60 protein-coding genes, 4 tRNA genes and 1 pseudogene (2 of these 65 running past the window's edge) are annotated in these 57,671 nt (G+C 38.3%); 27 read left to right on the top strand and 38 right to left on the bottom strand.

Annotated elements, in window-relative coordinates:
• The 6 genes from AAV97_RS14300 to orn form a co-directional block, all read right to left on the bottom strand.
• Window positions 1–1,677, bottom strand: the 5' portion of a protein-coding gene (locus AAV97_RS14300) for a T6SS effector BTH_I2691 family protein (RefSeq protein WP_046760891.1). It extends 1,323 nt beyond the left edge of the window; only the first 1,677 of its 3,000 coding nucleotides appear in the window; the start codon lies at window positions 1,675–1,677; its stop codon lies off the left edge, out of view.
• On the bottom strand, window positions 1,667–2,524 hold the full coding sequence (locus AAV97_RS14295) for a hypothetical protein (RefSeq protein WP_046760890.1): 858 nt from the start codon (window positions 2,522–2,524) through the stop codon (window positions 1,667–1,669). Before AAV97_RS14295 ends, AAV97_RS14300 begins: the two co-directional genes overlap by 11 nt.
• Window positions 2,524–5,154, bottom strand: coding sequence for a type VI secretion system Vgr family protein (locus tag AAV97_RS14290; RefSeq protein WP_046760889.1), 2,631 nt, complete (start codon window positions 5,152–5,154; stop codon window positions 2,524–2,526). The genes AAV97_RS14295 and AAV97_RS14290 overlap by 1 nt, the downstream gene beginning before the upstream one ends.
• A gap of 173 nt (window positions 5,155–5,327) precedes the next feature.
• The gene (locus AAV97_RS14285) at window positions 5,328–6,131 is read right to left on the bottom strand and encodes an enoyl-ACP reductase FabI (RefSeq protein WP_004825077.1); all 804 of its coding nucleotides are present in this window, start codon (window positions 6,129–6,131) and stop codon (window positions 5,328–5,330) included.
• A 158-nt stretch (window positions 6,132–6,289) separates the two neighbouring features.
• On the bottom strand, window positions 6,290–7,024 hold the full coding sequence (locus tag AAV97_RS14280; RefSeq protein WP_005033931.1) for a Bax inhibitor-1/YccA family membrane protein: 735 nt from the start codon (window positions 7,022–7,024) through the stop codon (window positions 6,290–6,292).
• Window positions 7,025–8,053: 1,029 nt separating this feature from the next.
• Window positions 8,054–8,611: an oligoribonuclease gene (orn, locus tag AAV97_RS14275; RefSeq protein WP_009586958.1), complete on the bottom strand. Its 558-nt coding sequence runs from the start codon at window positions 8,609–8,611 to the stop codon at window positions 8,054–8,056.
• Window positions 8,612–8,735: 124 nt separating this feature from the next.
• Between orn and rsgA the strand changes: the two genes are divergently transcribed.
• The 5 genes from rsgA (at window position 8,736) to AAV97_RS14250 (ending at window position 11,680) form a co-directional block, all read left to right on the top strand.
• Complete coding sequence (gene rsgA / locus AAV97_RS14270) at window positions 8,736–9,794, top strand: ribosome small subunit-dependent GTPase A (RefSeq protein WP_005033936.1); 1,059 nt, start codon at window positions 8,736–8,738, stop codon at window positions 9,792–9,794.
• Between the two features lie 91 nt (window positions 9,795–9,885).
• Entirely contained in the window at window positions 9,886–10,296 is a 411-nt protein-coding gene (locus tag AAV97_RS14265) for a rhodanese-like domain-containing protein (protein ID WP_004825084.1), read from the top strand.
• 16 nt (window positions 10,297–10,312) lie between these two features.
• On the top strand, window positions 10,313–10,570 hold the full coding sequence (gene grxC / locus AAV97_RS14260) for a glutaredoxin 3 (RefSeq protein WP_004825086.1): 258 nt from the start codon (window positions 10,313–10,315) through the stop codon (window positions 10,568–10,570).
• A 32-nt stretch (window positions 10,571–10,602) separates the two neighbouring features.
• The gene (gene secB / locus AAV97_RS14255) at window positions 10,603–11,061 is read left to right on the top strand and encodes a protein-export chaperone SecB (RefSeq protein WP_004825088.1); all 459 of its coding nucleotides are present in this window, start codon (window positions 10,603–10,605) and stop codon (window positions 11,059–11,061) included.
• Window positions 11,062–11,206: 145 nt separating this feature from the next.
• On the top strand, window positions 11,207–11,680 hold the full coding sequence (locus AAV97_RS14250) for a DUF4184 family protein (RefSeq protein ID WP_046760888.1): 474 nt from the start codon (window positions 11,207–11,209) through the stop codon (window positions 11,678–11,680).
• 11 nt (window positions 11,681–11,691) lie between these two features.
• Here the strand turns inward: AAV97_RS14250 and AAV97_RS14245 are convergent, their stop codons facing one another.
• The 6 genes from AAV97_RS14245 to coaBC form a co-directional block, all read right to left on the bottom strand.
• Complete coding sequence (locus AAV97_RS14245; RefSeq protein WP_042090302.1) at window positions 11,692–12,309, bottom strand: alpha-ketoglutarate-dependent dioxygenase AlkB family protein; 618 nt, start codon at window positions 12,307–12,309, stop codon at window positions 11,692–11,694.
• Window positions 12,296–12,541, bottom strand: coding sequence for an Ada metal-binding domain-containing protein (locus AAV97_RS14240; protein WP_009586966.1), 246 nt, complete (start codon window positions 12,539–12,541; stop codon window positions 12,296–12,298). The genes AAV97_RS14245 and AAV97_RS14240 overlap by 14 nt, the downstream gene beginning before the upstream one ends.
• Before the next feature lie 3 nt (window positions 12,542–12,544).
• Window positions 12,545–13,282 carry a 2OG-Fe(II) oxygenase gene (locus tag AAV97_RS14235; protein ID WP_046760887.1) on the bottom strand — a complete coding sequence of 246 codons (738 nt, stop codon included), beginning with the start codon at window positions 13,280–13,282 and terminating at the stop codon, window positions 12,545–12,547.
• Window positions 13,269–14,120 (bottom strand): bifunctional transcriptional activator/DNA repair enzyme AdaA, encoded by an 852-nt coding sequence (locus tag AAV97_RS14230; RefSeq protein WP_004825097.1) that lies wholly within the window; start codon window positions 14,118–14,120, stop codon window positions 13,269–13,271. The genes AAV97_RS14235 and AAV97_RS14230 overlap by 14 nt, the downstream gene beginning before the upstream one ends.
• Window positions 14,121–14,501: 381 nt before the next feature.
• A complete protein-coding gene (locus AAV97_RS14225; RefSeq protein WP_004825098.1) occupies window positions 14,502–14,876 on the bottom strand; it encodes a cytochrome b562 in 375 nt (124 codons plus the stop codon).
• 164 nt (window positions 14,877–15,040) lie between these two features.
• The gene (gene coaBC, locus AAV97_RS14220) at window positions 15,041–16,306 is read right to left on the bottom strand and encodes a bifunctional phosphopantothenoylcysteine decarboxylase/phosphopantothenate--cysteine ligase CoaBC (RefSeq protein WP_005033953.1); all 1,266 of its coding nucleotides are present in this window, start codon (window positions 16,304–16,306) and stop codon (window positions 15,041–15,043) included.
• Window positions 16,307–16,408: 102 nt separating this feature from the next.
• Here coaBC and radC point away from each other — a divergent pair, with 102 nt between their 5' ends.
• From radC to AAV97_RS14200, 4 genes are all read left to right on the top strand, one after another.
• On the top strand, window positions 16,409–17,143 hold the full coding sequence (gene radC, locus AAV97_RS14215) for a RadC family protein (protein ID WP_046760886.1): 735 nt from the start codon (window positions 16,409–16,411) through the stop codon (window positions 17,141–17,143).
• 38 nt (window positions 17,144–17,181) lie between these two features.
• On the top strand, window positions 17,182–18,093 hold the full coding sequence (locus AAV97_RS14210) for a bestrophin family protein (protein WP_004825105.1): 912 nt from the start codon (window positions 17,182–17,184) through the stop codon (window positions 18,091–18,093).
• A gap of 98 nt (window positions 18,094–18,191) precedes the next feature.
• Window positions 18,192–18,476 carry an antibiotic biosynthesis monooxygenase family protein gene (locus tag AAV97_RS14205; RefSeq protein ID WP_042090296.1) on the top strand — a complete coding sequence of 95 codons (285 nt, stop codon included), beginning with the start codon at window positions 18,192–18,194 and terminating at the stop codon, window positions 18,474–18,476.
• A gap of 106 nt (window positions 18,477–18,582) precedes the next feature.
• Window positions 18,583–19,065, top strand: coding sequence for an ankyrin repeat domain-containing protein (locus tag AAV97_RS14200; protein WP_046760885.1), 483 nt, complete (start codon window positions 18,583–18,585; stop codon window positions 19,063–19,065).
• A gap of 75 nt (window positions 19,066–19,140) precedes the next feature.
• Here the strand turns inward: AAV97_RS14200 and AAV97_RS14195 are convergent, their stop codons facing one another.
• Window positions 19,141–20,022: an energy transducer TonB gene (locus AAV97_RS14195; RefSeq protein WP_004825113.1), complete on the bottom strand. Its 882-nt coding sequence runs from the start codon at window positions 20,020–20,022 to the stop codon at window positions 19,141–19,143.
• Between the two features lie 230 nt (window positions 20,023–20,252).
• On the opposite strand from AAV97_RS14195, the gene AAV97_RS14190 reads away from it, so the two are divergent.
• From AAV97_RS14190 to AAV97_RS14165, 6 genes are all read left to right on the top strand, one after another.
• Window positions 20,253–20,939 carry a hypothetical protein gene (locus AAV97_RS14190; protein WP_046760884.1) on the top strand — a complete coding sequence of 229 codons (687 nt, stop codon included), beginning with the start codon at window positions 20,253–20,255 and terminating at the stop codon, window positions 20,937–20,939.
• A 154-nt stretch (window positions 20,940–21,093) separates the two neighbouring features.
• Window positions 21,094–21,798: a DUF3108 domain-containing protein gene (locus AAV97_RS14185; RefSeq protein WP_010591293.1), complete on the top strand. Its 705-nt coding sequence runs from the start codon at window positions 21,094–21,096 to the stop codon at window positions 21,796–21,798.
• A gap of 103 nt (window positions 21,799–21,901) precedes the next feature.
• Window positions 21,902–22,477, top strand: a complete 576-nt coding sequence (locus AAV97_RS14180; RefSeq protein WP_004825120.1) for a xanthine phosphoribosyltransferase — start codon at window positions 21,902–21,904, stop codon at window positions 22,475–22,477.
• Between the two features lie 151 nt (window positions 22,478–22,628).
• A complete protein-coding gene (locus AAV97_RS14175) occupies window positions 22,629–23,492 on the top strand; it encodes an acyl-CoA thioesterase (RefSeq protein ID WP_046760883.1) in 864 nt (287 codons plus the stop codon).
• Window positions 23,493–23,724: 232 nt separating this feature from the next.
• Window positions 23,725–24,087, top strand: coding sequence for a hypothetical protein (locus tag AAV97_RS14170; protein ID WP_042090293.1), 363 nt, complete (start codon window positions 23,725–23,727; stop codon window positions 24,085–24,087).
• Between the two features lie 156 nt (window positions 24,088–24,243).
• The gene (locus AAV97_RS14165; RefSeq protein WP_046760882.1) at window positions 24,244–25,182 is read left to right on the top strand and encodes an NTF2 fold immunity protein; all 939 of its coding nucleotides are present in this window, start codon (window positions 24,244–24,246) and stop codon (window positions 25,180–25,182) included.
• Between the two features lie 275 nt (window positions 25,183–25,457).
• Here AAV97_RS14165 and wrbA read toward each other — a convergent pair whose 3' ends face one another.
• Window positions 25,458–26,051, bottom strand: coding sequence for an NAD(P)H:quinone oxidoreductase (wrbA, locus tag AAV97_RS14160; protein ID WP_046760881.1), 594 nt, complete (start codon window positions 26,049–26,051; stop codon window positions 25,458–25,460).
• Between the two features lie 118 nt (window positions 26,052–26,169).
• Here wrbA and AAV97_RS14155 point away from each other — a divergent pair, with 118 nt between their 5' ends.
• Window positions 26,170–27,414, top strand: a complete 1,245-nt coding sequence (locus AAV97_RS14155) for a YihY family inner membrane protein (RefSeq protein ID WP_004825126.1) — start codon at window positions 26,170–26,172, stop codon at window positions 27,412–27,414.
• 91 nt (window positions 27,415–27,505) lie between these two features.
• Here the strand turns inward: AAV97_RS14155 and AAV97_RS14150 are convergent, their stop codons facing one another.
• Complete coding sequence (locus tag AAV97_RS14150; protein WP_004825127.1) at window positions 27,506–28,447, bottom strand: DMT family transporter; 942 nt, start codon at window positions 28,445–28,447, stop codon at window positions 27,506–27,508.
• Between the two features lie 65 nt (window positions 28,448–28,512).
• Window positions 28,513–28,659, bottom strand: a complete 147-nt coding sequence (locus AAV97_RS21615) for a hypothetical protein (protein ID WP_171249380.1) — start codon at window positions 28,657–28,659, stop codon at window positions 28,513–28,515.
• Between AAV97_RS21615 and AAV97_RS14145 the strand changes: the two are divergent.
• Window positions 28,594–29,367 (top strand): annotated as a pseudogene (locus tag AAV97_RS14145) (helix-turn-helix domain-containing protein). The gene AAV97_RS21615 and the pseudogene AAV97_RS14145 sit on opposite strands and share 66 nt — an antisense overlap.
• Before the next feature lie 104 nt (window positions 29,368–29,471).
• Here AAV97_RS14145 and AAV97_RS14140 read toward each other — a convergent pair.
• The 5 genes from AAV97_RS14140 to AAV97_RS14120 all read right to left on the bottom strand — a co-directional run bounded on the left by AAV97_RS14140 (window position 29,472) and on the right by AAV97_RS14120 (window position 33,277).
• On the bottom strand, window positions 29,472–30,575 hold the full coding sequence (locus AAV97_RS14140; RefSeq protein ID WP_046760880.1) for a type VI immunity family protein: 1,104 nt from the start codon (window positions 30,573–30,575) through the stop codon (window positions 29,472–29,474).
• 12 nt (window positions 30,576–30,587) lie between these two features.
• Window positions 30,588–31,325 (bottom strand): VRR-NUC domain-containing protein, encoded by a 738-nt coding sequence (locus AAV97_RS14135; RefSeq protein WP_046760879.1) that lies wholly within the window; start codon window positions 31,323–31,325, stop codon window positions 30,588–30,590.
• A complete protein-coding gene (locus AAV97_RS14130; protein WP_046760878.1) occupies window positions 31,318–31,851 on the bottom strand; it encodes a PAAR domain-containing protein in 534 nt (177 codons plus the stop codon). Before AAV97_RS14130 ends, AAV97_RS14135 begins: the two co-directional genes overlap by 8 nt.
• Window positions 31,852–32,091: 240 nt before the next feature.
• Window positions 32,092–32,730, bottom strand: a complete 639-nt coding sequence (locus AAV97_RS14125) for a fumarylacetoacetate hydrolase family protein (protein WP_005033976.1) — start codon at window positions 32,728–32,730, stop codon at window positions 32,092–32,094.
• Window positions 32,731–32,776: 46 nt separating this feature from the next.
• A complete protein-coding gene (locus AAV97_RS14120; RefSeq protein ID WP_042086923.1) occupies window positions 32,777–33,277 on the bottom strand; it encodes a YcxB family protein in 501 nt (166 codons plus the stop codon).
• Between the two features lie 189 nt (window positions 33,278–33,466).
• Between AAV97_RS14120 and AAV97_RS14115 the strand changes: the two genes are divergently transcribed.
• Window positions 33,467–34,756: a hypothetical protein gene (locus tag AAV97_RS14115; protein WP_046760877.1), complete on the top strand. Its 1,290-nt coding sequence runs from the start codon at window positions 33,467–33,469 to the stop codon at window positions 34,754–34,756.
• Between the two features lie 23 nt (window positions 34,757–34,779).
• Here the strand turns inward: AAV97_RS14115 and AAV97_RS14110 are convergent, their stop codons facing one another.
• From AAV97_RS14110 to AAV97_RS14100, 3 genes are all read right to left on the bottom strand, one after another.
• Window positions 34,780–35,568 (bottom strand): hypothetical protein, encoded by a 789-nt coding sequence (locus tag AAV97_RS14110; protein ID WP_228136551.1) that lies wholly within the window; start codon window positions 35,566–35,568, stop codon window positions 34,780–34,782.
• A 95-nt stretch (window positions 35,569–35,663) separates the two neighbouring features.
• Window positions 35,664–35,740 (bottom strand) — tRNA-Arg (locus AAV97_RS14105).
• A 122-nt stretch (window positions 35,741–35,862) separates the two neighbouring features.
• Window positions 35,863–37,131, bottom strand: a complete 1,269-nt coding sequence (locus tag AAV97_RS14100) for an MFS transporter (protein ID WP_046760875.1) — start codon at window positions 37,129–37,131, stop codon at window positions 35,863–35,865.
• Window positions 37,132–37,235: 104 nt separating this feature from the next.
• Between AAV97_RS14100 and AAV97_RS14095 the strand changes: the two genes are divergently transcribed.
• Complete coding sequence (locus tag AAV97_RS14095) at window positions 37,236–37,673, top strand: winged helix-turn-helix transcriptional regulator (protein WP_046760874.1); 438 nt, start codon at window positions 37,236–37,238, stop codon at window positions 37,671–37,673.
• A gap of 65 nt (window positions 37,674–37,738) precedes the next feature.
• Here AAV97_RS14095 and AAV97_RS14090 read toward each other — a convergent pair whose 3' ends face one another.
• From AAV97_RS14090 to AAV97_RS14065, 6 genes are all read right to left on the bottom strand, one after another.
• The gene (locus AAV97_RS14090; protein ID WP_005033989.1) at window positions 37,739–38,605 is read right to left on the bottom strand and encodes a cysteine ABC transporter substrate-binding protein; all 867 of its coding nucleotides are present in this window, start codon (window positions 38,603–38,605) and stop codon (window positions 37,739–37,741) included.
• Window positions 38,606–38,665: 60 nt separating this feature from the next.
• Window positions 38,666–39,571, bottom strand: a complete 906-nt coding sequence (locus AAV97_RS14085) for a cysteine ABC transporter substrate-binding protein (RefSeq protein WP_046760873.1) — start codon at window positions 39,569–39,571, stop codon at window positions 38,666–38,668.
• A gap of 31 nt (window positions 39,572–39,602) precedes the next feature.
• Window positions 39,603–40,334 (bottom strand): amino acid ABC transporter ATP-binding protein, encoded by a 732-nt coding sequence (locus tag AAV97_RS14080; RefSeq protein ID WP_004825143.1) that lies wholly within the window; start codon window positions 40,332–40,334, stop codon window positions 39,603–39,605.
• Window positions 40,331–41,002 (bottom strand): amino acid ABC transporter permease, encoded by a 672-nt coding sequence (locus tag AAV97_RS14075; RefSeq protein ID WP_005033993.1) that lies wholly within the window; start codon window positions 41,000–41,002, stop codon window positions 40,331–40,333. Before AAV97_RS14075 ends, AAV97_RS14080 begins: the two co-directional genes overlap by 4 nt.
• Window positions 40,992–41,651 carry an amino acid ABC transporter permease gene (locus AAV97_RS14070; protein ID WP_004825145.1) on the bottom strand — a complete coding sequence of 220 codons (660 nt, stop codon included), beginning with the start codon at window positions 41,649–41,651 and terminating at the stop codon, window positions 40,992–40,994. Before AAV97_RS14070 ends, AAV97_RS14075 begins: the two co-directional genes overlap by 11 nt.
• Window positions 41,652–41,853: 202 nt before the next feature.
• Window positions 41,854–42,051, bottom strand: a complete 198-nt coding sequence (locus AAV97_RS14065) for a hypothetical protein (RefSeq protein ID WP_004825146.1) — start codon at window positions 42,049–42,051, stop codon at window positions 41,854–41,856.
• A gap of 235 nt (window positions 42,052–42,286) precedes the next feature.
• Between AAV97_RS14065 and AAV97_RS14060 the strand changes: the two genes are divergently transcribed.
• On the top strand, window positions 42,287–43,147 hold the full coding sequence (locus AAV97_RS14060) for a hypothetical protein (protein WP_228136550.1): 861 nt from the start codon (window positions 42,287–42,289) through the stop codon (window positions 43,145–43,147).
• A gap of 74 nt (window positions 43,148–43,221) precedes the next feature.
• Here AAV97_RS14060 and AAV97_RS14055 read toward each other — a convergent pair.
• The 3 genes from AAV97_RS14055 to AAV97_RS14045 all read right to left on the bottom strand — a co-directional run bounded on the left by AAV97_RS14055 (window position 43,222) and on the right by AAV97_RS14045 (window position 43,527).
• Window positions 43,222–43,298, bottom strand: a tRNA-Arg gene (locus tag AAV97_RS14055).
• 47 nt (window positions 43,299–43,345) lie between these two features.
• Window positions 43,346–43,422 (bottom strand) — tRNA-Arg (locus AAV97_RS14050).
• A gap of 15 nt (window positions 43,423–43,437) precedes the next feature.
• Window positions 43,438–43,527, bottom strand: a tRNA-Ser gene (locus AAV97_RS14045).
• A gap of 264 nt (window positions 43,528–43,791) precedes the next feature.
• Between AAV97_RS14045 and rnr the strand changes: the two genes are divergently transcribed.
• The 6 genes from rnr (at window position 43,792) to AAV97_RS14015 (ending at window position 50,405) form a co-directional block, all read left to right on the top strand.
• Window positions 43,792–46,236 (top strand): ribonuclease R, encoded by a 2,445-nt coding sequence (gene rnr, locus AAV97_RS14040; protein ID WP_212771922.1) that lies wholly within the window; start codon window positions 43,792–43,794, stop codon window positions 46,234–46,236.
• 65 nt (window positions 46,237–46,301) lie between these two features.
• Window positions 46,302–46,865: a hypothetical protein gene (locus AAV97_RS14035; protein WP_046760870.1), complete on the top strand. Its 564-nt coding sequence runs from the start codon at window positions 46,302–46,304 to the stop codon at window positions 46,863–46,865.
• 79 nt (window positions 46,866–46,944) lie between these two features.
• Window positions 46,945–47,571 (top strand): hypothetical protein, encoded by a 627-nt coding sequence (locus AAV97_RS14030; RefSeq protein WP_046760869.1) that lies wholly within the window; start codon window positions 46,945–46,947, stop codon window positions 47,569–47,571.
• Between the two features lie 92 nt (window positions 47,572–47,663).
• Window positions 47,664–49,691: a M3 family metallopeptidase gene (locus tag AAV97_RS14025; RefSeq protein ID WP_046760868.1), complete on the top strand. Its 2,028-nt coding sequence runs from the start codon at window positions 47,664–47,666 to the stop codon at window positions 49,689–49,691.
• A 54-nt stretch (window positions 49,692–49,745) separates the two neighbouring features.
• Window positions 49,746–49,955, top strand: coding sequence for a YheV family putative zinc ribbon protein (locus AAV97_RS14020; protein ID WP_171064900.1), 210 nt, complete (start codon window positions 49,746–49,748; stop codon window positions 49,953–49,955).
• A gap of 15 nt (window positions 49,956–49,970) precedes the next feature.
• Window positions 49,971–50,405: a hypothetical protein gene (locus AAV97_RS14015; RefSeq protein WP_046760867.1), complete on the top strand. Its 435-nt coding sequence runs from the start codon at window positions 49,971–49,973 to the stop codon at window positions 50,403–50,405.
• Window positions 50,406–50,472: 67 nt separating this feature from the next.
• On the opposite strand, the gene AAV97_RS14010 is transcribed toward AAV97_RS14015, so the two are convergent.
• Complete coding sequence (locus AAV97_RS14010; RefSeq protein ID WP_042086950.1) at window positions 50,473–51,393, bottom strand: DMT family transporter; 921 nt, start codon at window positions 51,391–51,393, stop codon at window positions 50,473–50,475.
• A 162-nt stretch (window positions 51,394–51,555) separates the two neighbouring features.
• On the opposite strand from AAV97_RS14010, the gene AAV97_RS14005 reads away from it, so the two are divergent.
• Window positions 51,556–52,335, top strand: coding sequence for an AraC family transcriptional regulator (locus AAV97_RS14005; protein WP_046760866.1), 780 nt, complete (start codon window positions 51,556–51,558; stop codon window positions 52,333–52,335).
• Between the two features lie 168 nt (window positions 52,336–52,503).
• Here the strand turns inward: AAV97_RS14005 and AAV97_RS14000 are convergent, their stop codons facing one another.
• From AAV97_RS14000 to AAV97_RS13985, 4 genes are all read right to left on the bottom strand, one after another.
• Window positions 52,504–54,702, bottom strand: coding sequence for a TRAP transporter large permease subunit (locus tag AAV97_RS14000; RefSeq protein ID WP_004825161.1), 2,199 nt, complete (start codon window positions 54,700–54,702; stop codon window positions 52,504–52,506).
• Between the two features lie 327 nt (window positions 54,703–55,029).
• Window positions 55,030–55,608 (bottom strand): rhombosortase, encoded by a 579-nt coding sequence (gene rrtA, locus AAV97_RS13995; protein ID WP_046760865.1) that lies wholly within the window; start codon window positions 55,606–55,608, stop codon window positions 55,030–55,032.
• Window positions 55,609–55,683: 75 nt separating this feature from the next.
• Window positions 55,684–56,772 carry a hypothetical protein gene (locus AAV97_RS13990; protein WP_004825166.1) on the bottom strand — a complete coding sequence of 363 codons (1,089 nt, stop codon included), beginning with the start codon at window positions 56,770–56,772 and terminating at the stop codon, window positions 55,684–55,686.
• A 574-nt stretch (window positions 56,773–57,346) separates the two neighbouring features.
• Window positions 57,347–57,671, bottom strand: partial view of a hypothetical protein gene (locus AAV97_RS13985; RefSeq protein ID WP_009586036.1) — the 3' portion only. 74 nt of this gene lie beyond the right edge of the window; only the last 325 of its 399 coding nucleotides appear in the window; the start codon falls outside the window, past its right edge — the gene reads right to left on this strand; it ends in the stop codon at window positions 57,347–57,349.

Below are 57,671 nucleotides of genomic sequence, written 5' to 3'. Positions count from 1 at the left end.
AACTAGATTGACACACATGCCAAGAGAAACACCATCAACTAAATTATCTTTTTCTTGGTTAAAGAAAAAATGGTCCGCAATTACGCTTTCCTTAAGAAACTCCTGACCTATTCCATCGAGCTTATCCGCATAGCCTGCCTGCACTTGTTTTTTCTGCTTAAGTGTGGCTAAACCTGCATTAAATCTATTTGAATCAATATGCTGGACATATTCTGTATTCCATTCTTGATTTTTTACTTTTTGTTCTGCTGCTTTTTGGGCTCGCTCCTTAGCATTGAGTTCTTCTGTTGTTTTTTTATCATCCCACACGTCCTCAATGAGTCCACCAATCATTGCTCCTTGCCCACCATACATACGAATTTTTTGTTTCGCTTCCTCATTTCTTTTTAATTCGTCATTGGTAAAGTAAGGATAATCATTAATCCCAAAGTTATTTTTTAACACTTCTAATGTATTTACGGTTTTTTCATCATCAGTATAATCTTCGTCACTTATCATTTGATTTGCAACTTGAGCTGAAATATCCATCACTACGCCAACAGGGTCATCAATCGCAAATACAGCGCCAAAAAGTATTCTTGCTTTTGCATCATTTGACAAAGCTGCGGTGAGTTCCTCTTTGCTATGCTCTTTAAGAAATGAATCATCCAAACTTGATTCTGAAAATAATCTATAAGCTAAATTATTAGTTTTAACTTGGTTAATATCTTCATTTTGAGACAAAATGTTTTCAAGTATATCTTTAGGTGTCTTCCCTGACAGATAGGAAAAATACTCTGAATATGAAAATAAATCTTTTGATATATTATTTTTTAACAGACTGTTTTCTAGAGTTCCTTGACCTTTTTCGCCAGCCACCCATTCTGTCTTAGAATCTGCACAAAAACTCTCAATTCCCGTCTGCATTGGAAATGTGCCTTTTGCGTACTGTCCTGCAATAAATTTTTTTACGTCAAATTTATCCATATATTTTTCGTAAAATTCAGGTGACTTGTTTCTCAGCTTCGTTGCTTTGCTCCATGCGTTTTCAGAATATTTGAAATATACAAAAGAAGCTTCATTGGGTTTGGGTACAACGATCGTTAAAGCATTTGCTCTATGCTTAATATTCATGCAAGGCTCATCACCCTGCTCCATTAAAACTAAGGGTCTAGATGAGTAATCTTGATCATAATTTGATTCATTAATACGTTTTAAAAAACCCTTTTCAGAAATTTTATATTCTTGCCATTGATTTAAATGCTTTATGAAAACATATAAAAAACCTTTTCTTAAAGTGCTCCCTTTAAAACCATACTGTTCCATTGATGTTTCAGTTTTGTGTTTAGGATAGCTATAACTAGCCTCTGTAGCCGTAACTTTAATCGTATTCAGGGACTTAAGTGGTGCTTCAGGATTATTAGTTGAATCATGACTAGATGCATCTAAAGCTGACGTGGCTGTTGAAGCTTGAGGACTAGATGGCTTATAGGAGTTAACAAAGTTAAACTTGGTTTCTTCTAAACTCGATAAATATTCATCAATCTGTGATTTTATATCTGTTATATCATATAATTCTTTTTGATTTTCATCTTCATCAAGTGAATTATTTGCACCTGTTGATGTAAATATATAACGATTCACAAAAATCTTTAAGCCAATATCTCTTTTACAAAAATCACAACTTTTAGAATCCATACATCACCTTATTTTTTAAATTTTCATCATCAATATTTTGTTTTTTAAAAAAGTCATCCCACTCAGACGTTGAAAGCTGTTTGCTTGCCTGTTCATAGCCTTTGGGACTTTCTGTTAAACGTTGAAAAAAGTGGGTTTCAAGAAAGCTTTCACCGATTAAATCTGCATGAAAAATGGATGCTACAGCATCATCCTTGGTCAAAATTCCTTTATTTTTTATTAAGTCTGCATAATTAAAAATCTGATTAACTTTCATAAAGTATGCTGGCAAGTCGTCAGTCTTGAATTTTAACTTTTCAAACACTCTGTTGTTTACACTGATTTTGTCCAATAAATCATGATCAGGCTGTCGAATCAAATCACCTTTAGACTCAGTTTCAAAGGACAATATTTCATTTAAAAAATTGAATTCAATATTTTTAAAATATTTATTGATCCATAAAAAATCCTGACTCTCAAAGTAATTTAGCAACATCCAAATCTTTGGATCAAAAAAGCGATACAAATACTTCTTAGTGCCTATTTCATATACTAAAGTTTGCTTTAAATGATCAACAATATCAGGCTCTCGAGTCGGAACACTTTTAAACTTCATCAGAAAAAATGGCGAAAGCCCTGCTTTAACCTGATGTTGATCGTACTGTTTGATTTCCTCAACAAGAGACTCATCAACCGAATTCAAGCGCAATAAATATGGGAAAACATGCTGTACATTCTTCGCATAATCTGGTGCTAAAGACTTAAGCTGAGTTTCCACTTCATAGAAATATTGCGCATTTAGATTCGGATCAATAATGACATAATCATGCTCAATCATTTCTTTTGGATGTATAGGTGCTAATAACATTATGAAAGCTCCACAGAAGCATCACCTTTTGCCGCAGCGCCAGAAACACGCATTTCGCAAATAGGGAGTTGAGGGATCTCCGAGCTCACCTTAGCGCCACCTGTAAACTTCTGCTGCCCAGATTTCACTTCAAATAATCCACCAGTCGTTGCAAATACACCTGAACCATTGAGCTTCACTTCCGAGCCATCACCAATCAGCTTGATTTCTTTCGGACTAATAATATAAATCGTATCTTCTGTCGAAATGATTTGAATGCCTTTGCGGGCGATCAAATCAGCACCTCCATCTTGAGCTTGGACCTCTACTTTCCCCTTGCCAGCATAAAGTCTTGCACCTTCCTGTGCTGCAAACAGGCTGATCTTTGAACTGGCATGTCCCACCAAGGATTTTTGTGTGCTTAGATTAATGCTTCCGCCTGCACTATGGCTGATTTGTCCATCCGCAGAGAGGTGGATGTCTTCATTGCTTGATAGTGCAATTGAATTTGGTGAAGCCAGCATCATTACTGCGGACTTAAATGCATCCGCTTTTTTCGGATCTTGTTGAGCCAGTGTATTGATAAACCCTTGGATTCGTTCTAAGACCTCTAAAGGATCAGTCTGTTGATTCTTGGCAACCTCACTTAAGGCTTTGGCATTGTTCAGGTTACTTTCTAGCTGACTTTTGGCTGCGGTTGTATCTAGATGATTACCTGATGCCCCATCTTGTGCATGGCTACTCAGCAGTAAGCCTTGACCTGCACGTACCGCACCCCATTGATCCGTTCTTAGCTCAAAGCCTTCTCCTCGCCCTTCGCTACTATCTGTCTCTTTTGGATGACTGAGATTGCCAAGGTTGAGTTGAGTTGCGCCATGACTGCTGTGTAACTGACTGCTGATCTGGTTGGTGGTATCGTCAAATCTCAGTTGGTTATAGCCACTACCCTGATATTCCTTGCTTTTAATCCCTGCCAACTTCTTGGTATCGGGCAACTTGCCTTTGTCATCAAACTTGCTCGGACTGCGTTGCGCTTCATGGATTCGACCCACCACGAATGGTCTGTCAATGTTGCCATCAAAGAAGTCGATGACTACAATCTCCCCAATCCTAGGTAAGAAACGTGCCCCATACCCTTCGCCTGCCCATGGCGTCAATACATCAACCCAAGCTGAGTCGGTATCATTGTCATTCGAGCCTGCACCACCATCATGGCTGTGGTCTTCATTGCGGGTAAAGAGGAAGCGAACCTTGATACGTCCCCATTCATCCACATGAATTTCTTCTCCACTTGGACCAACCACTCTCGCTCGCATTGGATGGACTGCGGGTCTTTGAGTTAAGGGATTATATTCAGGAACAACCGTAATATTACATCGTTGTAGCACCAACTGATTCGCTTGGCGTTCTTCGTTGTTGTTTACGGTGAGATGGGGGCGTTGCCAATCACTTTGTTTTAACAAAGTTTCGACTTGATGGCTCAAGTCTTTGGGTAAATTATTTTGGTTATAAAACGTTTTAGAGATGATCAAGAACTGCTGATCGGCAGAATCTTTTAGCTCTAGGCTTGGATGTTGGTTAAGCTCAAAGTGATAACCCACCTGCGCATCTCGTACCGTCGATATTGCCGTGAATTGTTTGGCTTGGGCATCGTAGTAGTTGCTAAGATTTTGGTTAAAGCGTTCGATCTGACTGTTGCCTGATGGCGTTGCACCATCTTCCCCATTCAAGTCAGGAATCCATGCAGGGCTAAAGTGCCATACTTGTTCTAAGCCAAGACTGGCGTTATCGTACTGGGCACTGTGCTGATATTTGCTTTGTACATTGCCTGCACCTTCTTCGGTTTCAAGAATATCGGCTTGCCAACGGTGGATATGTACCGATGTCGGTTGAAGGGAGCGTTGTCCTGTAAAATTGATAATCGAATCGCTAGTCTCTATAGCCGAACTTCGATGAAAGCGGATCGTGCGTCGTTCTAAACTTTCGTATTGAGTATTGTCATCAATCAATCGAAGCTTTTGAGGCTGGATGGGTTCATTAAAATGAGAGACTTTAAGCTGTGCTTCATCAATTAAACTCGTCACACCTTCCGATGCTAGAAGCCTTTGAATAAGATCTATATCTCGTTCATTATTCTGCATAATGAGTGGTCGAATATCATAGTCTTTGGTCAGCCCAGTTTTATCTAAACTCAAACTAGCAGCAAACAGCGGACTTCTTTGTTGCCATTCTTTATGAAGTATTTCAACAACTTGAATCACCGACTTATTCAGAAATACTCTACTATTACGGCGTTTGTGCCACAGTGACGTTGCATCCTCAAGTTTGAGCTTATAAACCGTCAGTGCGCCATCACTTTGTCCCTGTGCAGCTTCGGTAATGATGCCTGTGGTACGGAACAGTTGTCCGCGGTCAGTGACTTGGTCGATTGCAGCTTGGCAACCGATAAACTGTTTGAGTGGAATATTTGCAGATGTTGCAAGACAGATCATTTCCACAGACACGCCTTGATTGATGGCATGTTGTCCATCAATGCGTTGCAAGAACACTTGGGCAGTCAAATCAGGATTGCTAAACTGAATGTGCAAAGCTCTTTTTTGAGCGGTTAATCCAAGTTGTTCTAAAGCCGAAAATATATTGGCAAAATTCATTTTCTTATCTAACTTAAAATAATATTAATATTTATCTATATTTAATCAAAAAAAACGATTGAATCCTAGTTTATTGATCGGTTAATTTTTAAGAAATTGTAAAAAAACCTCAATATTCATATTTTAATATTGAGGTTTATGTTTTGAATTCAGTCAGTTAAATATACTTAACTTTATTCGCCATCCATCATGGATTGGCTCATACCCACAGTATTGAAACCTGCATCGACATACAAGATTTCACCTGTAATACCATTTGCCCAAGGTGAACATAAGAACAATGCCGCATTCCCAACATCTTCAATTGTCACATTGCGTTTCAGTGGTGCAATTTTTTCATTGGCATCTAACATCTTACGGAAAGACTTAATCCCTGATGCCGCTAGAGTACGGATTGGACCTGCTGAAATCGCATTTACACGAATTCCTTCTGCACCTAGACTCGAAGCCAAGTAACGTACACCTGCTTCTAAAGATGCTTTTGCCATCCCCATCACGTTGTAGTTTGGCATCACAGACTCAGAACCTTGGTAGGTCAAAGTCAGTAAACATCCTTGGCGAGCAAGCAATAAAGGTTTCGCAGCACGTGCCATTGCCACAAAGCTATAAGCACTGATGTCATGTGCAATTTTAAAGCCTTCGCGGTCAGTTACGTCCGTAAAATCACCATCCAGCGTATGCGCAGGTGCAAAGCCGATTGAGTGAACAACACCATCCAAACCATCCCAATGTTTTGCCAGTTCAGCAAAAGCATGGTCAATTTCTGCATCTACAGCAACATCACAAGGAAAAACCAGCGTTGAACCAAATTGTTCTGCAAACTCATCCACACGTTTTTTTAATTTATCATTTGGGTAAGTAAATGCGAGTTCTGCACCTTCACGGTGTAATGCCTGAGCAATACCAAATGCAATGGATAATTTACTTGCAATACCCGCGATTAAAAAGCGTTTACCTGCCAATAGTCCTTGTGCCATGAAATTCTCACTTGATTAATTTTGTAAGCATAATGCCAAGTCTTGACTCAGAACTAAATTGCATAATGCATCTTTTTTTAAAAGTTTAGTAAAAATATAAAAAAACGCACTGTAAAAAGTGCGTCTTTATCAAATCTATTTTGCTCGATCAGTAATGATTAATCATCACCTTGCAATAAGCTCAATAAACGTAGGAATGAATAGTACATCCAAACCAAAGTTGCCAATAAAGCAATACCACATAACCATTCATATGATTTAGGCGCACGTTGTGCAGCAGCAGATTCAATCAAATCAAAGTCAAGGATCAAGTTAAGTGAAGCAATCACTGCAACAAATGCAGCAAAACCAATACCTAACAGGTTACTTTCAAATAAGAACGGAATGCTTGAACCAAATGCCAAACGCATGATGAATTGCACCACAAACACCAAACCAATGGCGATAGACGCTGAAATCACAACCGATTTAAATTTTTCAGTTGCACGGATAATTTGGAATTTATATAAACCAAACATCACCAAAGTTGTGACAAAAGTTGCCAAAAGCGCTTGTAAAGGAATACCTGGGAACTTCAATTGGAAGATGACGGAAACACCACCTAAAAATGCACCTTCAAAGAATGCATAAGGAATCGCCAACACACGTGCTGTATTCGGTTTAAATGTCGCAATTAAACCTAAAATCAAACCACCAATTGCACCAACCATTGTAGCAGCGTATGCAATTCCTACATTCATGGTGCTAAAGCTATAGAAGAAAATTCCAACACCTAATACCGCAGCAATCACAGTCAATAAAATAGACTTTTGAATTGCGCCTTGTATGGTCATTGGCTGTTCATAATCCGCATACGTTTCCGCACGCGTTAAAATTGGGTTATTACTTTGCATAGTCAATCTCTTTGTAATAATTCAAATATAAAAGGATATTAAAACGTTTTTTATGCAAACAATTTGAACTGCTTGCTCTTTTTTGTAACGAGTTGTCAGAAGACATCGCTTTCAGTATAGCTTAAAAAATTAAAATTCATAGTAAAAAAGAGATTAAAAATTCCCTTGTTTCAATCTGATATATACCTATATATCAGTTTATATCTAACAATTGAAAGATAAATAAACTTGTTATAAATAAATGATTAGATGAGTTTAAACTCAGTAAAGCTCAATCCATGATGAGACTGAACCCATTTCAGTAAAGCCATGTGATCTCCTCACATATTGCAGATGACCTTTCCGAGTATCATGTTTTATCCAGATTTTTAGATCAAACTCAGCTTATTTAAACTTTAACAATAAAGCGGGGCATTGAAAGCTTTATATTATTCAACAAAATGTTCGTAGCATTGATTTTATTGATCTATTGAAATTATATTTTACTGTATAAGTTTTCAACAGATTGACTGTAACTTACACGAGCGATGTAGAGATTGAAATTTTATATCAACGATGTAGGTATAACTTGACTGAATAAACCAAGCCAATATAGTCAGACGATGTCGCTATCGCGGTTGGCGGCATGGATGCCGCCGTCGGTCAAGGGTGATATGGATATCCCCTTTGACCGAAAAAAAATTTTTGTTATCTTTTCATCTCTGAAAAGTAAAACATCGCCTACGCAAATCTATTTAAACTTTAACAATAAAGCGGGGCATTGAAATGCTTTATATTATTCAACAAAATGTTCGTAGCATTGATTTTATTGATCTACTGAAATTATATTTAATGTATAAATTTTCAACAGATTGACTGTAACTTACACGAATAATGTTGAGATTGAAATTTTATACTATCCAAGTCGGCATAACTTGACTGAATAAACCAATCCAATATTAGTCAGACGATGTTGCTCTTTGAATACCAAAGAGCAACAGCAACAAACTTAGGGGGAGTACCCTAGCCGATCATCTCACTCAAACTGGCTTAATCTTTATTCTCAATAAAGAAATATTGACGGTAGTATTTTAATTCTGCGATTGAGTCGCGAATATCATCCATCGCCAAATGTGATGCATTTTTCTTAAGACCACTCATAATTTCTGGTCTCCAGCGTTTTGCCAATTCTTTAACAGAAGATACATCCAAATTACGATAATGGAAAAATTGCTCAAGCTCTGGCATTAAACGATGCATAAAGCGGCGATCTTGGCAGATTGAATTTCCACACATCGGTGATGATTTCGGACTGACCCATTTCTTTAAAAATTCTAAGGTTTGTTGTTCCGCATCTTGCGCTGTGAGTTTACTGCGACGTACACGTTCGATCAAACCTGACTGACCATGTTGTTTGGTATTCCACTCATCCATTGCATTGAGAATAATATCTGATTGATGCACTGCAAGTACTGGACCTTCCGCCAAAATATTTAAATGGTCATCTGTCACAATGGTTGCGATTTCAATGATCTTGTCATTATCAGTATCTAGACCTGTCATCTCGAGGTCAATCCAAATTAAGCGGGTATCCAGTGTACTGCTCATAGAGTCAATCTTATTAGGTCAATAAAAAAATGAATAGTAGCAAATTTCTTACTTCAGCGCTGTAATTCATTCGCTCATCATGGTATTTTTGCCTTCTCATTTTCAAGGTTTTTTTAGGACATGAATGGCTTTAATTCGTAAACGTCGTTTGACTGAACAGCAGCAACGCCGCATTCAGAAACAACATAAAACACGTCAAGAAGAAATCGACACTTCCAACGACCTAGAAGGTCTGGTTGTTCAGCATTATGGACGACAACTCGAAGTACAAGCCCTTTCTACACCCGCTCAACATCCACAAAAACCTATTGTTCAAGCAGGCGAACCTGAACCCTTTTGGAAACCGATTGAAATCGGTAGTGTCTGGCGTTGTCATACCCGTACCAATCTTGAATTGTTGGTCACAGGGGATAAAGTTAAATGGCAGGCAGACCCCAATACTGGTTTAGGCATTATCACAGCTATTCACCCGAGAACATCACTGTTAACTCGCCCAGACCGTTATCACAAGGTCAAACCTGTGGCAGCCAATATCAGCTTGATCGTGATTGTTTTTGCGCCTTTACCAGAACCTGCACCTACCTTAATTGATCGTTATTTGGTGGCTTGTGCAGATGCCAATATTCCTGTGCTGTTGGTTTTGAACAAATCCGACTTACTCAAAGACAGTGACCCAATTTTAGATCTCATCAAAGAGTATCAAGACTTGGGCTATGAAGTGTTGATCACACAGTCTGAAGGTGATATTAGCGAACTGAAGCAACGTTTAGACAATGAAACCGTCGCTTTTGTAGGTCAATCGGGTGTGGGCAAAAGTACATTGATTAATGTTATTGTTCCCGATGCGGAACAGAAAACCAACATCATTTCTGAAAACTCAGCACTTGGACAACACACGACAACATCAACACGTTTAATTCGCTTTGGTGAAAATGGTGCATTGATTGACTCACCAGGAATCCGTGAGTTTGGACTGTGGCATCTAAGCCTTGAAAAAATTGATGCTGGTTTTCCCGAAATCTCCAACTTGATTGGACATTGTCAATATCGTAATTGCACGCATACCCATGAAAAGCAATGTGCGGTTAAAAAAGCAGTGGATGATGGTGAAATTCTAGCCAGACGTCTGGAAAGTTATTTGCGCTTAATTGAAGAAATCACTGATGCGCAACAAAAAAATTAAATTTCTTCTGCGATAACCTTGAAGCGGTGATTTTGATCACCATATATATACGCTATACTCGACGCAGTTTTTGATTGTAATTAGGTGACTTGTGGAACGTTGGTTTGAGTTTATGGGGAATCACCCCTTCTTATTTGGTATTTTAGGGGCACTCATTGTCTTGTTCTTTATTTTTGAAGGACAACGTAGTGGTCGTAAAATTTCACCACAATCCCTTGGTATTTTGGTGAAAGCCAAAAATGCAATGCTGATTGATTTACGTGATGCGAAAGATTTTCGCGAAGGTCATGTCAGTGGTAGCCGCAATATTCCATACAGCCAAATTGCCAGTCATATTGAAGAATTGAAAACTGCAGATCGCCCTTTAGTCTTTATCTGTAACTTAGGTCAAGTGGCAGGTAGTGCCTTGCAACAAGTCGGTCATGCAGACAGTTATCGTCTAGATGGTGGTATTAGTAACTGGAAAGCCCAAGGCTTGCCATTAGTTAAAGCTAAAAAATAAGCTTAAGGAGCTCAACATGTCTGCTGAAGTAAAAGTTTATTCAACAACTTTCTGCCCATACTGTGTACGTGCAAAATCTCTGCTTGAGCGTAAAGGTGTTGCTTTTACCGAAATTAATCTCGATCAAGAAGCACCTGAGGTTAAGACTGAGCTAATCCAGCAAACCAAGCACCGTACTGTGCCACAGATTTTTATTAATAATGAATTCATCGGTGGTTTCGACCAGCTTTATGCTTTAGAAAAAGCGGGCAAACTCGATGAATTACTTGCGTAATTAATCACTTCTTAAAATTTAAGGAATAAAGAATGAGTGAAGAACAACAAGCTCAACCACAACTAGCTTTAGAACGTATTTATACAAAAGACATTTCTTTTGAAGTGCCTGGCGCTCAAGTTTTTACGAAAGAATGGCAACCTGAATTAAACATCAACTTGTCTTCTGCTGCTGAAAAAGTTGATGCAACACACTTTGAAGTATCGTTAAAAGTCGTGGTTCAAGCAAACAATGCAGGTGATACAGCATTTATCGTGGATGTTACACAATCAGGTATTTTCTTGATTGATGGTATCGAAGAAGATCGTCTTCCTTACATCTTAGGTGCATACTGCCCGAACATTTTATTCCCATTCTTACGTGAAGCTGTGAACGATCTTGTGACTAAAGGTAGCTTCCCACAATTACTTCTTACGCCAATCAATTTTGATGCTGAGTTCGAAGCAAATATGGAGCGCGCTCAAGCCGCTGCTGCTGAAGGTCAAGCTTAATTTCTTAGATTTTAAGTTTGAAAAGACCGCTTTGTGCGGTCTTTTTTATTGCCGAATCAGTAAAATAAAATTCACTCAAATTTCACAAAATTTGATCATGGCATTTTTTATACTTTAAAAATCAAAATACGACGACAAATCACCTATGCCCATTACCCCCTTACATTTAGGTTTAGGTACAACGTGTAAAGGAATCGGAAATCATCGCTTTAGCTTACTGATTTTTTCGGGTATTCAAGTCCTGATGGATATCGAACCCTTGCTTGGTATGATTTTGGGCTGGAATACTTTACATCTTTATACCCACAATTTAATCGGTGCCTTATTGATTGCTTTAATCGCAACTCCCATAGGCAAAGTGATGAGTGAGTTTGTCTTGCGCAGACTACTCAAACAAAAAAATTGGCAAATCACATGGCAAGTGGCAACTCTCAGTGCACTGACGGGCAGTTTTAGTCACATTCTTTTAGATGGTTTGATGCATGCAGACATGTACCCTTTTTATCCCTTCAGTCAAACTCAATTTCTGCTAAATTTAATTCCCTACTCTTTTATTTTTTATGGTTGTTTTATTGGCTTTATCTTTGGCGGCATCCTATTTCTGCTGCATGAAAAATAACAACAAAATTTTTATACACCCGTCTCAACAATCGTTCTAAAGGTCAAATTAATCCGAGCAGTGTGGACTTTTTTGGTCGGTGGCAAGCGATGCAACCAATGGGTTTGTGTGGTGTCTTTCATGATCAGTAAACTGCCATTTTCGAGAAAAATCTCCACTTTTTCTTGGCTATTTTTATGTTTAAAGGCAAATTTTCGGACTGCCCCAAAACTTAAAGATGCGATCGCACCATTCTTTTTTAGATCTGTTTCACCATCACTGTGCCAAGCCATTCCCTCTTCGCCTGTGTGGTAAAGATTAAGCAGACAGGAATTAAATGTTTCACCTGTAATCCGTTCAATCTGCTGTTTAAGTTCAAGTAATTGCTTTGTCCATGGCAAGGCGTATTTTGATGTGTTGGAATAGGTATATTCATAAGGCTGATTGCCATACCATGCCACTTTACGTTTGGTGATGATCTTTTTGCCAAAAATAATCGCTTGATCATTTTTCCATTCAATCGTCTTTAACAGTTGCTCAAAATAAGCGTGCGCCACAGGTTCTTGCATAATGGTTCCAAAATAATGAACCACGCCATCATATGGAAGCAAGTTTTGATTTTGCTCAGGTTTAAATTCAAATTGTTGCATTTTTCCACTTCAAATAGGCTGATTTCATACAGTGTCCACATGGTCGATATTGCAATGCTAAAGCTTCCGCTTCACTACTAAAGAATACTCGATTATTTTTTAACATCCGTTTACCAGAGGCGCAGTCTAGACGTCCATAAATTCTTAGTTTTTGGTTGCCCGCAAATAAAATTTCAGCATTTTTAAGCTTGCTATATAACGCTAATCTCTCTATTTCACTATGCTGAATCATGCTTTAACTCACTGCATCATGAAAAATAATACCTAAACTATAACGCTCTCCTTCAGTTAACTGACTTACACCATGCTTCATATTGACCCGATAATAACCATGCGTACCTTTCTTGGGTCTAAAGTGTGTGGTCAAAAGTAAAACGTCACCTTTGTTCGGTTGTATCACCATTGCTTTGGACTGTGCACGAGGAATTTGCTCTGTCAGTACCAGCTCACCGCCCTTAAAATCAGCATTGGCTTGATTGAGACAAATCACCATTTGAATTGGGAAATAAACCTCACCATAGAGATCTTGATGTAAGGTATTAAAACCATGTTGTTGATAATGCAAAATCAATACAGTCGCTTTGTTTTGACCCGCTTGCTGACATTGCTGTAAAAATGCTTCATGTGATGCTGGATATTGCCGATCGATGTTTAAATTCGCAAACCAAGCATTGGCGAGCGGAACGAGGTGGGAGTAAAACTGTGTACGTAGCAATTGCAATAAATTGGGTAAAGGGTGACGAAAATATTTATATTCACCCTCGCCAAAACGATAGCGTTGCATATTGACAGTTTTACGGTATAAATCTTCATGGTGATAATGTGCTTTGATTAATTCACAAAGCTCATCGGATAAAAAATTCTCAATGTGTGAATAACCTTGCTGATTGAGCTGCTCATGGATTATTGTCCAGTCTAAGTGCTTAATTTTCTCACTCAGGACTTGAGCCTGTTGAATATTAAATGTCGACATGTGTTTGAACACCTTCCCAACCAATCATCGCCATTTTTCGACTTTTACCCCAATGATATTCACCGAGTACGCCTGTGGCTTGAATGACTCGATGACAGGGGATTAAGAATGCCACGGGGTTGTGCCCCACTGCCGTACCCACTGCACGAGAGGCTTTAGGATTTCCCACTTGTTCAGCTAAATCACCATAGGTGGTTAATTGTCCCATTGGAATTTTAAGTAAACTTTCCCAGACTTTTAGCTGAAAATCAGTCCCTTTTAAATGAAGTTTAATTTGTCCTAATGGCTGATTCTCAGATGAAAAATCAGATGAAAAAATTGCCAAAGCATGCTCATGGAGTACATCTGCTTGTTGATAAAATTGAGCATTGGGGAATTTTTCGAGCATTGCAGCAAAACTTTCCTGCTCGTTGTCTACAAAGGACATAAAGCAAATGCCTTTCGCTGTAGATGCCACCAAAACAGTTCCAAATGGGCTTTCAGCATATTGATAATGGATCGTTAAATCTTCACCACCACGCTTATATTCAGCCGGCGTCATCCCTTCTATTTGTATAAATAAGTCATGCAAACGACTGGTACTGGAAAGCCCAGTATCATAAGCCGCATCAAATACCGAATGATCTTGCTTTAATAATGTTTTGGCATGTTCCAAGCTAATATATTGCAAGAATTTTTTAGGGCTGGTTCCCGCCCATTCAGTAAATAAGCGTTGAAAATGAGCAGGACTCAAATGGATATGCGCTGCCACTTCATCGAGACTCGGCTGTGCTTTAAAATTATGCTGAATATAGGTTATGGCTTTTGCAATACGTGCAAAATGATTTTGCTCTTGCATCACATGTCTCCTGATCTTCTCGTTATAACTTAACAAAGATAAAGCCATGAACAAATCCGAATCATGCTGAGTTTAATGATTCAATATCGTTTAAAAATCACCATACAATAAAAAACCGATAGTCATTAAAACTAGCGGCTTTTTAAATGGATAAATCTATTCTTCGAAATAACGTTAGTCAAAAAAACAAGTCGTTTATACACAAGCGATATAAATTTACCTGATTCTTTGTCGTGATGAGCTATCACTACACGTAAATTATAAAGTGTGGCATTGCAAGCTTTATAACCATATGGATTACGTTAATGAACGTATATAAATATATGATCTATAATTTTGACTTATTTATAAATCATCTAAATGCATAGTTCCGCAGTAAGACTATTGATAGATCTTATGACCTTGATCACGAATTTCAGCAATTTTTTTGCCTTCCATTTTGGCATGATCTAAATGTCCACCTTTGACTAAGGCTTGCGTTTTATCAATCTGTGCAATCAATTGATCATAAAGTTGTGTTGAGCTTGGCGCACTGGCATCACCACGACCTTTCAGTTTAACTTTTTTTGCATCTGTTGCAGCCGCACGCATGTTGTCTAGTGCTTTATTGGCTTCTGCTGGATTTGTGGTTTGATTAAATGCTTTATAGTTTTTACCCAATGCCTGCATATTCTGTTGCAGAGTTGCTGCAAAACTCATTGAACTCAAACTCAAAGCAGACATCATCATTACGGTGGCTAAAGTTTTTTTGATCATTGTGATCTTCCTTAAAACTGTGGCTATTGTGAATTATCAACGGGAATGAAAGTACAGCTATTATCCATATTCAACATTAAACATAGTTTAAAACCACAAAAAATAGCAAATAAAAAATGCAACGAAATCGTTGCATTTTTATATTTAAAACCGACCAAGAAAATTTATACAGGCTCAATTTTGTGATTTAAAGCATCGTGAATTGCTTCAACCAACTGTTGAGCAATTTCTTGTTTAGATGCCTTTTCCAAGTCTCGTTTTTCCATTTGATATTGCTCAGCAAAGAACACGGTCATTGCATTTTGATCTGAAGCAAAACCAATATCTGCACGTGAAACATCATTACATGCAATCATATCGAGTTTTTTTGCTACTAGCTTTCCTGCTGCATACTCTTCAACATTGCGTGTTTCAGCAGCAAAACCCACCATAAATGGACGCTTTGACTGTTGTGCAATCGTCGCCACAATATCAGGGTTTTTAACTAGGGAAACATTGAGTTCATCACCTGCTTTCTTGATCTTATGCTCAGCAACTTCAGCCACACGATAGTCCGCAACAGCAGCAGTTGCGATGAAAACATCACAACCTTCTTCGAGTTGATGCATGCTCTCATCCAGCATCTTTATTGCTGAAGAGACATTGATACGACGCACACCATTCGGGGTATCTAAACTGACTGGTCCTGCCAATAAGGTGACTTTTGCTCCTGCTGAATAACACGCAGCTGCAATGGCAAAACCCATTTTTCCTGTACTGTGGTTGGAAATATAACGGACGGGGTCAATTGCTTCACGTGTTGGTCCTGCGGTAATCACCACACGCTTTCCTGCCAATAAGCCAAATTTTTCCGCAATCGCACGTTGTGCCTGATGGAAATAATTTTTAACCTGTTCTGCGAGATCTTCTGGTTCAGGCATACGCCCTAAGCCAACATCACCACAAGCTTGAGAGCCTGCTTCTGGCATGATCACATGCACACCATCTTCAACCAATGTATTTAAATTACGTTGAGTAGGTTTGGCAGCCCACATCTGTTGGTTCATTGCAGGGGCAACCCAAACAGGTGCTTTTGTTGCCAGATAAAGCGTACTGAGTAAATCATCTGCCAATCCCGCAGCAAATTTTGCAATCGTGTCACAACTGGCTGGCGCAACCAAAACCAGATCTGCCCAACGTGCTAATTCAATATGTCCCATCCCTGCTTCTGCTTCAGGATCTAATAATTCTGTATGAACGGGGTTACCTGACAATGCCTGAAAAGTCAGCGGTGTAATAAATGCTTGTGCACCATGCGTCATCACCACACGGACATTAAAACCGTAATCCTTTAAACGGCGTACAAGGATGGCACTTTTATAGGCAGCAATACCGCCAGTGACAGCAAGAATAATATTTTTATTAGAAAACACACTGAGATCGAAACTCACGATCAGGCTACCTTTCTGTTGCAGTGGCGCTCACAATAGCATTAAATAGTCTATCTCCCAAGCAGTTATCGGGAGAAAAATGAAAAGTACAATAAATTAAAAATGTGGAAAACAATGAACCATTCAATCAAACAGTGGCCCGAACAAGAACGCCCACGTGAAAGATTACTCTTGCAAGGGGCACACAGTTTATCCGATGCCGAACTTTTGGCAATCTTCCTTCGTTCAGGCTCTAAACAGCACTCTGCGGTCGAATTATCACGTGTATTGATTCAGCATTTTGGACATTTAAATGCCGTCTTTGATGCCTCTTTAGAAGAGCTCCGTCAGTTTCATGGGATTGCAGAAACTAAATACTCACAACTGATGGCAGTCAAAGAATTAGGTCGACGTTATCTTAAACATCAACTCCAACAAGGTATGGACTTAAGTCGTTCTGATTTAATTCGAGATTATTTACGTTATGAGTTGATTGGAGAACAACAAGAAGTCTTTGCTGTGCTTTGTTTAGATAGCCAATTACGCAAGTTAAGTTTTAAAAAGTTATTTTTTGGTTCTATCAATTACTGCAACATTTCGATCAATCAATTATTACGCCATGCCATACAAAAACAGGCGACGTTTATTGTCATTGCCCATAATCATCCTAAAGGTTTAGCAAAACCTTCACGTGAAGATTACGATCTAACTCAGCAAATATTCAAAGCCTGTCAACTGCTTGAAATAGAATTATTAGATCATATGATCATCGCCGCTGAACAAAGCTATTCCTTTACTGAACATGGACTCATCAAATCTAAAACTTTCCCTGCAAATAAGATTGACAAGTATCCTTGAAGCGGTGAAGATCACTAAAAAATTATAGACTTAAAAACATGATTGTCCGCGATCAAAACGATACCCTTAAATTACTCCTGTCTTGGCGTGGTACGATTCTGCCAAAAGTGTTACCACCGCTAGGTTTTGTGATGCTCATCTCTGCCATCGTAGGTGGAATTGAATATACTGATTTATATCGTTTTCCTGAGCTTCCTCTGGTCGGTTTTACCCTTATCGGGGTTGTCCTGTCTATTTTTTTAGGCTTTAAAAACACAGCATGTTATGACCGTTGGTGGGAAGCCCGTAAGCTTTGGGGAATGTTGATTGCAAATGCGCGTCACTTTGACCGTGACTGTCGTATTTTTCCGCAAGGTCGTCGCGAAAGAATTATTCAACATGTCATTGTTTTTGCAAACTTATTGAGAGATCGCTTACGACATCAAACTGCCAATCCCGATGCTCTGGTCGAAACTAGTGGTATGAGTCCTCAAGCATTAACCCAACTCTACCAACAGACCAATGCACCGCAATACACCCTGAGTCTAATTCAATGGGAACTGATGCAAGCTTTGAAAGAAGGTGAGATTTCAGACATCATCTACACCCAGCTCAATGAGCATGTTAATGAACTCAGTTTGGTACAAACAGGTTGTGATCGTATTGCTACGACACCTTTACCATTTGCCTATTCAGTTTTATTAAATCGAACTGTCTATTTTTTCTGCTTTATGCTTCCATTTAGCTTAGGTTCATTATTGGGTTTAGCCACACCGTTATTGGTGGGCATTTTGGCGTATACATTTCTCGGCTTAGATGCTTTAAGTACTGAGATTGAAGAACCTTTTGGTACTCAAAGCAATGACTTACCACTCGACTCGATGGTTCGTATGATTGAAATTGAACTGCTCGGAACTCTAGGTAAACCTACCCCGCCACCAATTCAAGCACAGGATCATAATTTACTTTAATGCAGAATCGCTTGAGAACTGATCTTAAGTAACTCAAGCATGCTTCCAAGCGGATTCAACATCGAATGATGTCTGTGATATAGAGCTAGGGATAAAATATGAAATATGTGGTTATTTTTAAAGCTCAGGTCAATGTACTTGATCAGACCTATATTCAAACCGCACAGCATTTACGAGAAAAAGCGCTGAATCAATTTAACTGTCAAAAATTTGAATCAATTTGCGAAAATGACTTTGAAATTGCGCTTTCCTATTGGAACTCACTTGAAGATATCCAAGCATGGCATAAAGATGCAGAACATCAAGCAGCTCAAAGGATTGGCAAACTGCAGTGGTATAAAAACTTTCATGTAGAAATTTGTGAAATCACAAGATCGTATTAACATCTGTTGACACTTCACAGATGCTTGCGACAGCTAAAATATCGACAATCTCTTCATAAAACGCTTAAAATTGGCAGACCAAATATAATTATAAAAGGACTTAGCGATGTCAGAATTATTCCAACTGATTTTACACGGCGAAAGCAACGCTGCTTTAGGAAAACTCCCCCCTGAAACCCTCAATCAACAGCTTGATGGTTCATCATTGCTGATGTATGCCTTGCAACATCAACAAGATGACATCGCGCTCAAACTAATTGAGCTTGGCATTGATGTAAATTTGCAAAATAATCAAGGACAGACAGCATTACATTTGATAGCTGTTTATAAAAATAATATCGGTATTGCTCGCGCAATCATCGAACATGGCGCAGACTTGTCACTGCAAGATCATTCAGGAAATATTTCGCTTTGGACTGCTATTTTTAATGCTCAACAACACTATGATCTGGTTAAGCTATTACTGGAAAATGGTGCTGATTTAAACAGCAAAAATCGCTCTGCGAAAAGCCCTTATGATTTGGCATTGTTGATGAAATTTCCAGAAGGTATCAACTTGGTGCAACAATACCAAACTCATTCTTTATAGTCAGTCGACTTCAGCAGATTTTTAAGCTGCGAGCGCATTGATTGTACTAGGCAATACAAGGTTTTGCTAAGCGCTCTAATGGACTTCAAATTCAGACTCAGCGGGATCGAAACGCCACGTTCTGACAATTCGTAGCTCAGAAATATCTTTCATTTTTGCATCAAAACGACCAAATGGAGCACCCTTACGTACCGAATTTTTAGCGGCTTCATCTAAAATGGCATGACCTGAACTTTCGATTAAACGAATTGCTCGTATTCCCCCTTCATTATTCAGAATCACCATTAAACGAACTTCACCTGAAAGGCGCTGTTGCTTAGCAAGATCAGGATAATAGCGGTTGCCATACATTTCGACTTTTTCACGGAATTTATCCAAATAACCAGCCGATGCATCTTGTTTCGCTTGAATGCCATCTAAGGTTTTAATTTTTTGTTGTTTACTAAAATTTTGCTGCTTCTGTAAATATTGTGCTTCTAAGCTCGCCACCATCGCGGCTTTGGCTTGCATTTGGCTTTGTAATTCTTCCATTGCCTTTTTTCGATCGTTTTGTTCAGCTTGCTTTTGCCAACTTAAAACGGTCATCAGCACTTTTTCTTCAAATTTTAATTCACGTTTTTGCTGTATTTGCTCTAAAGCTTCAAGCTGTTGATCCCCTGCACTTTTATCTTCAGCTTGTGCTGGCATATCAGAGGACATCCGATGTTCTTTACGAAAGGTTCCTGAACCTTGTTGATCTGCTTGCGCAAGGAAATCAGCATCTTTGACTTTATCTTCACTTGGGCGAATACTGACAGCAATTTCTTTTGTCGCAGTATTATTTTCTTGCGGCATACCAAATTGCACAGATAAAAATAACCCGTGGACAATTACAGCAATTGAAACTGCCCCGACAAATAATGCATCTTGCCACCAGTACCCAGTATGTTGCGTATTGGCAAATAATTTTTTTATCATGACATTAATCCGACAAAATTCCCCAATTGCCAAATTTAAAATTTATTAAAATAAGTTTAGTCTTACATTATTCACAAACTTTGTGACTGACTTAATGAAAGTAAAAACGTAATTTTAAAACACTCAAAATGGTGCAATGTTTTTTGCTAAACTGCAATCTTTAGACTTGAATTTTTTTAATCATCGACAAGTTTATCGCCTAAAAATGATGATGATTTGGGACCATACTTATGCCGACGCTACTTTCTAACATTGTTAAACGTATTCGACAAGTATACCAAAAAGCCGAAGGTTTTATAGAAGAAGAGCGCGAATTTCCACTCTCTCAAGTATTTTTAAATGCAACGTTTAAACGTTATGTCACTGACAATGTCAAAATTCTTGAAGATTTACATGCCGACTTGCATGATGATTGGTTAAGACTTTATGCAACACTGAATGTTAAAGGCATGCATTTGGTATTGTCTGTCGATCTTAAATTAGTTCAAATGGAAATGAACAAAGATATGCAACTGATTGTTTTTGAACAAATCAGCAACACCCAAGTCATCGAAGCAAAGTATCCTAATATTTGGTACAAAATGGGCGTAAATTGTGCATTGTTCTTCTATCAAAAGGTACTAAAAAAAGATCCTTTGGGCATGATCTTAGAAAAATTTGATGTCATTCGCGTGAAGGATGAATTATTACATTTAGACCTTAACCGTTGGTTAGGTAAAAACCGCTCTATTATGGACACTTTAAATAAAGTTCATGTTAATCATGCCGAACTTCGTGAAACAGAGTTGGTGGTGATTGGGAATGTCAACCTCACAGCCATATTCAGTAATTTTAGAGAAGATAATGACCGCATGGTTGACTTAGAAGAAGAGGATTATATCGACGATAAGGTCACACCCATCGAGCAAAAAAGCTAAATCGTTAATTTTGGGTCAAATTTCAAGTCAAACCGAGCAAAACCAATACATAAATTCACAGGATTTGAAATAAAGTGAATATTTTCTCCCCAATTACATTGCATAATAGATGCTATAACTCACAGATACTTTTAAATGCATAGGACATTTAATGATGGCAAAAACGTTATTTAAAACATTCAGCACAGCAGCCGGTATTTCTACTGCAATGTTATTGGTTGGATTTTCAAGCAATGCTCTTGCCATGAGTCCATTCCAAGCCAGCTATCAATTTGCCTATAATGGCAAAAATCTAGGCTCTGCTACCCGTACTTTAAGTCAAAATGGCAACAATTGGACTTATGTATTTGCTGCCAAAGCGGCTGCAATTGCATCAGCAAGCGAAACCAGTCGTTTTACTTTTAGCAATGGTCAAATTAATTCCAATAGTTTTAGTCGTACCAGTAAAGTGTTGGTACATAACGACACGATGACCATTAACTTCAATCCAAACAATAAAACCATCAATACCAAGAAAAAAGATCAAGCACGATCTTTCCCTTGGAAAGCGGGTGCTTTGGATGAACTCAATGCTGAATTACAAGTACGTGAAGACTTAAAAGGTTCTGGTTTAAAATCGAGCTATCTGATCGCTGATGCTAAGGGGCTTGACGCTCGTCGTTTTGTAAAACAAGGTACTGAGTCAATTAAAACCCCAGCGGGAACGTACAATACCATCAAAGTGGTACTCACTCATGATAATGGGGAAAAAAGCTCAATCTTCTGGTTAGCGCCACAATTGGACTATTTACCTGTAAAAATGTCGCATGTAGATGGTAAGACCTCGTATAACTTAACCCTGACCAGTTACAAAAAGTAAGAGATTTTTCACCTTTTGGTCAATTTGAGCTTGCATTTTTTTTGGTGCTTTTTAAAATACGCCTTTGCTTTAAAAAGCACCTTGCCTCTAGAGGATTCTCCCTGTGCACGCACTAGAACAGAAAATCTTAGCTGAAGGTATCGTTCTATCTGATCAAGTTCTGAAAGTCGATTCTTTCTTAAACCACCAAATTGACCCTGCCATGATGCAACTGATTGGTCAGGAATTTGCTCGCCTCTTTAAAGATGCGGGTATTACCAAAATCATTACAATTGAAGCATCAGGTATTGCTCCTGCTGTAATGGCTGGTTTGGAGCTTGGTGTACCTGTTATTTTTGCACGCAAATATCAATCTTTAACCCTTAAAGATGATTTATATCGTTCAAAAGTATTCTCTTTTACAAAACAAATTGAAAGTACCATTGCGATTTCTAAAAAGCATATTACTAAAGGCGATAAAGCTTTAGTTATTGATGATTTCTTAGCCAATGGTCAAGCTGCTTTAGGTCTTGCTGACTTAATTCATCAGGCTGAAGCAGAGGTGGTTGGTATTGGCATCGTGATTGAAAAATCGTTCCAACCAGGTCGCCAATTACTGCTTGATAAAGGTTACCGTGTCGAATCTTTGGCACGTGTTGAATCATTAGCAAATGGTACAGTTACTTTTGTAAAAGATTAAGACTTTTAGCTTAAGCTTTTATCTTAAAATTGAGCGCTCTATGCGCTCTTTTTTATCGCTTATAAAAAAGTGTTCAGGTCTTTTTAACCATTCTTTTCCTTGTTTTTTTATTCTATATTCTTCAAATAATGATACGCTCAGGCAATTATAGATGAGATCACTCACCCAAGAATTCATTGATCTATTGAATGTAAAACAACTGGATAGCTACTTATTTCAAGGACAAAATACACAACTCTTTGGTTCACACTTGATGGGAGGACAATTGGTTGCACAGGCTTTGATTGCTGCATCAAAAACCACTGATCGTCCTGCACACTCCTTACATGCATATTTTATTCGTAGTGGTCGTACAGATTTACCCATTTTATTTAAAGTGGAAAATTTACGAGACGGCAAAAGCTTTACCACTCGACAAGTGAATGCATGGCAAGCTGGTCATATTATATTTTCAGCGATGATTTCATTTGCACTGATTGAAACTGGTTTAAATAATCACATTGAAGCACCAGATTATCCTCTACCCGATCATCTCTTATCAGAACAACAGCATAAGCAATTGATCTATAAGGATGTCCCAAAAACTGCACTCGACATATTTATGCGGCAATTTTTCGTTAAAGTACATCCAGTACAACCCTTTAATCCATTTAAACCCATAAAATCAACAAGCAACTATGCGGAATATATGCAGACTTTTGACAAGATACCGCCTGAATTCGATCTTCCCATGATTCATCAAGCAATTGTTGCTTATTATTCAGACTATAATCTGTTGACCACATCACTCAGACCGCATGGCGTAAGTTATGCCAATGGCGGAGTTCGCAGTGCAAGTCTAGATCACAGCATTTATTTTCATTCAGCGTTTAGGGCTGATGAATGGTTGTTGTATGACATGGATGCCACAGTTTCCAGTCAATCTAGAGGGCTGAATTTTGGGCGAATCTGGCAAGCTGGAAAATTAGTATGCAGCGTCACCCAAGAGAGTTTAATGCGTGTTAAATCACGATAAAAAATCACATAGCATCATGTAAGCTTTTGATTTAATCGCTTAAACTTATATTTATATTTAAACTTTTCTACCCAACGTCTTCACATAAAATATAAAGAATCTACATTATATTCAGTTACAATCGAATCAAGTCTCATGATCAGCATTGCAAAACAGCTGTCGTGAAAATGAGTGAAATATTAACTATAACTTAGCGAAGACAAATGGACTTTGTTGAGTGAGTAAACAATCAATGACTGATGAACAAACAGTAACTTGCCCAAAATGTGGCTCGACAGACTTAACACGACGTGATCATGAACAGCTTTTAGGTAAAGCAGGAAGTGTCTTGCTGACCTCTGCAGGTGCAGCAGCAGGCACGGTAGGCGGTGCAGCGTCAGGGGCTTCTATTGGTGCTGCAATCGGCACGGTCGCTGGACCTTTGGGTGTGATTGTTGGCGGCACTGTCGGTACATTTGTGGGGGCAATCAGTGTAGGTATTACTGGTGGATTTCTAGGAAATCGCTTTGGTAAAAAAGCGGGTGTGATTGTCGATCAAAATATTTTCTTTGATTATCAATGCCAAAAATGCAAATATCGTTTTAATGTGAACTAATACGATTTTAGATATTCATATAAAAAATAACGCTCTTTTCTATGATGGTTTTCATCACATAGAGCGTTATTTGCTTAACATTTCAAATTATCATATTTACACATAATTAAAATTTCGGAATCTTTGTGTTCTAGATTCAGAGGAAAGTTATAAAAAATGCACATTAAAATTGAGCAACTTAAGCCATCCTCAACAACATTGGCATTCGAAAATCATCAGTTTTCAGATGAGGAAATTGAATATATTTTACAATGTAAACGCTTGTTGGGACTGTCTTTTAAACAATGTATTCTTTCAGAACATCATTTCGAAAAAATTGCACAACTTCCGAAATTGGTTAATCTAAATTTTGAAAATACCCAAGTTTCTGATGCCTCCCTAACCCACATCTCACAAATTCAAAGTTTAAATTACTTATTTATTGTCAACTCAAAATTGACTGGGGAAGGTTTTAAATCTTTTGCAAATCATAAAAAGCTGGATTGCATTTGGGCTTGCAATACTCAGGTGAATGATCAAACCTTACAATACTTTCTTAATATCCCAAAACTTTCGACATTATTATTACATGATACTCGAGTGAGTTTTGATGGTTTAATGACTTTAGCACAACATCCTAAATTACGGGTGTTTGCTAATTTGTTTAGTACCGCACAAATTGCCGAATTCGAACAAACCCAGCGTGATTTACAAAAGACAAATAAGCTATATTTTAGTCATACTCAAGTTGAAGAGGCTAAAGCTAAACTGATCAGTTTCTTTGACATGATGAATCAATGGGAAGCTTATGCTGAAAAAATTGGTTTTTGCGATGAACTTCAACAAAAGTGTCGGCAGATTTTTCAGCAATATTGTACAGATAAGCCCCGTTTTGGCTATCGTCCTGATGGCTTACACTATTCACATGCACCTAATTTCAGTTATACCGATGAAATCATGATAGATGTTGATCATGCGAGTAAAAAGAAGCTCTATATTTTTACTCATGACCGATTAAAAGGGCAAAATCGCTATACCTTAATTCTCATCGATGGAGAATGGCGTATTGACGAAAAACATCATTTTTCAGGTGGTTGGAAAAAATATGGACTGTAATCTATAAGTTATTTTTCGCTCCAATTTTCAATAATCAACAAAAATACCAAAGGCTTGAGTCATGATTGATATCACTAATCCAGTGTTTAAAAATTGAATCTTATAAGATGCTACAGTCATCTCAACACACAAGATCACTTTAAATATTTTTGGCGGGAAATGTATTGGAAACATTCTTTCGATTTTGACCTGTATAAATGAACAATACAGCACCAACAAGATGGTTTAGGTACGATGGAAGTTTTTCACCTCCATCGTATCTATCCACCTGCAACTTATATACTTAGTTTTTTTACTACTTCCCCTAAACGCTTGCCCTGCTCAGTACATAATAATTTTTCATCTGTACTCAAACTTTGGTCATGGCGTGGTCCACTGACATGACTCACCCCATAAGGTGTACCACCAGATTTGGTATTTGATAATGCGGGATGAGCATTGGTCAATCCCATAATCATCATTCCGTGATGAAATAACGGCGGTAACATGGTCAGTAATGTACTTTCCTGTCCACCGTGCATTGAACCTGATGAGGTAAAAACACAAGCAGGTTTATTATGCAAAGCACCGTTTAACCAGAGACTGGTGGTTTGGTCCCAAAAATATTTCATTTCAGAAGCCATATTTCCAAAGCGTGTTGGAGAGCCAAGCGCCAAGCCTGCACAGTTTTGTAAATCTTCCAAACTACAATAAATATCGCCTTCTTCTGGAATACTCGGTTGTGCTTCTTGAACCACCGTTGAAAGATGAGGAACTGTGCGAATTTTTACCGCCGTTCCGGTTGCTTCGATACCATTGGCAATCAAGTGTGCCATTTCTTTGGTAGATCCATATTTGCTATAGTAAAGTACGAGAACATAGGCTTGCATAAGTATGGGTTGATAATAGCTAAGACAATAAAACTATACGGTATTTTTCGGCTTTTTTGGGTAAGCTTAATAAATGAAACTGAAAGATATGCCGAAAAATAATTGAGATCAGAGATATATGTTTGAATTAATTAAAAAATTACCCTTCTATCAAAAAACTTGGTTTCAATTCATTCTTTTTGTAATACGTCGTTTTGAAGCAGATCGTTGTCGTGATCAAGCAGGATCACTGACCTATACCACTTTATTTGCGGTTGTCCCCATGTTGACAGTGTTCTTGGTCATCATTTCGTCGATTAAGGCGCTAGAACCTGCCAGACAACAACTCCAGCAGATGATTTACAGTAATTTTCTACCTAAAACCAGTATTGCTTTTGATAAAGCCTTTAATGTGTTTACAGAGAATTCAAGCAATTTAACCGTAATCGGGGTATTGTTTTTATTCATCACAACCGTGCTGATGCTGACCAGTATTGAAAGTGTGTTCAACCGTATTTGGCGGGTCAAAGAAACACGTAATGGCATCATAGGCTTTATGCGCTATTGGACGATTATTTCCTTAGGACCAATTTTGTTGGGCAGTGCCTTTGTGATTTCGTCTACATTGGCGTCAATGAATGTACTCAGTAATAACTTTGCGGGCTATGAAGTAGATGGTACAGCCTTATTTGCAGTGATCTCTTTTGCACTCACCACTTTAGGATTTTTTATTTTATATTGGACGATTCCCAATCGTAGCGTTCCAATCAAGGCAGCTGCTATCGCTGGAGTATTTGGCGCTGTTGCTTTTGAATTACTAAAAAATCTGTTTGGTTTTGTGATGACCAATTTCACCAGCTATACCTTAGTCTACGGGGCATTTGCTGCTGTACCAATTTTCCTGTTATGGATATTTTTATCTTGGAATATCGTCTTATTGGGTGTGGAAATTAGTTATGCCTTAACTGCTTTTCATACAGGCAAGATTCAGACGCGCCACCCTGTACTGATGATGTTGGACATCTTGGAATTATTCTATAAAAAGCAAAAAACAGGACAAGTGGTCACGGATACTGAAGCTCTCGATATTTTAGGTCGTGGTGAAATTGGACGCTGGCCTCTTTACGTGCAGCTTTTAGAAAAGCAGAATTTGGTTAAACGCACAGATAACAACGAGTATGTATTGGTCAGAAATTTAGATGAAATCGATTTTTGGTCTTTCTATACTTCACTGCCTTATACATTGCCACGTCGTAAAGATGTCGAACATGTTCATGATGATGATGTGTGGATGAAACATATTGGTCCAACACTGATTGAGTCTGATGAATATTTGGCAGCCAAATTATCAATTCCACTTTCAACGATTTTAGATGATAAATAATTGAAATAAGTCACTGGCGCTAAGCATTTTCCATCCCACTGATCAGTCGGTGGCAATAAAAAATGCTTAGCCTTTTGCGATTGAAATACTGTTATTCAGACCACTCATTGGTCTTTACTTGAGAATAGAATTTCTTTTCAATCCAATGATGTAAGCTGACAATCATTACGCCCAACATGACCATTGCTGCACCAAAAAGAAAATTTAATTCAATCTGTTCATTCAGAAAAAGTACACCAAATAACATTCCAAAAATCGGAGTAAGAAAAGAAAATACCCCCAAGCGATTAGCCAAGTAATTTCGAAGTAGCCAAAACCACAGCATAAAACTGATAAACGACACCACAATGGTATGGAAAATCAGACTCCCAATAGCTAAACCTGTCCAATGAATTTCAGCTTGCCCCATCAGAAAAGCCAAAGGCAATAGCAATACACAGCCACCAACCAATTGATAGAATAAAGTTTGTGTCGGATGCGCATCCGATAACTGAGTTAAACGCAAAGAAATCGTGGTCAGAGCCCAAAGTAAGCCCGCAAGCAAAGCGAGAAAATCACCAAACAAAGTATTAGAAATCATCGCTTGTGTAGCAGTGCTGTGTACTTCTTCCCGACCTAAAAAGGTCACCACGATACCTAAAAATGCAATAAAAATTCCCACCCATTGCAACATGGAGAGTCGCTCTGCAGGAAGTTTCCAATGTAAACCCAATGCTACAAAGATAGGTGCGGTATAGAGTAAAACTACGGTATGAGATGCAGAAGTATACCTAAGTGCTTCTGCTACGAGGAAAAACTCCGCTGAAAATAAAAATGCAACCCACATGCCTGGAAATAAATATTGTTTAGACCATAGCGTTGTCCCTTTTTGTCGCTGTATTAAGGGATAGACTAAAATTGCAGAAAGTCCTGAGCGAATGGCAATTTGCATCATGGGTGAAATATCTGCTGCTGCCAATTTAAGTACGACTTGTTGTAGACCCCAAATCATACATAATCCAACCATCAAAGCAGATGCTTTGCGATCCAGCATTTTGCGCGTATCCACGATATTGCACTCGAACTCAAGAGAATAGTTACACTATATTCCTGTCTGTTTTATAGAATATAATTCAAAGTAGACAAAGCATCATCTAATTCAGGCAATTTATCGTGGTCATAAGAAAAACAGCCCATGCAATGCATTTTACTCAACTCACGACCAATGATGAGATTATTGCCCCGCTTTGGCTTATTTTTTGACATGATCCTGCACAATCTATTTATCCTCAACACGGGCATGCTTGGGGAGAATTTATTTATGCATTCAATGGTGTTATGGAAGTGAATATTCATCAGATGAATTATATTACTCCACCACCTTATGGGGTTTGGTTACCTCCAAATACCCAACATAGTGGATTAAACAGGACCTCTGTTTCACATGCCACCTTATATATACATGAGTCACTTTGTCATGCCCTACCGCAACAAGCAGGGATTCTTTTAACCTCTCCGCTTGTTTCTGCCATTTTACAGCATCTCAAACAGCATTCACTTCAAGAGACAGAACCTGAATATTTAAGATTATTACAAGTCTTATTGGATCAACTTCAACATGCAGAACTCATTGGCAGCTATTTACCTCACACAGAACATCATGCGCTCAAGCAAATTTTAGATTTCTTACATGCCCATCCCGCTGATCAAAGCACATTGGAAAGCTTGGCTAAACGAATCAATATGACTGAGCGGACTTTAGCGCGACTCAGTCAAAAGGAACTTGCAATGTCTTTGAATGAATGGCGACAACGCCTCAAAGTCATGAAAGCCATGTCTTTGCTGAATGAAGGTCGAACTGTAGAAAGTATTGCTTTAGATCTAGGTTATGCCAATGCCTCTGCATTTATTAATATGTTTAAACGTTGGATGATGCTCACACCAGATCAGTTTAGAAAATTATTTGATCATTAGACTGTTTTAATAATAAAGTGAAATGGTCAATCTACTGAATATAATGATCAGTTAATTGAAAATAAAAACGTTTTAATAAATTAAAAAAATTTGACACATACAAATCAACTCCAATCCACTCGCCTATCTAAAAAGGCATATTTAGAAATCAATTTAGCTTCTTGTTGCAATTTCCCAAAATAATCCAACTTTTCTGCTTCTTCGATATCAAAGCGTTTCATCCATGCTTCTGCGCGATAACCAGTAATCAAAGGATTTTCATCATTATTATGATTTCCCCGATGTAAACTTCCAATTTTTTCAACACGTAACGGTTTTAGAACTCGATTTAACAATACATAGGGAGCAGGTAATGGGTCTTCTTCAACAAAGCCATTTAGAGCTAAATTTCCTGCCTGAATAACGATCCCTGTGCCATAGTCATAGCCAATAAACCAACTCATGGGCAATTCACTATTGAGTGCTTGTTCTTCCTTGATCGGATTAAACCATTCATAATTAATTGCTGTTAACCAACTCACGGTTTTTATTCCATTCAGTAGATTGTCTGACTCAAGATAAGGATTACCCACATCCATTGCCCACCATTTTCGAGATAAGTAGGCTTCCGTTGGTTCATTTTTATCATCTCGAATTTGAGAGAGAATACAGGCATAGCCAGCATAACCATGCTTGGCTTTTAAGCGATTTGCAAATTTAATAAATAGCTCAATAAAAATTTTCGTGTTTTCTTCTACCCATTCTATAGGCATAGAAAATGTTAAGGTACTTTGATAAGTACCATTTATGATTTGCCATTTACTCGCACCACCAATATTAAATTCCCACGCTCCCGTTGCAAATTTTTCTTTACCACTGGTATATAAGAAACCCAGTGATTTCATTGGACTATAAAATTTAAAAATCTCACGTATGGGTTTTACATTTTTAAATTCTGTACTATCAGAACCTGCTCCTTTGGGTGGTTCATCCAACCACAGCCATGTTAAATGGTCTTTGGCATAAGTTTGATAATCATCAAAACATTGGGCAATCGCTTCTCGCATGTCATCACTAAAGCCCTCTTTAAAATATAAAACTGCACGAATTGCAGGTATTGCACCCACATAATCTTCAGGACCACCTTTAGCAAAAAGCCCTCCGCCAATTGCACCTTGTTCTTGTTGCTCAGCCCACAGTTTATATTCTTCTTCAGTTTTTAAATACATTGCATTCTCCGTTTACCACGCAGGCTGAGGTGAAGGTTTAGGTGATGGAAATCGAGGAAGTTTTGGAAGTTTACCTTTTCTTAATTGAATTGCAGCAGCAATCAGTCCAGCAGCCCAAGTTACAAACTCTATAACCATTGAGGTTTTACCATTCTCATCATCATTCCCGCAGTCACATTCATCTGGATCTAGCTTTTTAACTTTACTTTGTCCACCAGCTATTTTGGGATAATCTTTTACTTGATCTCTGTTTAGCTTATCCTTAAATTTTATTTCAATAACATGTTTGATATTGTCTTGGATCGGGGGAAGATTAGGATCTTTCACAATCACCACATCAGGACGACGCACCATACCCTGCCCCTTTTCAAAAGAATAACCTTTTTCAACTTCCCAATACTTTTTAATCCAACCTGGAAGATAAGGGTGTACCTTGGTGATTATTCCTTTTTCCATAATTGGTGCGGGCGGATTCCGATGCATATCATAATTCACTTCTGCTTTGTAAGGGCTTTGATAATTTAAAAATTTATCCAGCTCTCCTAAACGTTCTGATACGCAAGCTTGGTATTGATTGGTTTCTTTCTTTTTTCCTTTGTTGGGATTGACTTCACAATAACAAATCGCCTTACAAATCACTTTTTTATCTTGAAGATCTAAGGCATCGCTAATAATAGCAACGACTTTAATCGTCGGATTTTGAGAGGGTCCTGTCGTTAAAATCCCTTGCGGTTTTCCTTGATCAGCCATTGTCTAATTCATCCACTAAATTAAGATGAATTTCCTCTTCGGATGGCGTATAAATCCAATCGGTAAAACCTTGGTCATCACTTGCATAAATCGTCGTTGTACCATCTCCCATCGTCACACGAACTCGACGATTCGCTATAGGTTCACCAGTGTTTTGATCAACCAATTGAAAACGCCCTTGATGGTCTTGTGGTGGTGAGACTGTTTCCTCTCCCTCATCATTTGGATTGCCCATTAACTGAGAACCAAAGGGTGAACTGGGCTCAACAACCACCTGAAATGAGCTTGGCAGTAATTTTGCGCCACAGGCAGTTTTCATTCCAACTAAAGCAACTTGAGTATCATCAGGAAGAATAAAATTAGGTGCACCTTCGGCTATTGGAAAAATGCCTTTACACTTAGGACAAGCGACCATATAACCTTTGCCTGCCATCCCTATACCATTTATTGATATTGTTGGATGACCATGCAAAACAACGCCACCATGATCAGTTTTACAGCCTTGGACAATAATGGGCTTATTCATAACTCTGCTCTTATAATTTAATTTTATTAAAATGATTTATATTTAAATATAAACAATAGTAATCAATATACTGAATATTGAATCAAAAAAATAGGGCTTTTGTAATTTTCAACAAACCAAAACAAGAAATTTATCTTAAAAATTCAAGTATTTAAAAGAAACAAATAAGAATCACATTCAACAAAAAACCCATTGTTTAGTCAGGTATAAACAATGGGTTTAATGTTGGAGATTGCTTTTTTATTTTACAAAGGTTTTCCAAACGAAATCTTGACTTTGACCATGTAGCGTCATTGAAAGCTGATCCCCTGAAGCCAAAGCAGCGACCCCCGCTGGCGTTCCTGTCATGATGACATCACCCGGTTCTAAACAGAACACTTGATTAATATCTGCAAGTAAATAAGCAATATCAAAAATCAACAGTGAGGTATCTCCCTTTTGTCGAACTTGATCATTTACAGCAAATTCAAACTTTACTGCCGACCAGTCTTTAACTTCATCTACACTGACCCAATCCGCCAACACACATGAACCATCAAATGCTTTAGCGCGCTCCCAAGGTTGACCTTTTTTCTTTAAATCATCCTGTAAATCACGCAACGTCAGATCCAAACCTAAAGTCACAGCACCAATTGCATCTAAAACTTTGTCTAGATTGGTCTCAGCTTTGAGGGGTTGATCTATACGTAAAGCCAGTTCACACTCATGATGGCAATTGCCCCATGCTTCATTCCACGAAATACCCTCTTGTAATGAAATCAGACTACTGGGTGGTTTGATAAATAAGACTGGACGGTCTGGGATTGCATTTCCTAATTCTGCTGCATGTGCTGCATAACTACGACCTACACACACAATTTTAGATGGACGTGTACTCATATTGTTCCCTTCTTATTGATCACCGTTAAAAACTGTTCAATTCTAATTACTTCTTGAATGTATTGACGAAAATGCTTTGATCTGTCGGTGTTGCAAAAGCACGTTTTGGTACAATCACCACAGTCCGATTTTTTAATTCGATCATATAGGTAAGTTTGCCTTCAGCAAATTTCTGTACATCTGAATAATGATGCACTTGTTTCGGACGTCCACTACTGAATAATTCCATATAATCTTGGAACAGTTCAATGCCTTGCTCACTCTTACCAAATTGGTACTTTACAAACTGACGTTTAAACATCATCGGTAAAAACCAATAGCGCATCAACATCTGTAAAATTAAGAAAAAAGCACCCAAGCAAACGTAATATTTACCCACACCATCCAAACCAAGATAAATACCCCATACAATGATCCCAATACTGACCAAAGGGGTAAGCAATTGGCTGATTTGTTTTTTTCCAAATGTCGCCAGTTTAAAACCATCTTGAGATTCTTCTAGATTAAGATAATAACGTGCAGATAATGCAGGCTGAGTGTCTGACATAGTTGCTTCAATATAAATATTTTAGGATGCCAAGATATTACACCAGATTAGAGCCTGATAGACCGATTTTCGTCACGTTTTACACAACAGTTCTACTTTTTTCAGCCAAACCCTTTTTAATAACCATAAGACAAAGATCGTCTAAATTGAATGAAGATCACCAAAAATAAAGTTTGCAAAGGAACCGCAATGAAACACGTTTATGTGAATATCAGTTTGATTATTTTGCTTGGAATAAACCAAAATAGTGTTGCAAAATTAGTAGCATGGACAGAAAACATTCCAAGTGCATTAAAACCTTTTGACCAAAATGCACAACAAATTGCTGCAATTGCACAAGATAATATTTTAATTTATCCCCATCCTGCCATTAAAACGGCGTTACCAACCTTGACCAAAAATCCACAACCGATTGCTCATTTTTCTACAGCGGCAATCGTTGTCCCTGTAAGCAGTCAAGACGTTGCAAAAACGTTAAGCAATTACAGCCAATATGTCGGATTATTTCCCACTTTAAAATCAGCAAAAGTCATGGAAACCGTAGGTCAAGTCAGTCAACTGAAATATCGTATTTCAATCCCTACACCGATCCCTGTTTTAAATTTTAACGAAGATGTTATCTTACAACATCAACTCGGAACAAACAGTGTTTCAACACTGGTGATTGATGGTCCTATTCCTTATGCAGCAGGGAAATTTGAATGGTTTAGTTTAGGCGAGAATAAAACCTTAATTACGCTAACGCAGTGGGGAGATTTAAATCAGCCGCAAGGATTTTTATTTAAGAAGATTTTAAATGCATTTCCTGAAGTCAAACTTGCCATTCCGAATGGTTCAAGTGCATTTGTATTGGAAGCATTAAAAAATAAGTTTTCAACGAAAAAGATAACCGCATTAAACGCAGGTCAACTGCCTAGTGCTCAATTAAGCACAGCTCAAATCAATAAAATTGTTCAAGTGAGTGCCAATGCTCAACAACCTGTGAGCCTGATATTAAATCCTGTCACAGTTCCTTATACGCATGGTCGTGAAGTTCTACGCTTTACCACCACTTACCAATATATCAATGCAACACCACAACAGTTACAGCGTTGGACTCAACCGATGTCTTATAAAGAAATTTTTCCAAGACAAATCAAAAATATTAAAACAACACCTAGTACTCAACAAGGTCAAGATGCGGAATTTAAAGTCAGTATAGGTTTAGGTGTGATCAGTATTCCTTTTGATTTTAAGATGCATTTTAGCTACCCCAAAGCGACTGAAAATAACTTCTACGCCAATGGAGGAGATTTGCGCTATCTCAAAGGTCAAATTCAGTTCTTACCTCAAGGCAATGACACTTTATTAAAGATGACCACAACCATCAAAATCGATGAAAAAGCACCATTTTTACTCAAAGCAGCACGTAGCTTACCCTATCATGAAATGTTACCTGCATTAGGGGCAAATGCTATTTTTGCTCAGAAAGTGAAATAATCGGTGTTGCTTGCTATCCCCCATCAATGGGCAATATTTTTAATGCTCGATCCGATATTGAAAAGCAAATAAAGCGGGATTGCCACAATATCCCCGACTAAGGTCACAGGAGTGAGTGCAATCTTCTGTAAAAGGGTTTTCCCATGTAGAGAATAATGTGTTTTACCACTTGTATAGATCTCAATCGGATAATTATGGCTAAAGTGCTGAAATTTCATTTTGTTCATTTCAGCATTTAGACCCACAATATGCCCCACCAATCCAATTTTTCTACGATAGAACTCAGTGTTTTCTTGACCATATTCATATTGACTCAAATCCAACCGAGATAATTGCTGCTGCTCATTTTGGGTTAAATTGTTTTTAGCATAATACAGTTCAATATCAGCACTGAATTTAACCTGTTGTAAATGCTTATCGTCATCGATTTTAGGGAGTAAAGATAATCCAAAATATTCTTCATTTGAACGAACAGGTCTAATTCGCCAATATTTTGGGTCTAAATCAGATTGAATGGTCTCTAAAATTTCCTGATTACCAATATCAATCATATAAGCATATTTTTGCCCAATCACAATTAAAGATGTGTCCAGATTTTTTATATCAACATTGGTTTTTGAAGAGGAACTTTCTTTTAAGTAGGCAAAGCCAACAATTTGATCCTGATCTACAGTGACTCTATCTGCATGACTAGAAACTACTTTACCTGTGGCTAGCGTTCCAGAATCACTATTATTCCATAAAATTGCTGTACATCCACTCAACAGCGTAACAACAACCATCAGCAAAAATAAAGATTTTTTATACCTCAAAACACTGACCTTATTTTTTGTTATCCTTGTCATTGTGACATTTTTTAGGCACAAAAAAACCGCAATGAAGCGGTTTTTTCAATATTTTATCAAGTTGGTGCGCTCAGAGAGATTCGAACTCCCGACCCCTTAGTTCGTAGCCAAGTGCTCTATCCAGCTGAGCTATGAGCGCGACGTCTTGATGGGACGCATTATACGCCTTTTCAGTTTTTTGTTAAGTGCTATTTATCCCGTTATGATCTAAGTGTCTAGTATTTGGGCTATTGCTTTCTAAGTAGCTAAAAAGCAGTCGCTTTAAGCTTTAGCAATCGACCGAAGCATACTTTTTTGCCATTCAACAACGATCCCTCGGGTTAAATACCAAAATAAATATCCAACTAAACTCAATATTCCGCCAGCCAAACACACGGCTGACCATCCCCAATAACTATATAAAGTTGTTGCTAAGATTGAACCGATAGAACTGCCCAATGCATAAAACAACATATACGCCCCCACCAAACGCCCATGTAACTGAATGTCTGCTTGAAAGATTAAACTTTGGTTAATCACATGTACGGCTTGAATGGCAACATCCAACAAGACAATACCCAAAATAAATATCCAAATTGAAAAATACAAACTGCTCAACACCCACCACGAAATGATCATGAGTAAAAATGCAAATTGGGTGACCTGTTGTGCATAACCGCGGTCTGCCAATCCCCCTACACGAATCGCCATTACTGCTCCGATCGCACCAATCGCACCCAACCAGCCGATTAAACGATGTGAATATTCAAACGGTGGGATAGATAAAGGAAAAACCAAAGCATTCCAAAAAAGATTTAAATTGATAAAAATAATCAAAGCCAATAGACCACGAATTTGTAAAACACGATGACGATATAGTTGTTCAAATACTGAAAATATAATCTGTAAGTAACTGGGCTTTTTAGATGATGCAATACCTTGAAAAGTCATCGGTAGAAATTTCCATAACAGCATACAGGTCATGCTCATACAGATGAGTGAAAATACATAAGTTCCTTGCCATCCGAACCAGTCGGCTAAAGTTCCAGCCACAACTCTGGATAACAGTATGCCCAACAACACGCCAGCTTGAACCGTACCCACTACTTTTCCACGTGCTTCAGCAGGTGCTAATACTGATGCGTATACAATTAGCCCTTGAGTCATTGCTGTTCCCAGCATTCCCACAAGCAAAATACTCGCAAATAGAGCAACAATATGCGTTGAAACAATCAATAAAACCAGTGACACACACAAGCTCAGTATTTGCAACAATATCAATCGCTTTGGTTGTAATAAATCACCTAAAGGCACAATAAAAATCAGCGCAATGATTGAGCCTATTTGAGTCAATGAAACAATGAGACCTGCCCATGAATAAGACAATTTAAAATCTTGAGCAAACAAATCCAGTAAAGGCTGGGCATAATAAACATTTGCCACACTCAACCCAGCAGCACATGCCAATAAAATCACCAAAGCCTGTGGCAGTGTTGAGAAATTTTCTTGATGGGCTTTTATTTGTTGCGCTTGGATCGTCTTATTTTTCATTTCATATTAACCTGGTTTTAATTTGCAACCAGATTAAAAATACTTAAACTTGTTTTAAATTGCAACTGGTTTTATAGTCTTAGTTTTGATGACGTGTAAATAAAATGAATCAAGAAAAATACCAAGCCTGCCCTGTGGCTCGTTCAGTACAGTTGATTGGAGATCGTTGGGTCTTACTGATCATTAGAGATGCTTTTGATGGTCTTAAGCGTTTTAGCGATTTCCAAAAAAATTTAAATGTTGCCAAAAACATTTTGTCCGATCGTTTGACCAAATTAGTTGATGCGCAAATTCTTAAAACTCAACCTGCTTCAGATGGCTCTGCTTATTTAGAATATGTATTAACAGAACAAGGCATTGCCTTATTTCCAATTGTGGTTGCATTCAGACAATGGGGCGAACAATTTTTATTTGATCACAATCAACCCCACTCTATTTTGATAGATCAACATACAGGAGAAGAGTTAGCACTTATGCAACCCATGACAAAACAAGGAAAGCAGATTCTTGCACAAGATACTTTGGTCAAAAAAATCTCTTAGTTGCAAAATGCTTCCCTTGTACTCAACGTGCTAAGCTTTTTCAGTCGTAGAACCTGATGATGGCATTACTCCACCAGCAAATCTTTTGGATTGATGCTGTCGCCATAGACAGGTTTGAGTGTTTTCTCATAGGCTTGTTGGATTACACCTGCTTTAGATAATTTTTCGAGGTCTTGATTTAACCAATCTAAAAGTGCTTTGTCGCCCTTTTTCACTGCAGGTGCAATTAAATCATGCTGACCTAAGCTGGTAATACCTACTGTATAATTTGGGTTCTCTTTTGCCCAAGCCAAAACCAATAAATTATCATGAGCCAGTGCAACACCTCGACCATCTTTCAACGCGTCAAAAGTTTCTGTATTTTGCTCATATTTCTGTAATTTAATTTCAGGATGGGATTTAGAGAAAAATGAATCTGCTGTAGTGCCTTTATTGACCAACAAGGTTTGCCCTTTTAATTGAGCCAGATCTGTAATCGGCTTGGCTTTAGGTGAGACCACTCCCAAAGAAACCTTTAAATAAGGTTTAGCAAAATCGACCACTTCCTGACGCTCAGGTGTCACAGTGAAATTGGCAAAAATAATATCCACTTTATTGGCTTTTAAATATTCAACACGATTGGCTGCCTCAGTTAAAACAAACTGAACTTTATTTTCATCCCCCAATAAGTCTTTGGCAACATGCTTGGCAATTTCCACGTCGAAGCCTTGATTTTTACCTTGTGCATCGAGATAACCAAAAGGTGGTTTATCACTAAATACACCTATACGAACCACCCCATTTTTCTTAATCTGTTCAATACTGTTTGTCGCTGTTTGCTCAGGTTCGACCGTTTTGTCAGTGCTAGCTGTATTTTTATTACACGCCACCAAACCCAAGCTCAATACGGATGCCGCCAGTAAATGAGTGAACTGTTTAAGCGATATATTCATTTCATTATCCTCTGTTCTATTTTGATATTTAAGCGATCGTTATTGTGATGTTTTGTTCAACTATGATTTCGGTGTGACATCCAAAAAGACTTTGGAATCTACGGTTGTGCCATAAACGGGTTGTAGGGTTTGATCGTAAATTTTCTGAATTTCGCCCGTTTTTTGTAAGCTTAAAATTTCATGATTCAACCAAGCTAAAAGTTGCGTATCACCTTTTTTTACTGCTGGTGCAATAAAATCTTGGTTTCCAATTTGTTGAATCCCCGCAGTAAATGTTGGGTTTTCCGATGCCCATGCCAAGGCATAAGTGCTGTCTTGCGAAATAGCATCACCACGACCATCTTTTAGGGCATTAAATGCATCGGTATTTTGTTCAAACTTCAATAATTTAATTTTTGGATAGTTCTTGGTGAAATAAATATCAGAAGTTGAACCTTTATTGACGATCAAGGTTTTACCTTCGAGCTGGTGAATATCTGTAATCAGCTTAGCTTTAGGCGATACGATACCCAAGGCTGCTTTTAAATAAGGCTGAGCAAAATCGACCACTTGTTTACGCTCAGGTGTGACTGAAAAACTCGCAAATACGGCATCCACTTTACCTGATTTTAAAAATTCCACACGGTTTGCAGCCTCAGTCACCACAAGTTCAATCTTATTTTCATCCCCAAGCAGATCTTTGGTCACTCTTTTTGCTAAAGCGATATCAAAACCTTGTGGTTTACCCGCACTGTCCACATAACCAAATGGTGGATTATCGGCAAAAACGGCAACTCGAAAAACTCCTTTCTGCTTGATCTTTTCTAAAGATTGATCCTTTTGTTGATTCTGCGTGATCGATTGCTGTGATTCTGATGAGGGACTACAAGCAGTCATTACTCCCATACATAGTGCGATACCCAATGTTCGAACAGTCATGGAAATTTTTAAAAAATTCGGAGATTGTGTTAAATAAGATAAAGCCATACTTCCTCGTTATTATTTCTAAATCGATTTGCTAATAATTCAACATATTTAAAAATGCTTTCGCACGTTCAGTTTGTGGCTGCTGAAAAAACTGTTCAGGTGTGGCTTGTTCTATAATTTTACCTTTGTCCATGAAGATAATACGATCTGCGACTTTTCGAGCAAACGACATTTCATGTGTCACGATCAACATGGTCATTCCCTCATGGGCAAGTTTCAGCACCACATCTAAAACCTCTCGCACCATTTCTGGATCTAAAGCCGCTGTAATCTCATCCAGTAAAATCACTTGGGGTTGCATGACTAAAGAGCGCACTATTGCTATACGTTGTTTTTGACCACCCGAAAGTTGTCGTGGATAATCCTGCTTGCGATCATATAATCCGACCCGCTTTAATAATTCATCCGCAACCTTTTCTGCTTCTATGCGAAGGCGTTTCTGAACTTTTAAGGGTCCTAACAGAATGTTATCAATCACATTCATATGTCCAAAAAGTTCGTAGTTTTGAAACACCATGCCAATTTTTTGACGTACATCAACCCATGGTAAATCCTGCCCTAACACCCCCGAACCCTCTAAATAGATCTGACCGCCTTGGATCTTTTCCAAGCCATTAATACAGCGCAACAAAGTGCTTTTTCCACATCCTGAAGGACCCAGAACCACCACAACTTCACCTTGTTTTACGTCCAAATCTATGCCTTGTAAAATATGACTTTCTGCAAATGATTTCTGTAATTGTTGTATAGATAACAAAGTCATCGTGACTCCCAAACTTTTTCTAAATGTGTTGCCAAACGAGATAAGGGATAGCAAATCAGGAAATATAAAAAGAAGATCAAACCATAGATCCACAGCGAGGCATTGGGTACAACCAACAGCGAGTTTTCAATAATTTGTTGTCCAACTTTGATCACTTCCACCACCCCGATCAGGACAGCCAAGGAGCTGGTTTTGATCATACGGGTAAACAAATTGATTGCACCAGGCGTAACACGTTTAAGGCTCAATGGAAAAACCACAAAACTCAAAGTTTGTATTGGGCTCAAACCCAGTGCATAGGCAGCATCCTTTTGATGCTGATCAATAGAGGTGATTGCCGCTCGGACCAAATCACCCATTTCCGCAGTTCCCCACAAGACAAAAACAACAATGCAAACCAACACTGCTGACCATTGCCAGTTAAACCATGTTGCAAAACCGAAGTAGAAAACAAACAGTAAAACCAGAATTGGGATGATGCGTATCGCCTCCAAGTACAGGCGACAAATTGCTTTAATCAGAATATTTTTTGAGGTCATGATCACCCCCAAAACAGTCCCAAAAATTGCCGAGAAAAATACCGAAATGAAGGCGATTTTGGCAGTAACCCATAGCCCTTCAAACAACCGAACAAGGTGGCTTGTTTGAAAGAGATAATCAAACTCCATGGCTTGCCCTCCGACTACGGTATTCCAGATAACTGGTAAGAATAGAGACAGGCAATAAAATAATCAGATAGGACAGGATCAGCAGAAACAAGGCTTCTGTGGTCTTATAGTCCATACCAATCAAGTCTTTGGTGACAAATAGTAATTCAACCACGGCGATTGCACTGACGACTGAACTTTCTTTAATCAGAAATAAACAGTTTGCCCCAATTGCAGGAATCGAAACGGATAGGGCTTGGGGGAAAACAACATATTGAAAGACTTGCACTCGATTCAGACCAATACTTTCACCTGAATCAATTTGCCCCTGAGCAACTGATTGCAATCCTGCCCGAAACGCTTCCGCCATATAGCTTCCACCTAAGAAGGTCAAACCGATCACACCACAGGTAAATCCATCGATTTTGATTCCTAATTTGGGTAAACCGTAATAAAGGAAAAAAAGCTGAATTAATAAGGGGGTATTGCGAGACAGCTCAATATAGACTTTGGCTATTTTGTCGAATACACGTACTTGATAAGTCATCAAAATACTGCATATTAAACCCACCAAGATGGCGAGAATAATGCTGATGATTGAGATTTTAAGTGTCGTCAGGGTTGCCGAAACAAACTGAGGCATCACACTATAGATATATTGCCAATTCAAAGAAATCGTCCAGAATAATTATTTTATGCAATGTGCTAAAGCAGAAAAAATGATTTTGAACCATCTTACAGCGATATTTTTTTCTAAATAAATATGATTATCAGATAAGCTTTTCGATAAATATAATGGTCCGTCGTTGATTTTTTATAGAGAATATCGGGGGGGGGACAATCAGAACAATAAAGCACAAGATTTAAAGTGATTAATCCACGTTCACCAACTCCAATTGCTCCATACATGCGGTACAAAAAATCACAGACTCATTGTCCAAGCTTTGAATTTGCAGTTCATAGACAAAACCTGTCAAGGTTCGATTACAGCCATCACATTGTTGTAAATTAAAATGGCAAATGAAATCCACATGCTCATAGATATAGTATCCGTCTGTATATGCTGTCATGTGATCCCTTCAAAGCCAATATTCTTGTTACCATTTTAAAGTTTTTAGCTTGGAAATTGGGCTTAGACAACTTGCTTCGCGACAAGAATAGACGCGTATAAATTCATAAATTACTTTGGATTAGCACACAATTTTCTGAGTATAATCATCAATTAATACTTAAATATAAATGTAAAAAATGGGACATTATTCAACACTTTGGATTTCATCCGATCTCGATAGAACCACGGGTGAAATGGATGAAAATGAAACCTATCAAGAAGTTAAATACTCGATTCCATTATTTTGGTTGGCTTTATTTAAAGCTGAAGACATTCAACCTCTTCAAGATGAAGAAGGCTTAACCTATTACGTCTTTCGCGCAACAATCTTAAAAAGTTGTGAAACATTTAAATCTAGACTCAATATATGGTCAGCACTCTATAATGACGAAAAAGTCGAAATTTTAGCTCAAGCATTTTTACGATATTTACAACGCACTCCAACATTCTCAGTCGAACTTAACGTGACTGATATTATGGGAATGATGATTGATCCATTCAGTATTGAAGCTAAAAATGAAATGTTGGATATGATCAATTTCATCGAAGAAAAACATCGTGATCCCACAAGCCCATCACCATCAAAATATTGGCTTCCAAAATCTTTTGAGCTAAAAGCACCACAACATCGATATTCAGATATAGACGGTTTTGGTGAGTCTTTACTGCCTTGTGTTGAAGTAGATATATGGTTAAATAATTCTATTGAAAATAAATTAAACAAATCTTTTGATGAAGCACATTTTTATCAAATACTCTTATCCAAAGAGGAAATATCATCAGACATCCCATTGAATTATAAACATCGGTTCTTATTTCTCACTCGAATTAAAAATAGAGAGCTACGCAAATGGCTCTTTCAAGTATTCTTCGTTAATGAAATCCTATTTTTCTCTTTATTGTGGCTTAGCCTATGTTTAAGTAGCATTTTTATGCTTTTTAACATTAAAACTATTTCCTATTTTGAGATAACTGGCATTGTTATTGGGCTTATTGCATTTAGCTATTTTATTTTTCGAAAAATTGTGAAGAGAATCAATATACTAAAAAACTAAAATTAGTTTATCAAATTACAGACACAAAAAAACCGCAATGAAGCGGTTGATTTACCATCCGAAGATGTTCAAGTTGGTGCGCTCAGAGAGATTCGAACTCCCGACCCCTTAGTTCGTAGCCAAGTGCTCTATCCAGCTGAGCTATGAGCGCAATACTTGTGTTGCCTAAAGGCATTCGTTACATGTTGATTAACTTATTGGTGCGCTCAGAGAGATTCGAACTCCCGACCCCTTAGTTCGTAGCCAAGTGCTCTATCCAGCTGAGCTATGAGCGCGTCATAAGTAATCGTTGGCGGTGAGAGAGGGATTCGAACCCTCGATACAGTTGCCCGTATGCATCCTTAGCAGGGATGTGGTTTCAGCCACTCACCCATCTCACCGTAACGAGCCGCCATAATACAAAGTTAAACCCGATTCGGCAAGTGATGATATTAAAAAAAATAGAGAAATTTACTCAATTAAATACTTTTTAAGCGTTTTTCATCATTTTGTTGTTTTTTTATGCTGCAAAATATTCATCATCTTAAAAAACATGCCCAATTTCTAAAAAAACCAAATTAAAAACACAATATTGCAATCAATTACGTGCAGTATTGCACGGTATGTCTTATGCTAATCCTATCTTCTGACTAGAAACCAAATACATCATGAAAAATTGGGTCGATCCTGAAGCCAAAGCTGAAGCTGAGCGTTACGACAATCCCATTCCAAGTCGTACACTGATCTTAGAAATCATTGAGCAAAAACAAGAAGCATTATCACATGCCGATCTTGTAGAACTGTTTGAAATTGTCGATCAAAAAAGTATAGATGCTTTAAGCCATCGTTTAAGTGCAATGGTACGTGATGGTCAGTTGATGAAAGATGGTTTTAAGTATCAACTCATGGCAGATCAACCGACCCTTGATGCCACAGTTTATGTCAATGCAAAAGGCTTAGGGGTTGCCAGTCTGGATGGTAAAAAAGATGAATACTTGCTACCTGAGCGTGAATTACGCCAAGTCTTTCATGGCGATCGTGTAAAAGTTCAGCAAACCTCTGTCGACCGTAAAGGGAAAGCGTGGGGATATATCACCGAAGTGACTCAACGCCGAGTGAAGCAATTGATTGGTAAAGTTGCAGAATTTGATGGTGAGTACTTTATACAACCTGCCAATCCTAATGCACATCAACCCATTACCTTAGAAAAAGAACTCATTGAGCATGCCAAAGCCAAAGTGGGTGATACTTTACGTGTAGAAATTGATGATTATCCTACTCGGGACGAATTTGCGACAGGTCATGTGATTCAGTCCATGGCGGATAAAGCAGATACTGAAATTATCATCCCTCAAACCATTTTAGAATATGGTTTACCTTATGAATTCCCAGAAGAAGTCATCAAAGAGGCTGAGGCTTATAAAGAACCTTCAGCAAAAGATCGACAAGGACGTATAGATTTACGTGATTTACCTTTAGTCACCATTGATGGTGAAGATGCTCGCGATTTTGATGATGCCGTTTATGCTGAAAAGCGTGCAGGTGGTGGTTATCGTGTAGTTGTGGCTATTGCCGATGTCAGCCATTATGTGCGAATCGGTCAACCTTTAGATGATGAAGCACAAGAGCGCGGTACATCCGTGTATTTCCCTCACTATGTATTGCCCATGTTGCCTGAAGCGTTATCAAATGGATTATGTTCTTTAAATCCACATGTTGACCGTTTATGTATGGTCTGTGATTTAAATCTCAGCCGTGCAGGTCGGGTAACCAAATTTGAATTCTACCCATCGGTGATGCATTCAAAAGCAAGATTGACATACACTCAAGTTGCACAATACTTAGATGGCGACAGCAATGCGATTCCTGAAGATCGTGATGTGCGTAAATCTGTCAATACACTTTACCAATTATATGAAACATTAAAAGGTTTACGTGCACAGCGTCATGCAATGGAATTTGAAACAGTTGAAACCTATATGACCTTTGATGAATTAGGTGGAATTAAAGAGATTTTACCGCGCACTCGAAATGTTGCACATAAATTGATTGAAGAATGTATGTTGCTCGCCAACGTTGCAGCAGCAGAATATTGTTTAAAAAATGAAGTCCCTATGCTGTACCGTGTGCATGAAGCACCAGAGTTTTCTCGAATTCAGAAAGTCAAAGACTTTGTCAAATTACTTGGTCTTAAATTCCCTGATCAGCCGACACAGGCGGACTATCAAGCTGTTATTGAAGCGACCAAAGATCGTATTGATGCGCCAAGTATTCATGCAGTGTTGTTACGTTCAATGATGCAAGCTTATTATGGACCAAAAAATGTAGGTCACTATGGTTTGGCTTATGAAGCATATACTCATTTTACCTCACCAATTCGTCGCTACCCTGACCTGCTCTTACATCGTGCGATTAAAGCCAGTTTAACCAATAAAAAGTATCCACTTTCAGGTGCAGCATTAGAAGATGCAGGTGAACATTTCTCTGCAACTGAACGTCGTGCAGATGAAGCTTCTCGTTCTGTTACTTCATGGTTGAAATGTCACTATATGCAACAGCATTTGGGTGAAGAGTTTGTTGGTGTAATCAGCGCAACGGCTGAGTTTGGATTATTCATCACCTTAAAAGACTTGTATGTCGATGGTATGGTGCATGTGAGTCAGTTGGGCGATGACTATTTTGTTTATGATCAAGTGAGCCAAACTTTAATTGGACAAAACCGTGGACAAGTTTTTGGTCTAGGTGATGAAGTGAAGATTAAGGTTGCTGGCGTCAATCTGGATGAGCGCAAGATTGATTTTGAGTTGTTGCAACAACTGTCTCATGCAGGTCGTGCAATTCGCAGTCGTGCTCCACGTGTGGCAAAACCAACAGCAAAAGAAGAAGTTTTCTCTGAACGTCCAAACAAGGCTAAATCTGAATCTGATCGTTCAAATGTCAGTGAAGATGGAGAACGCCCCATTCGAAAGAAAAAAGCCAAAGGAAAACCCAGCTCTTACAGTAAAAAATCTGGAAAAAGTACTTCAACAAAGTCTGAAGCAAAGACTAAAGATAAAGTGAAGAAAAAGGTAAAAAAGAAAAAGTCGAATGCGAAAGCAAAAGATGAATAATTTTTTAGGAAGCCTTACTTTGTAAGGCTTCTTTTGATTAATTGAGTCACTTTATCATTCAAAATATGCAAAATAAAAATATAAAATCTATTGTTTGTTTGATCTATGTTTATATGCTCGTCAGTGCGATCTGGGTTAAATCAAATGCAAGTTTTTTACTTAACCCTAAGTTAGATATTGCATTATTGGTGCTTTGTGCCGTACTCACGATAATTGCTACAATTTTAATTTATATTTTTAGAAAAAATATCAAACAAATTGATCCTTTAAATATAATTTATGATCCAGAAAAAGCTTTTAATTTATTATGGTTACCCCTACTTATTTTCTTTTTTATTGATTGCCAAGTTTCTGGAATTGTTCCTATAGCATATACCTCACTTTTGGGAGAACAGAAACTGATAAATGTTCAAACACATACCATTTATAAATCAAATCGCCGTAATTTTTTCACGTGTAATTATCAATTGGGTATCAATGATCATTCTAATGAATTTCTAAATCTCTGCATTTCAGAAGATTTCTATAACAAATTTAAGGATCAGCAAGAAATTCCGACTCAACTTATTGTCGTTGAGTCACCATTAGGCTCTTTAATTACTCACATTAAAGTATTTAGTCACGGATGATTCCATTCGTTAAAATTGAAATGTTCAATATGCATTTACTCTATAATTATTAAATAAGAATAGCCCAAGAAGCAAAGTTATGAAAATTAAAACCACCATGTCACTTGCAACACTGTTACTCAGCTGTGTAACTTCTGCTGAAACCATCACCTTTAAAACTCAAACGATTCCTCAGAAATACACAAACTTTTCAGGAACTATTCCTTTTATCCAAGGCAAAGACTTTGAAAAAATCAATCAACAGATCCAGCAAGAGCTTTTAGCAGATGAAACGTCTCGAATTGATTTTAGTTCAGAGCAGGTTTATCAAGATCACAATTATTTAAGTATTCATATCCATTTAGAGATTGAAGGTGGTCGAAGTTATTATCGTGAAAAATACTATGTGATCGATTTAAAAAAGAAACAATTCGTGACTTTGCCACAAATACTCAAAAAATATCAATTGTCCGCAAGTCAAATTTCAAGCGAAATTGCCAAACAACTTGATCCATGTATTGAGCAACAAAAATCAGCAATCGCTGAGAATTGTGACAGCGCAGATCTGCAATATCTATATCGAGACTATGCAGAAGATCGAAAGATCATTGATCTAAAAAAAGCAGATGGTTTTTATCTGAACAAAGATATTTTAGGCATTAGTTTCGATGCTGGACCGTTTTCTGTACCTTTTGAATACAACATCAAAACCAAACAGTTAGACTAAGCACTGTGTTAATTTTATTGTTATACCTTGATTTCGCCACTTAAAAGCCCTACATCTATCTATAACTTTAGAATTGATATGGCATAAAGCATATGACATTAGAAAAGGCAACTTTGCCTATCCCCCAATTTGATCAAATCACCTTAGATCAACTTCAACACAATATTGAACAAGCCATTCAAAATGGTCAAAACTTTTTAAACGAATTGTCTCAAGTTCCTGAAACGATTCAGCAACAACTTACCGTGATTGAAACGGTAGATACACTTGAAAACAATATGAGTGAATCTTGGGGAATTTTGTCACACCTCAATGCGGTCATGAACAATGCCGAAACACGCGAAGTGTATCAAGCCTTATTACCAAGCCTCAGCGAATACTACACTCAGCTTGGTCAACATGTTGCTTTGTTCCAGACCTATCAAAATGTCTATGACAATAGTATTTTTGCTGACTTATCAGCAGCTCAACAGAGTGCAATTAAACTCGCGCTTCGAGACTTTAAGCTTTCAGGTGTAGCTTTAGAAGGTCAAGCCAAAAAACGCTATGCTGAAATTTCAGCACGTCTATCACAACTCTCGTCAGACTTTTCAAATCATGTTTTAGACTCGACCCAAGCATATCGTAAAGTTTTAACGACAGAACAGTTAAAAGGTTTACCGCAAAGTAGCATCGAATTGCTCAAACAATATGGACAGCAACGTGAGTTAGACCAACCTGTTGCTACTTTAGATATTCCATCCTATTTGGCGATCATGACCTATGCTGATGATCGGGCTTTGCGTGAAGAGCTTTACCATGCCTACGTAACACGTGCATCTGATCAAGCAATTGACACACAGTTTGACAATGCGCCGGTCATGGTTGAAATCCTGAGCTTACGTCAGGAGATGGCAAAGCTTTTAGGTTTTGACAATTATGCTGAATATTCACTTGCATCAAAAATGGCACCCGATGTTGCCACTGTAGATCAATTTCTTGTGGATTTAGCAGAACATGCGCGCACTCCAGCATTAAAAGAAGTTGATGAACTCAAAGCCATCGCCCAACAAGATGGTATCGACGAACTGAAAGCTTGGGACAGTACCTACTATTCTGAGAAACTTAAAGTTCAACAGTTCAATCTTTCTCAAGAAGATTTAAAACCTTACTTCCCAGCACCTAAAGTCATTCAAGGCTTATTCAATGTTGTAAAACGCTTGTATGGTATCCAAGTGATTGAGCGTGAAGCTCCGCTTTGGCATAAAGATGCACACTACTATGAGCTAGAAGATCAAGGGACTGTAATAGGTGGATTCTATTTTGACCTTTATGCCCGCAATGGTAAACGTGGTGGTGCATGGATGAGTGGCTTCCGCTCACGTATGCAAACCGAAACAGGTTTACAAAAACCAATTTGCTATATGGTTGGAAATTTCACCCCTCCTGTAGGTAATCAACCTGCGTTATTAACACATGATGAAGTGAATACCTTATTCCATGAGTTTGGTCATGGCTTACATCACATGTTAACCGAAGTGGATAATATCGCAGTTGCAGGAACACACGGTGTGGCTTGGGATGCAGTTGAATTACCAAGTCAATTTATGGAGTTTTGGACTTGGGACCGTGAAAGTTTAGCTTTAATCAGTGAACATATCGAATCTAAAGATACACTGCCCGATCACCTGCTTAAAGCATTGTTGGATGCACGTTTCTTCCAATCAGGTATGCAAACGTTACGTCAAATCGAATTTGCTTTATTTGACTTAACCATTCACAAGCTCACTCCTGCACTGAATGCAGAACAGATCCAAGCGACTTTAGATGATATTCGCCATAAATATGCAGTGTTAGCAACTGCACCTTATAACCGTTTCCAAAATGGGTTCAGTCATATTTTTGCAGGAGGTTATGCTGCAGGCTATTATTCCTATAAATGGGCTGAAGTTTTAGCCAGTGATGCTTTTGACCGTTTTGAAAATGAAGGTGTTTTTAACACCCAGACTGGTCAAGAATTTCGTAAGGCAATTCTTGCAGTTGGCGGAAAAGATACAGCACTTGACGCATTTATCAATTTCCGTGGTCGTGAGCCAAAAATAGATGCATTATTGCGTCATCAAGGTTGGACGAATAGCTAAAAAAACGCTTAAACTAACGGTCAAAATTGTTTAAAGTGTGGTGGGTGTATGAATATTAAACGTCGTTTCATTGCTGGTGCAAAATGTCCGAAATGTGAAGCGATGGATCGTATTGTAATGCTCACCCAAGGCGATGCTGAATGGATTGAATGCATCGAGTGTGGTTACTCTGAAAATCGCCCTACTCATGTAGATGCGCCTGAAGAGCCAGCCATACCTGATGAAATTGGGGTGATTCAATTCAAGCCTCGCTCTTCAAAATAAATTGGATCTTATAAAATGTATGTAGAAGAAAGAAATAATTCAAAATTAATGTGGATCATTGCAGGTGGCTTAATTGCGGTTATTTTATTAGTTGCTGTTTTTTTCTGGTTGAATCACTCATCCGAAACGACACAAAATAATGAACAAACTCATCAAACTGCACCTGCCAAAAAAGTACCAGAAACTGCTCCAGTTACCGCACAGCCCGCTGAGCAAAGCGCTTCTGCAACCAATGTGGAATTAGTCAACGAAACGATTTTAAAAGATAAAGTCCCAGAGAATGCCAGTTTGGCAAAAGAGGAAGTTGCCAAGTTAGAAGACATTCAAAAACAATTGGATGATCAACAGCAGAACCTCACCTCTCAACATGCGGATGCAGATCAATTGATTAAGTTGAAAGAAGAGCAAATTAAAATATTAGAACAACAACTTGCTGCTCAAAAGCAATAAAGCGGTGGATTCATAAAAGCCTAAACAAACACACTGTTTAGGCTTTTTTATGGTCAATAAAATACATTTAAAGTGAGTCGAGTGACTGTTTATTTCGTTTGCCCCATTGAATCGGTTTTTGCATCATTTGTGCCAATAAAATTCCACACAATGTCAGACCACCACCAACCAAATGGAAAACTTGTAGCTGTTCTCCGAGCAATACCACTGCAATTAAAGCAGTAAAAACCGGCAATAAATTCATAAAAATACTATTCTTATTCGGTCCTAAATGCCTTACCCCCTCAATCCATAAATAAGACAACAAAATAGACGAGAAAATGCTGGCATATAAAATTAAAGGAATGGTGTGTTGATTCAACTGCATTTGAGAAGCAGGTAAAAAAATGAAAAAAGGTAAAACATATAGGATTGCAAAAGTAGACATCACAAAATTTGCTTGCCACGCAGGGATCGGCATTTTCCAACGCTTTAACAGAACGCCATATAGCGCATAACCGATTGATGCAATAAGCATTAATGCATCACCAAGATGCATACCTTGAGTAAACACCTGAGCAATATGTCCATGACTCAATAAGTACAAAATACCATAAAAAGACAATAAGCCCCCGATCACCAAACCATAACTCACCTGATCTTTTAAAATCCAAGTACTTAAAATAATTGTCAATAAGGGAATCAGCGCTGTGACAATCGACATATTGGTTGCGGTCGTGGTAGCAGCAGCCTGATAAGATAAAAACTGAAATAATGAGACTGATAGAAAGCCACCTAAAGCCAAGTGCTTCCAGTATTGAGCAATGACTTTACGATTTTTCCATGTCGGAATCAGAACAAAAGTACTCATCACAGCCAATGCAAAGACTAAACGATAAAATGTAATCGCTATCGGTGAAATTGCATGGCTCGCCATTTTGGACACAATGACATTTCCAGCCCAAAACAAAATGGCAAACAAGGGATAGAAATATGCTTTTTGGAACATAAGCTTCTGCCTATACAGAAAGAAGCAATCATGTTAAAAAATATTGATTTCGAGCTTGTACGACAAAATGACAAAAATTATCGAGAAAAGGACATTTTATTTATGATAGGCACAGGGTCATGTTGAAAATAAAACCAAACATTCAAATATGGAGGTAGGTCGTTGGGCAATAATTACGATCATGGATTTTTAGATTATCCTGTATATGCATTTACTGAAAACTATAGTCACGGTCATGTAGAAGATTGGCACAGCCATGATCGAGTTCAGCTCATTCATACGCTTACGGGTGTAATTCGAGTACAAACCACAGAGGGAACTTGGGTCACACCTCCTGGACGTGGCGTATGGATTCCTGCCTATCAGCTTCATGCCTTGCACATCAGTGGTGATGTACAAGCCTATGGCGTATTTATCGAGCCTGATGTACGTGATCAATTGGTGAATCATTGTCGTGTCGTGAGTATTTCTCCCCTGCTCAAAGAGTTGATTCGTCATGCCATGCAGATTCAAAGCCCAATTCAGCCACACAGTCGAGAGCAGCGATTACTTGAGTTGATTTTAGATGAAGTGGCACTACTACATGTACTGCCTTTTAATTTGCCCGAACCGCAAAATATTAAACTGCAAAAACTCTGCGTTGCTATTAAAAATGATCTGGCTCAGGATTGGAGCTTAGCGCATGCCGCAGCACTTTTGCATATCAGCCCCAAAACCCTTACACGACATTTTCAAAAAGAAACCCAAATGTATTTTAGTCATTGGGTTCGCCAAGCCCGCTTGATGCAAGCAATGATTGATCTCGCAATGAATAAGTCAATTTTCAATGTTGCTTTAGATTTAGGTTATGACAGTGCAAGTGCTTTTAGTGCCATGTTTAAACGAGAGACCAGTTTAACGCCCAGTGAATATATTCAACAATTTCAGTCTGACTCACTCTAAACACGGTCATCAAGTTTTAGCACAATCATCGACATATCGACTACAGCTATTTATAAATGTTCGCTTTAACTTTTTTGCTCAAATATATCAGCACTTAAAAGCTGTAATTTCTCCACATAATACATACCATCAAAAAAAGCGCCCTAAGGCGCTTTTTAATTGTGGTCATTACTTCGCACTATACCAATCAAATAGATTAAATAAGTAAGGTGCATAGGTCACGATCATTAAGGCAGAGAACAAGACCACGATTGGTAAGATCCAACGCTCATAACGATAATAGAAGCTGGTATATTTTGCTTTCGCTTCAGCGTCAGCGGCGGCGACTTCAGCATCGCCCACAGAGAGCCTCGTCAGCAAATGATTCAGTGCAACTGGTGGCGTCACATAACCGAACTCGAATGCAACCAATACAATCATCCAGAAGTGGATTGGATGGATACCATTATCAAATGCAACTGGCGCAATCGTTGCAGCAACCAGAATCACCGCGCCGAATGGATCTGTCGTCATACCAATCATTGCAAGCAATAACGCCATAAAGCCAAGCGTTACCAAGATACTGCCCAGATGCGTTGGAACCATGGTCACGATTTCGCTACGCTCAATCAAACCACCCACACTTGCAGACAATGCCATCAGGATAATCAGCGCACCAATATGTCCTACACTCTCAGAAGTCGCAAAACGAATCGCACTGCGGAAACCACGCTTAGTTTCTGCGGTATCTCCATGCTCACGCAAGTACTCTGAATTCTTTTCATGTTCCAGTGCAAGTGCTTTATTTGGATTTTCCGGAATTGGTAATTTATTGCCAAATAATTTATCAAACAAAATAAATGCCAACAGCATGATTGGAAGAATAACAGGTGCAGTAAACTCATCCATTTGCGTGTCTAAACCGAACTTATAGAAGCCGATCACAACTGCAACAATCAAAATATATGGGATCACAGGTAAAAATGCGCGCAACATACCTGGAACTGCAACTTTTGGTGAGTTAATGCGGAATTTATTCTCTGCAAGGAACAATGACACCCCGAGGAAAATAAATGCAGTTAACCAGAATACATAGATACCGTGATCAAATAACTCATCAGAAGTGACATGGCGGCTATCAAGCATCGAAATTAAAATCACCAACAGACATGGACGTAATACCACACCCAATGAACCTGACATTGCTGAAACAGCCAATGCATATTGACGGCGTGCACCAGAATTCCATACTTCTTTATAGATGATCGCACCCGCGGCAACAACGAAGATACCCGATGCGCCAGTATAGGCTGTAGGAATTGCAGCACCAATCAAAATGATCCAAGTCAATGTTTCTGGCGCCAAGTTCCAAGGACGTAAAATCGCCAAGAACAAGTCCATGACTCGGGTTTGAGTTAGTAACATCCCCGCCCAAATGAACAGCGCTAAGTTCAGGAAGATATTAGAGAACTCAGTCAATAAGCCAAGGTAAATCCCTTGTCCCATTGGATAGTCCATAAAGAATGTAAAGGCAATACCCGTTACAATCGCCATGAAGGCATATAAAGGAATGCTGAGCAGTGCTAGTCCAAAATTCCCACCTTCTTCGGCTGTTTCAGGTGTGCGGAATAATTTATACAGGCTAATCACAGTGAGGACGGTAAATAGAATCATCCACAACCAGTAGACACCGATGGTTTCCAGTGTAGATTCTACACCTGAGTTTTGTACGGAACGATACTGGCTAATTACCGAGAAACTGAGCAATGCATTACCAAGCACCATTGCAACGTTATAAACTTTAAAATCAAGTTTGGTTCGTGCAGGGCGTAAACCAATATGATGCATTTTTAATGATGCTGTGATTGCAGCAATCACTACCATCAAAATTAAAATCAGGACGCGATGTTCAGAGCCCCATTTCAATATCCAGAAAAAGCCCGTTTCCATTGAACGATAAGTACGAATGGATGGATGATCTTCCATATGCTTCATTGACTTATCATAGAACGCATATTTTTGTTCACAATCAGTCTGGGCTGAAACAAATGACGCTCGGACATCCGCCTCAGGTGTTAACCCGAAAAACGCAGCATCAGGATCACTGGCTTCCTGTTGCATTTTTTCTTTTACCAGCTTATCGATGTCTAGATTGCGATCACATGAAGGTTGTTTTGGTTCGGCACGTAAAAAGGAATATTGCATTCCTATTTTTTCGTCTCCATACAGGCGTTCGCCTAAACGGAGCATTTGCCCATGGATCATATCCCCTGTCCCAATAATCAAGGTCAGCAGGAGTAGAATAAGGATGGAAAAGGTTGAGAACCACTCATTCCAGAGATAACTGAGTAGACCTAATCCCGATCTATTATTTACAGGTTCTTGCATTGTTATTCCAGTTTTAAAACCACTATGCAATTGCTTGCATAACTTATCTTTATTATTAGGTCAGAGGTAAAATCCTTTACCAATACCCATTCCTATCGGTACATCTTAAATTTGCCGTAATTTTCCTAGAAAAAACATGACAAAGATTAATTTTTTTGGCGACCTTTTTGTCAACTCACCTCTAAATTTATAATTTAATATGAGAAAAAATCAGTGTTTATCTATTATTCTTACTAAAATACGCTGAATGCCTGAAGAATCAAGAACAAAAGCAGATCAAAATTAATCAATTGTAAGAAGTTAATATTTTTGTCTCCCCTTACAATATTACCTATTCTTTAAAACATTAAAATGAAAAACCAAAGTTAAAATTGAACAAATACTGCCAAAAATGACACCTAGTAAATGAGCCTGCGTCAATACAGGATGACCAATCAATTGTTCTGTTTGTAGAGCGCCAAAGCGATATTCCCAAGCTATTTTTCCAAGGATGAGTAAGAGTAGCAATGCAGCAAATTTACGTTCCTTTGGTTGTTGCAAACTCACAATTGCACAAAAAATAAATAAACCATGCAAAACACCTGACAAGCCTGCATAAGCGAAAATCTGAGGATAGAATAGATAGAAACAAAGACTGAGTAAAGGTGATAAAACCAGCAATAACAAGATTAAGACTTTTTGTTGAATGTTGGGAAATAGCAAAGGGAGACATGCCAAAGCCAACACATTTAAGCCATAATGAATCCATCCCACATGTACCCAATGCCCTGTCCACCAACGCCAAGGTTGAGTCAGAAATAAGTCTGATTGATAAATCAAGGCATTTTGAAAAAGCTGAAGAACTGCAAAAAAAGTGATGCTTAAACCAATAAACCAAAAATTCTCATTATGCTTCTGTTGGACCATGCGACACCATAAAAAAGAAGAGCTATTGCTCTTCTTTGATTCTAACCAATCTATTCATTAGAAAGAAAATGAATGTTATGGATTATTTGCGGGTTCTTCTGTAGATGGAGCAGGATCTTCTGTTGGCGCAGGTAAGTCATTGAATAACTCGTCATCACCAGAGGAAGCTTGTTCATCCCAGAAAGTAGACATACCATCATCTGGCGCACGTACACCTGTGTTTTCAGTCCAGTAACGATCTGCGATACCTTGGATCATCTGACCTGCCATACCATCTAACAATCTAAATTCAGGGTTAACAGGCTTATCATCAGCACGAGATGCAGCATAAGCTTTTAACGCAGATCGCAATTTTGCGTCATCACCGCTGGCTTGAGCAGCCACAGCATTCATTGCAAATGCCAAACGAACGCCTTTTTGTTCTGCAATTTGCATAGATTGTTGTAAGGTTTGTGTCGGATCTGGCTTACCATCTCCTGCACCTGGTAACAAGATCCAAATTACAGCACGGGTCGCCATTGGCGCACCCCAGAATTTGTTATTGTCTAAACATGTCATACCACGTTCAACAATTGCAGCAATATCTTTAGGCACATTCACTGCACCGCCAGAGTTAATATCATTGGTCATAGCCTGCAAGCCACTCAGTAAACCAATGAGATAGATGGTTTGATCTAAGTCCTTACGCATGGTTGGACAAGAGTCACCCAAGGTATATTTATATTTGGCTTGCCAACGTTCTGCAAATAACTGATAACCCGTGTATTGGCGTTCTGCTGCCAATGCTGCCCAGCGCTTTTGTTCTACACGCGCATCTTGCGCTTCTGTGACTTTACCGTCTTTGGAAGCACGTAAATATCTGAGTTCAGCATCCAAGGCGCGATTTTCTGCACACATTCCCGCAGCGGAATAGAGTAATACTGCCATACGGGTTGGATCTGCCCCCATATCTTTAGTTGCCATGATTGCTGGAGTTAATGCATTGCCAGAATTACACGCCATATCAGTATCATTTCCCGCCAAAATTGGTGGAACGATATGCTTTTCACTAAATCCAAGTGCAACATTGGCACCTGATTTAACGACATATGAGCATCCTGATAATACAGACGAAGCAATCACAGCGGTCAGCATCAATTGACCAAATTTACGGGCCTTAGACATACTCCTGTCCTCTATATAATTGTGTTTATATCCTTTTTAAATAACAATATCAGATGCATTCTCTGAATAAAAGAGTAATTGCTCTAATTCTATCTGAACAATTTGACAGACTTCCTTGTGTATTCAATTGACCTGATCTTTTTTTTATAGAAATTTTAGGCAAAAAAAAGTAGCATTGCGACGGTTCAGCACATGCTACTTATTAAAAGGTAAACTCTATTGAGAGAGCTTATTGGTTTTAAACTTACTCGCGTTAACTTTGTTATCGTGAGCCTTTTCAATCTGTTCCCTCAGCATAGTTCCTAGTCTTCCAAATATAATTGCAAGCATGATTGCAACCACTAAGAACCAAAACGTATGAATTTCACCCATTTGGAAATTCCTCCTCGCTGTTGGTATTTTTAATTTACAGGTAGAAGTATGTTTTTGAAGAGATAATTGTCAGACAATTGCTGAATTGCACAATTTTTTATCCTTTTGGTCTAACAATGTGAACTAGATTGCCATTTTTTTAATTAAGAAATTGTTTTATCAGGATTAAATTTAACTTTAAAAATTTATATTTGTCAGACAATTATTGAAGTTTGACCCGAGATTTCAAAGATTTCCACGCCAAAATACTCATTTGATCCTGCCAAATAATCAAATTCGCATGTTTTTTTTCATTAAAATACACCACAACATAAAAACTATGATCAATCATGTGTTTGATCTGCACATGCTGTGCTTGTTGTAAATCCGTATATTGAATCACCCATTCAGCTAAATCCAATTGTGCCAAACTTTTTACCTGCCGATGTTTTCTCAACCATTTTAAACTGAGTAATCCCAACAACAGTAACAACAAACACAACCAAATATTCAAAATTTTCAGCCACAGAATAAACATCAATGCTAGG

It is taken from the genome of Acinetobacter sp. Ag2 (genome assembly GCF_001005515.1).
GTDB lineage: Bacteria > Pseudomonadota > Gammaproteobacteria > Pseudomonadales > Moraxellaceae > Acinetobacter > Acinetobacter bereziniae.
The sequence above is the reverse complement of the archived record's forward strand: the minus strand, read 5'-3'. Positions and strand labels throughout refer to the sequence as shown.

Bases quoted from the DNA above. Each gene is read 5' to 3' on its own strand.
- AAV97_RS14165 (WP_046760882.1), top strand. From the start codon at position 24,244: ATGCACATTAAAATTGAGCAACTTAAGCCATCCTCAACAACATTGGCA.
- AAV97_RS14195 (WP_004825113.1), bottom strand. From the start codon at position 20,022: ATGATAAAAAAATTATTTGCCAATACGCAACATACTGGGTACTGGTGG.
- grxC (WP_004825086.1), top strand. From the start codon at position 10,313: ATGTCTGCTGAAGTAAAAGTTTATTCAACAACTTTCTGCCCATACTGT.
- AAV97_RS21615 (WP_171249380.1), bottom strand. From the start codon at position 28,659: ATGTCAAAAAATAAGCCAAAGCGGGGCAATAATCTCATCATTGGTCGT.
- radC (WP_046760886.1), top strand. From the start codon at position 16,409: ATGTGGAAAACAATGAACCATTCAATCAAACAGTGGCCCGAACAAGAA.
- secB (WP_004825088.1), top strand. From the start codon at position 10,603: ATGAGTGAAGAACAACAAGCTCAACCACAACTAGCTTTAGAACGTATT.
- AAV97_RS14060 (WP_228136550.1), top strand. From the start codon at position 42,287: ATGGATGAAAATGAAACCTATCAAGAAGTTAAATACTCGATTCCATTA.
- AAV97_RS14010 (WP_042086950.1), bottom strand. From the start codon at position 51,393: ATGTTCCAAAAAGCATATTTCTATCCCTTGTTTGCCATTTTGTTTTGG.
- AAV97_RS14085 (WP_046760873.1), bottom strand. From the start codon at position 39,571: ATGGCTTTATCTTATTTAACACAATCTCCGAATTTTTTAAAAATTTCC.
- AAV97_RS14200 (WP_046760885.1), top strand. From the start codon at position 18,583: ATGTCAGAATTATTCCAACTGATTTTACACGGCGAAAGCAACGCTGCT.
- AAV97_RS14095 (WP_046760874.1), top strand. From the start codon at position 37,236: ATGAATCAAGAAAAATACCAAGCCTGCCCTGTGGCTCGTTCAGTACAG.
- AAV97_RS14125 (WP_005033976.1), bottom strand. From the start codon at position 32,730: ATGAGTACACGTCCATCTAAAATTGTGTGTGTAGGTCGTAGTTATGCA.
- AAV97_RS14235 (WP_046760887.1), bottom strand. From the start codon at position 13,282: ATGTCGACATTTAATATTCAACAGGCTCAAGTCCTGAGTGAGAAAATT.
- AAV97_RS14000 (WP_004825161.1), bottom strand. From the start codon at position 54,702: ATGCAAGAACCTGTAAATAATAGATCGGGATTAGGTCTACTCAGTTAT.
- AAV97_RS14190 (WP_046760884.1), top strand. From the start codon at position 20,253: ATGCCGACGCTACTTTCTAACATTGTTAAACGTATTCGACAAGTATAC.
- AAV97_RS14175 (WP_046760883.1), top strand. From the start codon at position 22,629: ATGAGATCACTCACCCAAGAATTCATTGATCTATTGAATGTAAAACAA.
- AAV97_RS14100 (WP_046760875.1), bottom strand. From the start codon at position 37,131: ATGAAAAATAAGACGATCCAAGCGCAACAAATAAAAGCCCATCAAGAA.
- orn (WP_009586958.1), bottom strand. From the start codon at position 8,611: ATGAGCAGTACACTGGATACCCGCTTAATTTGGATTGACCTCGAGATG.
- wrbA (WP_046760881.1), bottom strand. From the start codon at position 26,051: ATGCAAGCCTATGTTCTCGTACTTTACTATAGCAAATATGGATCTACC.
- AAV97_RS14285 (WP_004825077.1), bottom strand. From the start codon at position 6,131: ATGGCACAAGGACTATTGGCAGGTAAACGCTTTTTAATCGCGGGTATT.
- AAV97_RS14075 (WP_005033993.1), bottom strand. From the start codon at position 41,002: ATGGAGTTTGATTATCTCTTTCAAACAAGCCACCTTGTTCGGTTGTTT.
- AAV97_RS14155 (WP_004825126.1), top strand. From the start codon at position 26,170: ATGTTTGAATTAATTAAAAAATTACCCTTCTATCAAAAAACTTGGTTT.
- AAV97_RS14245 (WP_042090302.1), bottom strand. From the start codon at position 12,309: ATGCAACAATTTGAATTTAAACCTGAGCAAAATCAAAACTTGCTTCCA.
- AAV97_RS14170 (WP_042090293.1), top strand. From the start codon at position 23,725: ATGACTGATGAACAAACAGTAACTTGCCCAAAATGTGGCTCGACAGAC.
- AAV97_RS14090 (WP_005033989.1), bottom strand. From the start codon at position 38,605: ATGAATATATCGCTTAAACAGTTCACTCATTTACTGGCGGCATCCGTA.
- AAV97_RS14210 (WP_004825105.1), top strand. From the start codon at position 17,182: ATGATTGTCCGCGATCAAAACGATACCCTTAAATTACTCCTGTCTTGG.
- AAV97_RS14150 (WP_004825127.1), bottom strand. From the start codon at position 28,447: ATGCTGGATCGCAAAGCATCTGCTTTGATGGTTGGATTATGTATGATT.
- rsgA (WP_005033936.1), top strand. From the start codon at position 8,736: ATGGCTTTAATTCGTAAACGTCGTTTGACTGAACAGCAGCAACGCCGC.
- AAV97_RS14240 (WP_009586966.1), bottom strand. From the start codon at position 12,541: ATGATTCAGCATAGTGAAATAGAGAGATTAGCGTTATATAGCAAGCTT.
- AAV97_RS14280 (WP_005033931.1), bottom strand. From the start codon at position 7,024: ATGCAAAGTAATAACCCAATTTTAACGCGTGCGGAAACGTATGCGGAT.
- rrtA (WP_046760865.1), bottom strand. From the start codon at position 55,608: ATGGTCCAACAGAAGCATAATGAGAATTTTTGGTTTATTGGTTTAAGC.
- AAV97_RS14185 (WP_010591293.1), top strand. From the start codon at position 21,094: ATGGCAAAAACGTTATTTAAAACATTCAGCACAGCAGCCGGTATTTCT.
- AAV97_RS14115 (WP_046760877.1), top strand. From the start codon at position 33,467: ATGAAACACGTTTATGTGAATATCAGTTTGATTATTTTGCTTGGAATA.
- AAV97_RS14030 (WP_046760869.1), top strand. From the start codon at position 46,945: ATGAAAATTAAAACCACCATGTCACTTGCAACACTGTTACTCAGCTGT.
- AAV97_RS14225 (WP_004825098.1), bottom strand. From the start codon at position 14,876: ATGATCAAAAAAACTTTAGCCACCGTAATGATGATGTCTGCTTTGAGT.
- AAV97_RS14120 (WP_042086923.1), bottom strand. From the start codon at position 33,277: ATGTCAGACACTCAGCCTGCATTATCTGCACGTTATTATCTTAATCTA.
- AAV97_RS14140 (WP_046760880.1), bottom strand. From the start codon at position 30,575: ATGTATTTAAAAACTGAAGAAGAATATAAACTGTGGGCTGAGCAACAA.
- AAV97_RS14065 (WP_004825146.1), bottom strand. From the start codon at position 42,051: ATGACAGCATATACAGACGGATACTATATCTATGAGCATGTGGATTTC.
- AAV97_RS14230 (WP_004825097.1), bottom strand. From the start codon at position 14,120: ATGCAAGAGCAAAATCATTTTGCACGTATTGCAAAAGCCATAACCTAT.
- AAV97_RS14290 (WP_046760889.1), bottom strand. From the start codon at position 5,154: ATGAATTTTGCCAATATATTTTCGGCTTTAGAACAACTTGGATTAACC.
- AAV97_RS14205 (WP_042090296.1), top strand. From the start codon at position 18,192: ATGAAATATGTGGTTATTTTTAAAGCTCAGGTCAATGTACTTGATCAG.
- AAV97_RS14025 (WP_046760868.1), top strand. From the start codon at position 47,664: ATGACATTAGAAAAGGCAACTTTGCCTATCCCCCAATTTGATCAAATC.
- AAV97_RS14130 (WP_046760878.1), bottom strand. From the start codon at position 31,851: ATGAATAAGCCCATTATTGTCCAAGGCTGTAAAACTGATCATGGTGGC.
- AAV97_RS14015 (WP_046760867.1), top strand. From the start codon at position 49,971: ATGTATGTAGAAGAAAGAAATAATTCAAAATTAATGTGGATCATTGCA.
- AAV97_RS14135 (WP_046760879.1), bottom strand. From the start codon at position 31,325: ATGGCTGATCAAGGAAAACCGCAAGGGATTTTAACGACAGGACCCTCT.
- AAV97_RS14250 (WP_046760888.1), top strand. From the start codon at position 11,207: ATGCCCATTACCCCCTTACATTTAGGTTTAGGTACAACGTGTAAAGGA.
- AAV97_RS14035 (WP_046760870.1), top strand. From the start codon at position 46,302: ATGCAAAATAAAAATATAAAATCTATTGTTTGTTTGATCTATGTTTAT.
- AAV97_RS14295 (WP_046760890.1), bottom strand. From the start codon at position 2,524: ATGTTATTAGCACCTATACATCCAAAAGAAATGATTGAGCATGATTAT.
- AAV97_RS13990 (WP_004825166.1), bottom strand. From the start codon at position 56,772: ATGTCTAAGGCCCGTAAATTTGGTCAATTGATGCTGACCGCTGTGATT.
- AAV97_RS14080 (WP_004825143.1), bottom strand. From the start codon at position 40,334: ATGACTTTGTTATCTATACAACAATTACAGAAATCATTTGCAGAAAGT.